General features: G+C 48.1%; 56 protein-coding genes (1 of these 56 only partly in view). 25 read left to right on the plus strand and 31 right to left on the minus strand.

Features of this window, described 5'->3' with window-relative positions; translation table 11 throughout:
- Window positions 1–481, plus strand: the 3' end of a protein-coding gene (locus VNQ80_RS01630) for a polyprenyl synthetase family protein (protein WP_325635668.1). 494 nt of this gene lie to the left of the window's left edge; the window shows 481 of its 975 coding nt (coding positions 495–975); its start codon lies off the left edge, out of view; it ends in the stop codon at window positions 479–481.
- A gap of 109 nt (window positions 482–590) precedes the next feature.
- The gene (locus VNQ80_RS01635; RefSeq protein ID WP_325635669.1) at window positions 591–1,382 is read left to right on the plus strand and encodes an amidohydrolase; all 792 of its coding nucleotides are present in this window, start codon (window positions 591–593) and stop codon (window positions 1,380–1,382) included.
- Window positions 1,383–1,414: 32 nt separating this feature from the next.
- On the opposite strand, the gene VNQ80_RS01640 is transcribed toward VNQ80_RS01635, so the two are convergent.
- Complete coding sequence (locus VNQ80_RS01640) at window positions 1,415–1,798, minus strand: hypothetical protein (RefSeq protein WP_325635670.1); 384 nt, start codon at window positions 1,796–1,798, stop codon at window positions 1,415–1,417.
- Window positions 1,799–1,906: 108 nt separating this feature from the next.
- Here VNQ80_RS01640 and VNQ80_RS01645 point away from each other — a divergent pair, with 108 nt between their 5' ends.
- The 3 genes from VNQ80_RS01645 to VNQ80_RS01655 all read left to right on the plus strand — a co-directional run bounded on the left by VNQ80_RS01645 (window position 1,907) and on the right by VNQ80_RS01655 (window position 3,752).
- Complete coding sequence (locus VNQ80_RS01645; RefSeq protein ID WP_325635671.1) at window positions 1,907–2,404, plus strand: RNA polymerase sigma factor; 498 nt, start codon at window positions 1,907–1,909, stop codon at window positions 2,402–2,404.
- Entirely contained in the window at window positions 2,391–2,999 is a 609-nt protein-coding gene (locus VNQ80_RS01650) for a hypothetical protein (protein WP_325635672.1), read from the plus strand. The genes VNQ80_RS01645 and VNQ80_RS01650 overlap by 14 nt, the downstream gene beginning before the upstream one ends.
- Before the next feature lie 66 nt (window positions 3,000–3,065).
- On the plus strand, window positions 3,066–3,752 hold the full coding sequence (locus VNQ80_RS01655; protein WP_325635673.1) for a phosphoribosylaminoimidazolesuccinocarboxamide synthase: 687 nt from the start codon (window positions 3,066–3,068) through the stop codon (window positions 3,750–3,752).
- A 4-nt stretch (window positions 3,753–3,756) separates the two neighbouring features.
- Here the strand turns inward: VNQ80_RS01655 and VNQ80_RS01660 are convergent, their stop codons facing one another.
- Genes VNQ80_RS01660 through VNQ80_RS01675 form a run of 4 tightly spaced genes read right to left on the minus strand, consistent with a single transcriptional unit; the run spans window position 3,757 to window position 7,894 of the window.
- The gene (locus tag VNQ80_RS01660; RefSeq protein WP_325635674.1) at window positions 3,757–4,224 is read right to left on the minus strand and encodes an SRPBCC domain-containing protein; all 468 of its coding nucleotides are present in this window, start codon (window positions 4,222–4,224) and stop codon (window positions 3,757–3,759) included.
- An 11-nt stretch (window positions 4,225–4,235) separates the two neighbouring features.
- On the minus strand, window positions 4,236–4,997 hold the full coding sequence (locus VNQ80_RS01665) for a F420-dependent NADP oxidoreductase (RefSeq protein ID WP_325635675.1): 762 nt from the start codon (window positions 4,995–4,997) through the stop codon (window positions 4,236–4,238).
- Window positions 4,997–7,447, minus strand: a complete 2,451-nt coding sequence (locus tag VNQ80_RS01670) for a heme lyase CcmF/NrfE family subunit (RefSeq protein ID WP_325635676.1) — start codon at window positions 7,445–7,447, stop codon at window positions 4,997–4,999. Before VNQ80_RS01670 ends, VNQ80_RS01665 begins: the two co-directional genes overlap by 1 nt.
- Before the next feature lie 9 nt (window positions 7,448–7,456).
- Window positions 7,457–7,894 (minus strand): cytochrome c maturation protein CcmE, encoded by a 438-nt coding sequence (locus VNQ80_RS01675; RefSeq protein ID WP_325635677.1) that lies wholly within the window; start codon window positions 7,892–7,894, stop codon window positions 7,457–7,459.
- Window positions 7,895–8,061: 167 nt separating this feature from the next.
- On the opposite strand from VNQ80_RS01675, the gene VNQ80_RS01680 reads away from it, so the two are divergent.
- Window positions 8,062–9,027 (plus strand): lipid A deacylase LpxR family protein, encoded by a 966-nt coding sequence (locus VNQ80_RS01680; protein WP_325635678.1) that lies wholly within the window; start codon window positions 8,062–8,064, stop codon window positions 9,025–9,027.
- Here VNQ80_RS01680 and arfB read toward each other — a convergent pair.
- Together arfB and VNQ80_RS01690 are read right to left on the minus strand one after the other, a co-directional pair.
- A complete protein-coding gene (arfB, locus tag VNQ80_RS01685; RefSeq protein ID WP_325635679.1) occupies window positions 9,024–9,443 on the minus strand; it encodes an alternative ribosome rescue aminoacyl-tRNA hydrolase ArfB in 420 nt (139 codons plus the stop codon). The genes VNQ80_RS01680 and arfB overlap by 4 nt on opposite strands.
- Window positions 9,430–10,698, minus strand: a complete 1,269-nt coding sequence (locus VNQ80_RS01690) for a dicarboxylate/amino acid:cation symporter (protein WP_325635680.1) — start codon at window positions 10,696–10,698, stop codon at window positions 9,430–9,432. Before VNQ80_RS01690 ends, arfB begins: the two co-directional genes overlap by 14 nt.
- A gap of 45 nt (window positions 10,699–10,743) precedes the next feature.
- On the opposite strand from VNQ80_RS01690, the gene mnmD reads away from it, so the two are divergent.
- A complete protein-coding gene (gene mnmD / locus VNQ80_RS01695) occupies window positions 10,744–11,412 on the plus strand; it encodes a tRNA (5-methylaminomethyl-2-thiouridine)(34)-methyltransferase MnmD (RefSeq protein WP_325635681.1) in 669 nt (222 codons plus the stop codon).
- A gap of 11 nt (window positions 11,413–11,423) precedes the next feature.
- Here mnmD and VNQ80_RS01700 read toward each other — a convergent pair whose 3' ends face one another.
- The 3 genes from VNQ80_RS01700 to VNQ80_RS01710 are packed head-to-tail and all read right to left on the minus strand — an operon-like array spanning window position 11,424 to window position 14,524.
- Window positions 11,424–11,921, minus strand: coding sequence for a peptidylprolyl isomerase (locus VNQ80_RS01700; protein ID WP_325635682.1), 498 nt, complete (start codon window positions 11,919–11,921; stop codon window positions 11,424–11,426).
- 42 nt (window positions 11,922–11,963) lie between these two features.
- Window positions 11,964–13,970, minus strand: a complete 2,007-nt coding sequence (locus VNQ80_RS01705) for a thioredoxin domain-containing protein (RefSeq protein ID WP_325635683.1) — start codon at window positions 13,968–13,970, stop codon at window positions 11,964–11,966.
- 56 nt (window positions 13,971–14,026) lie between these two features.
- Entirely contained in the window at window positions 14,027–14,524 is a 498-nt protein-coding gene (locus tag VNQ80_RS01710; protein ID WP_325635684.1) for a SixA phosphatase family protein, read from the minus strand.
- Window positions 14,525–14,822: 298 nt separating this feature from the next.
- On the opposite strand from VNQ80_RS01710, the gene VNQ80_RS01715 reads away from it, so the two are divergent.
- Entirely contained in the window at window positions 14,823–15,767 is a 945-nt protein-coding gene (locus VNQ80_RS01715) for a Stealth CR1 domain-containing protein (RefSeq protein ID WP_325635685.1), read from the plus strand.
- Here the strand turns inward: VNQ80_RS01715 and VNQ80_RS01720 are convergent, their stop codons facing one another.
- The 9 genes from VNQ80_RS01720 to VNQ80_RS01760 form a co-directional block, all read right to left on the minus strand.
- A complete protein-coding gene (locus VNQ80_RS01720; protein WP_325635686.1) occupies window positions 15,768–16,784 on the minus strand; it encodes an NAD-dependent epimerase/dehydratase family protein in 1,017 nt (338 codons plus the stop codon).
- Window positions 16,781–17,773 carry a Stealth CR1 domain-containing protein gene (locus tag VNQ80_RS01725; protein ID WP_325635687.1) on the minus strand — a complete coding sequence of 331 codons (993 nt, stop codon included), beginning with the start codon at window positions 17,771–17,773 and terminating at the stop codon, window positions 16,781–16,783. The genes VNQ80_RS01720 and VNQ80_RS01725 overlap by 4 nt, the downstream gene beginning before the upstream one ends.
- Window positions 17,774–17,821: 48 nt before the next feature.
- Window positions 17,822–18,787, minus strand: coding sequence for a hypothetical protein (locus VNQ80_RS01730; protein WP_325635688.1), 966 nt, complete (start codon window positions 18,785–18,787; stop codon window positions 17,822–17,824).
- Window positions 18,788–19,323: 536 nt separating this feature from the next.
- The gene (locus tag VNQ80_RS01735) at window positions 19,324–20,433 is read right to left on the minus strand and encodes a clostripain-related cysteine peptidase (protein WP_325635689.1); all 1,110 of its coding nucleotides are present in this window, start codon (window positions 20,431–20,433) and stop codon (window positions 19,324–19,326) included.
- Between the two features lie 58 nt (window positions 20,434–20,491).
- Window positions 20,492–21,721 carry a M57 family metalloprotease gene (locus VNQ80_RS01740; RefSeq protein WP_325635690.1) on the minus strand — a complete coding sequence of 410 codons (1,230 nt, stop codon included), beginning with the start codon at window positions 21,719–21,721 and terminating at the stop codon, window positions 20,492–20,494.
- 299 nt (window positions 21,722–22,020) lie between these two features.
- Window positions 22,021–22,878 (minus strand): alpha-1,2-fucosyltransferase, encoded by an 858-nt coding sequence (locus VNQ80_RS01745; protein WP_325635691.1) that lies wholly within the window; start codon window positions 22,876–22,878, stop codon window positions 22,021–22,023.
- Window positions 22,875–23,639 (minus strand): DUF268 domain-containing protein, encoded by a 765-nt coding sequence (locus tag VNQ80_RS01750; RefSeq protein WP_325635693.1) that lies wholly within the window; start codon window positions 23,637–23,639, stop codon window positions 22,875–22,877. Before VNQ80_RS01750 ends, VNQ80_RS01745 begins: the two co-directional genes overlap by 4 nt.
- Before the next feature lie 2 nt (window positions 23,640–23,641).
- Window positions 23,642–24,688, minus strand: coding sequence for a glycosyltransferase family 2 protein (locus VNQ80_RS01755; protein ID WP_325635695.1), 1,047 nt, complete (start codon window positions 24,686–24,688; stop codon window positions 23,642–23,644).
- Window positions 24,660–25,340: a hypothetical protein gene (locus VNQ80_RS01760; protein ID WP_325635697.1), complete on the minus strand. Its 681-nt coding sequence runs from the start codon at window positions 25,338–25,340 to the stop codon at window positions 24,660–24,662. Before VNQ80_RS01760 ends, VNQ80_RS01755 begins: the two co-directional genes overlap by 29 nt.
- Window positions 25,341–25,419: 79 nt before the next feature.
- Between VNQ80_RS01760 and VNQ80_RS01765 the strand changes: the two genes are divergently transcribed.
- On the plus strand, window positions 25,420–26,367 hold the full coding sequence (locus tag VNQ80_RS01765; protein ID WP_325635699.1) for a glycosyltransferase family 2 protein: 948 nt from the start codon (window positions 25,420–25,422) through the stop codon (window positions 26,365–26,367).
- 8 nt (window positions 26,368–26,375) lie between these two features.
- On the opposite strand, the gene VNQ80_RS01770 is transcribed toward VNQ80_RS01765, so the two are convergent.
- The 4 genes from VNQ80_RS01770 to VNQ80_RS01785 form a co-directional block, all read right to left on the minus strand.
- Window positions 26,376–27,476 carry a glycoside hydrolase family 99-like domain-containing protein gene (locus VNQ80_RS01770; protein WP_325635701.1) on the minus strand — a complete coding sequence of 367 codons (1,101 nt, stop codon included), beginning with the start codon at window positions 27,474–27,476 and terminating at the stop codon, window positions 26,376–26,378.
- Complete coding sequence (locus VNQ80_RS01775) at window positions 27,473–29,683, minus strand: glycosyltransferase (RefSeq protein ID WP_325635703.1); 2,211 nt, start codon at window positions 29,681–29,683, stop codon at window positions 27,473–27,475. Before VNQ80_RS01775 ends, VNQ80_RS01770 begins: the two co-directional genes overlap by 4 nt.
- Window positions 29,684–29,756: 73 nt before the next feature.
- Window positions 29,757–30,803: a hypothetical protein gene (locus VNQ80_RS01780; protein WP_325635705.1), complete on the minus strand. Its 1,047-nt coding sequence runs from the start codon at window positions 30,801–30,803 to the stop codon at window positions 29,757–29,759.
- Window positions 30,804–31,007: 204 nt separating this feature from the next.
- Entirely contained in the window at window positions 31,008–31,946 is a 939-nt protein-coding gene (locus VNQ80_RS01785) for a glycosyltransferase family 2 protein (protein WP_325635707.1), read from the minus strand.
- A 314-nt stretch (window positions 31,947–32,260) separates the two neighbouring features.
- Here VNQ80_RS01785 and VNQ80_RS01790 point away from each other — a divergent pair, with 314 nt between their 5' ends.
- The 6 genes from VNQ80_RS01790 to VNQ80_RS01815 all read left to right on the plus strand — a co-directional run bounded on the left by VNQ80_RS01790 (window position 32,261) and on the right by VNQ80_RS01815 (window position 38,154).
- On the plus strand, window positions 32,261–33,130 hold the full coding sequence (locus VNQ80_RS01790) for an AraC family transcriptional regulator (protein ID WP_325635709.1): 870 nt from the start codon (window positions 32,261–32,263) through the stop codon (window positions 33,128–33,130).
- Window positions 33,131–33,299: 169 nt separating this feature from the next.
- Complete coding sequence (locus VNQ80_RS01795) at window positions 33,300–34,250, plus strand: dihydrodipicolinate synthase family protein (RefSeq protein ID WP_325635711.1); 951 nt, start codon at window positions 33,300–33,302, stop codon at window positions 34,248–34,250.
- Window positions 34,247–35,755, plus strand: coding sequence for an aldehyde dehydrogenase (NADP(+)) (locus VNQ80_RS01800; protein WP_325635713.1), 1,509 nt, complete (start codon window positions 34,247–34,249; stop codon window positions 35,753–35,755). Before VNQ80_RS01795 ends, VNQ80_RS01800 begins: the two co-directional genes overlap by 4 nt.
- 39 nt (window positions 35,756–35,794) lie before the next feature.
- Window positions 35,795–36,100 (plus strand): proline racemase family protein, encoded by a 306-nt coding sequence (locus VNQ80_RS01805; RefSeq protein ID WP_325635715.1) that lies wholly within the window; start codon window positions 35,795–35,797, stop codon window positions 36,098–36,100.
- Window positions 36,033–36,803 carry a 4-hydroxyproline epimerase gene (locus tag VNQ80_RS01810; protein WP_325635781.1) on the plus strand — a complete coding sequence of 257 codons (771 nt, stop codon included), beginning with the start codon at window positions 36,033–36,035 and terminating at the stop codon, window positions 36,801–36,803. The genes VNQ80_RS01805 and VNQ80_RS01810 overlap by 68 nt, the downstream gene beginning before the upstream one ends.
- Window positions 36,804–36,870: 67 nt before the next feature.
- Window positions 36,871–38,154 (plus strand): NAD(P)/FAD-dependent oxidoreductase, encoded by a 1,284-nt coding sequence (locus tag VNQ80_RS01815; protein WP_325635717.1) that lies wholly within the window; start codon window positions 36,871–36,873, stop codon window positions 38,152–38,154.
- 5 nt (window positions 38,155–38,159) lie between these two features.
- Here the strand turns inward: VNQ80_RS01815 and uvrB are convergent, their stop codons facing one another.
- Entirely contained in the window at window positions 38,160–40,196 is a 2,037-nt protein-coding gene (gene uvrB / locus VNQ80_RS01820; RefSeq protein ID WP_325635719.1) for an excinuclease ABC subunit UvrB, read from the minus strand.
- An 89-nt stretch (window positions 40,197–40,285) separates the two neighbouring features.
- Here uvrB and VNQ80_RS01825 point away from each other — a divergent pair, with 89 nt between their 5' ends.
- From VNQ80_RS01825 to VNQ80_RS01850, 6 genes are all read left to right on the plus strand, one after another.
- Complete coding sequence (locus VNQ80_RS01825) at window positions 40,286–40,792, plus strand: GNAT family N-acetyltransferase (RefSeq protein ID WP_325635721.1); 507 nt, start codon at window positions 40,286–40,288, stop codon at window positions 40,790–40,792.
- Window positions 40,793–41,082: 290 nt separating this feature from the next.
- Window positions 41,083–41,940: a hypothetical protein gene (locus VNQ80_RS01830; RefSeq protein ID WP_325635723.1), complete on the plus strand. Its 858-nt coding sequence runs from the start codon at window positions 41,083–41,085 to the stop codon at window positions 41,938–41,940.
- A gap of 15 nt (window positions 41,941–41,955) precedes the next feature.
- Window positions 41,956–42,768: a hypothetical protein gene (locus tag VNQ80_RS01835; protein ID WP_325635725.1), complete on the plus strand. Its 813-nt coding sequence runs from the start codon at window positions 41,956–41,958 to the stop codon at window positions 42,766–42,768.
- 198 nt (window positions 42,769–42,966) lie between these two features.
- Window positions 42,967–43,461 carry a DinB family protein gene (locus VNQ80_RS01840; protein ID WP_325635727.1) on the plus strand — a complete coding sequence of 165 codons (495 nt, stop codon included), beginning with the start codon at window positions 42,967–42,969 and terminating at the stop codon, window positions 43,459–43,461.
- 77 nt (window positions 43,462–43,538) lie between these two features.
- On the plus strand, window positions 43,539–44,798 hold the full coding sequence (pepT, locus tag VNQ80_RS01845; RefSeq protein ID WP_325635729.1) for a peptidase T: 1,260 nt from the start codon (window positions 43,539–43,541) through the stop codon (window positions 44,796–44,798).
- Between the two features lie 54 nt (window positions 44,799–44,852).
- On the plus strand, window positions 44,853–45,428 hold the full coding sequence (locus VNQ80_RS01850) for a nitroreductase (protein ID WP_325635731.1): 576 nt from the start codon (window positions 44,853–44,855) through the stop codon (window positions 45,426–45,428).
- Window positions 45,429–45,452: 24 nt separating this feature from the next.
- On the opposite strand, the gene VNQ80_RS01855 is transcribed toward VNQ80_RS01850, so the two are convergent.
- Window positions 45,453–46,103: a hypothetical protein gene (locus VNQ80_RS01855; RefSeq protein ID WP_325635733.1), complete on the minus strand. Its 651-nt coding sequence runs from the start codon at window positions 46,101–46,103 to the stop codon at window positions 45,453–45,455.
- On the minus strand, window positions 46,096–46,656 hold the full coding sequence (locus VNQ80_RS01860) for a sigma-70 family RNA polymerase sigma factor (RefSeq protein ID WP_325635735.1): 561 nt from the start codon (window positions 46,654–46,656) through the stop codon (window positions 46,096–46,098). Before VNQ80_RS01860 ends, VNQ80_RS01855 begins: the two co-directional genes overlap by 8 nt.
- A 288-nt stretch (window positions 46,657–46,944) precedes the next feature.
- Between VNQ80_RS01860 and VNQ80_RS01865 the strand changes: the two genes are divergently transcribed.
- From VNQ80_RS01865 to VNQ80_RS01875, 3 genes are all read left to right on the plus strand, one after another.
- Complete coding sequence (locus tag VNQ80_RS01865; RefSeq protein WP_325635737.1) at window positions 46,945–47,538, plus strand: YceI family protein; 594 nt, start codon at window positions 46,945–46,947, stop codon at window positions 47,536–47,538.
- Window positions 47,539–47,578: 40 nt separating this feature from the next.
- Complete coding sequence (locus tag VNQ80_RS01870) at window positions 47,579–48,970, plus strand: hypothetical protein (RefSeq protein ID WP_325635739.1); 1,392 nt, start codon at window positions 47,579–47,581, stop codon at window positions 48,968–48,970.
- 131 nt (window positions 48,971–49,101) lie between these two features.
- A complete protein-coding gene (locus VNQ80_RS01875; RefSeq protein WP_325635742.1) occupies window positions 49,102–49,734 on the plus strand; it encodes a YceI family protein in 633 nt (210 codons plus the stop codon).
- Window positions 49,735–49,825: 91 nt separating this feature from the next.
- Here VNQ80_RS01875 and VNQ80_RS01880 read toward each other — a convergent pair whose 3' ends face one another.
- Genes VNQ80_RS01880 through VNQ80_RS01900 form a run of 5 tightly spaced genes read right to left on the minus strand, consistent with a single transcriptional unit; the run spans window position 49,826 to window position 56,140 of the window.
- Window positions 49,826–51,616 carry an acyl-CoA dehydrogenase family protein gene (locus VNQ80_RS01880; protein ID WP_325635744.1) on the minus strand — a complete coding sequence of 597 codons (1,791 nt, stop codon included), beginning with the start codon at window positions 51,614–51,616 and terminating at the stop codon, window positions 49,826–49,828.
- Between the two features lie 57 nt (window positions 51,617–51,673).
- Window positions 51,674–52,027 carry a four helix bundle protein gene (locus VNQ80_RS01885; protein ID WP_325635746.1) on the minus strand — a complete coding sequence of 118 codons (354 nt, stop codon included), beginning with the start codon at window positions 52,025–52,027 and terminating at the stop codon, window positions 51,674–51,676.
- A 34-nt stretch (window positions 52,028–52,061) separates the two neighbouring features.
- On the minus strand, window positions 52,062–53,237 hold the full coding sequence (locus VNQ80_RS01890; RefSeq protein ID WP_325635748.1) for an acetyl-CoA C-acyltransferase: 1,176 nt from the start codon (window positions 53,235–53,237) through the stop codon (window positions 52,062–52,064).
- Between the two features lie 2 nt (window positions 53,238–53,239).
- Entirely contained in the window at window positions 53,240–55,663 is a 2,424-nt protein-coding gene (locus VNQ80_RS01895; RefSeq protein ID WP_325635750.1) for a 3-hydroxyacyl-CoA dehydrogenase/enoyl-CoA hydratase family protein, read from the minus strand.
- A gap of 45 nt (window positions 55,664–55,708) precedes the next feature.
- Window positions 55,709–56,140: a MarR family transcriptional regulator gene (locus tag VNQ80_RS01900; RefSeq protein WP_325635751.1), complete on the minus strand. Its 432-nt coding sequence runs from the start codon at window positions 56,138–56,140 to the stop codon at window positions 55,709–55,711.
- Window positions 56,141–56,406: 266 nt separating this feature from the next.
- Between VNQ80_RS01900 and VNQ80_RS01905 the strand changes: the two genes are divergently transcribed.
- A complete protein-coding gene (locus tag VNQ80_RS01905) occupies window positions 56,407–57,333 on the plus strand; it encodes an isopenicillin N synthase family dioxygenase (RefSeq protein WP_325635752.1) in 927 nt (308 codons plus the stop codon).
- Window positions 57,334–57,436 lie beyond the last annotated feature (103 nt).

A 57,436-nucleotide genomic window follows, 5' to 3' on the forward strand; every position in this document is an offset into this window, starting at 1 on the left:
GATCCGGCTTAAAACATCCGTATTGCTGGGTGCCGCATTAAAAATGGGTGCGCTTTTGGCCGGAGCCAACAAAGCCGACGCACAACTTATTTACGACTTCGGTGTCGGCGTGGGCATCGCCTTCCAATTGCAAGACGATATTTTAGACGTTTATGGCGATCCCGAGCAATTCGGCAAGCAGCGCGGTGGCGACATCCTCGCCAACAAAAAAACCTACCTCCTGGTGAAAGCATTGGAAATGGCAGATACCGCGACGCGGTCGACGCTGAATGATTGGCTGGCCGATCATTCAAACCCGTTGGATAAAATCCGTAACGTAACCGCCATATATGATGCACTTGGCATTCGGAGTGAAGTGGAAGCTGCCAAGCAGCTTCACGTTAAGCAAGCTTATACGGCTCTGGATGCCCTCCCCGTAGAAGTTGCCCGCAAAACCCCTTTGCGGGAGCTCGCCTACAGGCTACTCAACCGGGGGCAATAACTGGCAGTATAATTGCACGGGAAATTGCTATCAGTTTCTATGTTTATCGATTTATTACTAACTTGTGCTTTTTGCACTGGCAACGAATAGGGACCCTTCGCTTACCGATATGGATGCACTAAAAATCACGACTTTTCAAGCGTACCTTTTTTGGGAAAATATCGACAAGAACCTAAGTAATCTTGCATTGAAGCTTTCGGCGATTCGTGAAAAGACCGATCTGATCGTCCTGCCCGAGATGTTTAATACCGGATTTACAATGAATGTGGAGCACTGCGCCGAAAAACCCGACGGGAAGACGATGCATTGGATGCTGGAGATGGCGCAAAAGTACGACTGCGTGGTGGCCGGAAGCCTCATCATCGAAGAAGAGGGCAACTATTACAACCGGTTTGTCTGGATGACGAAAGACGGCAATTATGTGACATACGACAAGCGGCACCTATTTGGCATGGCAGGAGAAGATCAGGTGTTCACGGCGGGAACGCAACGGGTTATTGTAGATCTTAACGGGTGGAAGATATGCCCCATGATTTGCTATGACCTCCGCTTTCCGGTCTGGACGCGCAACCTCGACGGTGCTTATGATATATTACTCTATATCGCGAATTGGCCCGACAAGCGTTCCGGCCACTGGCGAAGCCTCATTCCCGCCCGGGCCATCGAAAACCAATCGTTCGTAATCGGTGTAAACCGAGTGGGACACGATGGCAACGAAATTTATTATTCCGGCGGGTCGATGTGTATCTCACCAGCCGGCGACGTGGTATACTACAAGCCTGAATACGAAGACCTCTATACATTTACCATCTACCGGAGAGATTTGGACGATACGCGTAAGGAATTGCCTTTCCTGAAAGATATGGATACGTTTAATTTAGTCGTAAATCGCAAGTCGTAAGTCTTTTGCCGTTAGTCTATAGTTAGGTAGGTTTATTTATACGGCCGTTCGAGAATGATGGACTTGATTACGGCATCGCGCAGATCAAATTCTTCCGAATCAACCGCGGATTGTACATCAACTCCCGTATCCACCGCCAACCGTTGCGGTATTAGCGGGCGTTGACGGGAACTGCGTGTAGATTCCACGGGATTTACAACACCCGAATAATACGCATACTCCGAACTCACGGTAGGGGAAGATACCGGTGTGTCGGCGGGAACAGCAACAGGCTTGATGTGTTTAGCGTTGTCTTCCGGCAATGGTGGTTGGGCCGGATTGCGCTTACGCGCTTTATCCTGCTCCTTTTGGTAGTTGGCATACGCCTGAAAGGCAAAAACGACAATCGCTATTAGTATGGGAATAAACGTTTCCATCGACATAAAGTTAAGGAATAATTTCGATACTGACATCATGCTTGCCGATATTCGCTATTTTTGTAACACGTGCTACCCTTAGGCGTCTAACTGATGTAACTGCCGTTCATGAGTAACCAACGACAACTGTTCCAGCAATTATTTGAAGAGAACTCCAAGCGGGTTTACCACCTGTGTTATGGCTATACCGGCGACAGCGACTCGGCAAACGATCTGATGCAGGAAACGTTCATCAAAGTATGGCAAAACCTGGATAGGTTCCGCAACCAGTCGCAATTCTCGACGTGGATATACCGCATTGCCATAAACACCTGCCTGTCCTACCTGCGCACCGCGAAACGGCGGGTCACCGAAGAGCTGAACGACAGTATCATCGAAAACTATACGGAGGAACCTTCGGAAAAACAGGAACAGGTTGCGTTGCTGTACAAATCCATCGCACAGTTGGAAGAAAACGAGCGGATTATCATCACGATGGTGTTGGACGAAGTGCCATACCCCGAGATTGCTGAAGTGGCCGGCATCTCCGAGGGCAACCTGCGGGTGAAAATACATCGGATAAAACATAAGCTAACAGAAATATACAATAGCAATGAAAGGGTTTGAAGAGATACAACAGCTTTGGCACGGGCAAGACCCCGATCCAAACGTTAGCTTTGATACCGTGTTGAAACGCATCAAAAACAGCCGTTCTGCGTTTGCCAAAAAGCTCTTTTGGCAGAGCATTTCGACGGCAGTGGCCGTAGCGATTTTACTCTGGATGTGCTTAACCGTCGATTTTTCGACATGGACCACCTACTTGGCTATCGCCATCATGGTTGCCTGTATCTGCTATTATTTTGTGAGCCAGCTCAACGACTACCGTGCCCTTAGCAGGAGCCACGACCTGCTGTCTAAACCCCAAGATTACATCCAATACCTCAAGACCTTCCAACAGAAACGCAATCGCTTCAATACGCGAAATTATGCCGTCTACGAAGTCTGCATAGCCGTTGCATTCGCGTTGTATGGCGTTGAGATGTATTTCGCATTACCGTTGTGGACATTCATCGGATTGGTCGTATTCGTGATCTTTTGGTTCGTGATTTGCCACGTTGTATTCATGAAGCAATACATCCGCAACGAAAATACACGAATTGCGGAGATGATTGACAATCTGGAGCGGATCAAGGGGCAGTTCAACGAAAATACGGAACTGTAAAAATACATGTCCCTTCTGCTTTTATGACAAGTTATCGTACTTTTGCCAAAAATCATATTTTATTCCATGGAATTACTGTATACGGGTAAAACAAAAAACGTTTACCGGGCTGATGCATACCAGGTGTTGCTTCAATTCAAAGACGATGTGACAGGCGAAAACGGTGTGTTCGACCCTGGCGCGAATACCGTGGGCCTCACTATTGAGGGTGCGGGCAAGTCGGGACTCAAAATGACCAAGCATTTCTTCGAATCGCTGAATGCCCAGGGCATCCATACCCATTATATACAAGCCGATGTGGAGCAGGCTACCATGACGGTCCGCGAAGCCCGGGTTTTTGGCAAGGGATTGGAGGTCATTTGCCGTTACCGGGCGGTCGGCAGTTTTCTCCGCCGCTACGGCGCGTATTGCGAATCGGGACAACCGCTTGACGCGTTTGTGGAAATCACCATTAAGGATGACGAGCGGGGTGACCCCACCATATCTGCCGACGCGTTACAGTTGCTCGGCATCCTATCGCCGCAGGAATACGATGTACTGACCGTCCAAACCAAGAAAATATGTGGCATCATCAAAAACGAGCTTGCAAAGAAAGGCCTCGAACTGTATGACATCAAACTTGAATTCGGCCGCGATGCCGAAACTGGCGAAATCATGCTGATCGACGAGATCTCGGGCGGAAATATGCGGGTTTATAAAGATGGCGTCTACATTACTCCATTAGCGCTTGAAGAGGCGTTTCTGAACGGTTAACCGCTCATTCGCTGCCAGGGGCGTTTTTCTTCATAAAATCAAATGCACCCGTGCGTAAGTTGATGCCATATTCCAAAAAGGCTTTTAAGCAGGCGAGGAAATTCGCCCAGCCCTCGGATTGGCCAATGGCTTGCTGGATGCCTTCGTCGTCCTTTTTCATCTGCCGTTCGGTAACGCGCACGACCGTGGAGTCGCCGGCGGGTTCCAGTGTGATTTCCACGAGCATACCTTCGACGCCACCGGACCAGTCGAACGAAATGTACCCGTGGGGTCTGATTTCCTTTCCCATTACCGGAAACTGATCATCAAACTCCGGAAATTTCCAATACACTTCCTTACCCGTCTCCAGCCTACCGGTGGAGCGTTCGATGAAATAGTGCTTCATCTTATCCGGCGAAACGATTCCCTCGAACACCTCGGCCACTGGTTTCAGAATCTGGATAGTTGCTTTCGCGGTCAATATAGCTGCCATGATCGGTAAATTTACATTTTTTTTATCCGCTCACTGATGAGCAGATAAAGCTGTGCCAATGTAGGGTTTGTCTCCAACAACTCCAAATGTTTCTCCATGGTGCGCGCATCATTCCGTACTGCTGGACCGGTCTGCACCTCCTTGGGCGGATGTTTCATTACCTTTTGGGCGGTTTCGAGGACAAGGGGCCGGATGAGGTCGAAATCCAGATCATGTTTGTTAAGGATATCAGCGGCAATCGCGTAGAAATGGTTGGTGAAATTGCAGGCAAATACGGCGGCGGTATGCAGCGAAAGCCGCTGTTTCGAATCACATCGAAAAACACGGTTGGATAGATTGCCCGCCAATGCCTCCAACCTTAGCAAAACCGCTTCTCCCGATGCTTCCACGGCAATGGGGACGCTGGAAAAATCCACAGGCGTTGATTTTGAAAAGGTCTGCAGCGGATACAAAACGCCGTAGTCCACCGCATAACCGGCAAACACATCCATATCAACACTTCCAGCCGTATGGACAACTACGCCCCGTAATGTGGGAGGCAATTGTGCGGCCACGCCCGCTAGGGCGTCATCTTTTACCGAAATGATGTAAACGTCAGCTTGTGCGTCGATGGCTGCCAGATCCGTGGTCACAACGGCATCCAGTATAGCAGCAAGCGCCTGCGCATGTTCCTCGGTACGGCTATAGACCTGCTTGATGCGATGACCTGCCGTCACCAGCGCACGGCCCAAGTGGGTCGCTACATTGCCGCTACCAAGCAGCACGACATCCATCAGGTCCGCTGTGGTTTAACTTCTTTGTTGCGGCGGATGATTGACAGTAGAAAGCCGATTGTCATCACGATAGCACCGCACCAGAAGAAATTGATATATGGAAATTTGATGGCTTTGAATACCACCCACCGCTTCTCGGGCATGGGCTTTTGGTACACCATCAGCTCCAGCTTGTCTTTCTGTGGCATGATGTTGCTGAACCGGAACCGGAGGCCTTGCTCTTCCACATCTTTGAAGAGATCGAACGTGTTTCCATCGCGGATAAGGAAAACCGGCTCGGCATCATACGTTTCACCATCCGCGGCATGTACCCTGACTTTCAATCCGACGATGACATCGTTATCTCTACGCGGAATATTCTGCACCGTCGCATTCCGATTGATGCCTTCTACCACGATATATCCATTGCGGTACCGTAAGGTGTCGCCGATATTAGTCTCGTACACAGCCGGTTCTTCGAAATTTTCGAAGCCGGTCTGCGCACCGTCGCCCTGCGCCTGCGTATGCGAATCTGACATGGCGGCGGTAATAAGCGTATAAATATCATGGGTAAGGTAATGGCGTGTATCTGGCGTGCCGATCAGCCCGCCCATATCCGGGTTATTCTGGGCAAATGGCCGCAGCTGGAAACTTTCGGTTACCCGGCCTGTTTCCTCATCAACCTTCTCGTAATTTATCTTGTAATATACGTTGGGCGGGGCCACGCTATCGCCTACGTATGTGATGCGGTAATCGCCCATCTGCACGGGTTCGCCTTCGGTAAGGAACAGGTTATCGCCGGGATTTTCCACTTGATCAAAACCCGCTACCGCAATGTAGTTGGCATTGTTTACCGAAATCACCTCGTTGGTTGCTGCTGCCACAAGTGCACCGATAAGCAATAATCCAAAACCGATATGAGCCACAGCAGACCCGGTAAGCTTCCACTTACCGCGGATGGCTTCGCCCAAGATCCGCCCGTTTGCCACGATGGTGTAGGCCGCCGAAAACACAAGCAGGATGTACATGAAATTGGTATATACGCCTGTGATGTAAACGACGATGGCCGTTAGCACCGCCGCCGCCACCAATGAGGCAATGGCTACCCCGAAAAATTTACGGATATCGGTCCGTTTGTATTTCATAAACTGCGTGAACGCCGATAGCAGCCCCACCACAACGGCAAATCCCGCTTGCCACTTATTGTAATGCTGCACGGGATCGATAGGGGGCGCCACGTCGGTACCGAAGATGGCATTGAAAACCGGCACCGAAGTGGATGCAATGATCTGTACGCAGGCCACTGTTAGCACCAAAGCACCGATAAACAACCAGAACTCACGTGAATAGATGTCTTCCTCCTTTTGATGCGACGGCATCTCACGTTTGCGGGCTACCAGGAAGTAGACCATCACGCCGAGGAAAATCAAATTGAATGCGACCAGTTGCCAATACAGCCCCAAGTCGGTGAATGAATGCACCGATGTCTCACCAAGCACGCCACTGCGAGTGAGAAACGAAGCGTAGATGACCAGTACAAAACTCACCATGGCAAGAAACGTGGCAGTGAAATAGGAATGTCCGGAATTCTTATAGGCTACCATGACGTGAACCGCCGCGATGAGCGTGAACCAAGGGATAATCGATGCATTTTCTACCGGATCCCAGGCCCAGAATCCACCGAAGTTAAGCGCTTCATAGGCCCAAAAAGAACCCATGATGATACCAGCCCCCAAGGTCATCACGGCGAAAAGCGCCCAAGGCAGGCCTGGCGTAATCCATTCCTTGTAACGCCGCGTCCATAAGCCGGCAGTTGCATAGGCAAAGGGTACAATCATGGCAGCAAACCCCAGGAACAGTGTGGGTGGGTGGATGACCATCCAGTAGTTCTGCAACAGCGCATTAAGGCCACGGCCGTCCGCAATCATCCCCAAGTAATTAGGGTCGGAAAAAATCGGCGCCTCCACGGCATCCCGCAACAGAATAAAGGGTGAGCTGCCCACGCGCTCGCCGAAGACGGCTATGCCGATGAGCATGGAGCCCAGTACAGCCTGACAGAGCATCACTACCGCCATCACAGGGCTTTCCCAGCTTTTGGCCTTAAACAACAATACAGCACCCAATAGTGCTTGCCAGAACATCCAGAGCCAGAAACTGCCCTCCTGTCCTTCCCAGAAACTCGAGATGATATAATGGGTGGGTAGCGATCTGGACGAGTGTGCCCAAGCGTAATGGTACTCAAATAAGTGGTTGTAAATTATATAGAAAAGGCAGCTTCCGATGGCCACTACAGACACTACATTGACCCAAAAGGAAGCACGTGCGATCTGCAGCCACGAGCGGTCTTCTTTACTTTTTGTTGCAAAATAATAGGCCGCGCAGGCCAACAATGCGGATCCAAAAGAAAGGATGACAAAGAACTGCCCAATTTTACCGGGCAACAGGCTCTCGCCTACATAAGTTATATCCATCTACGTACACTAACGATTAGCGGTTGGCGGTGCAACAGTACCCATGGTACTGGCCGTCGACGCCTCTATCACTTCTACCTCGTCCTCGTTGTACTTGGACGGGCATTTCATCAAAATCTTACTTGCATGGAAATCTTCTCCCACCATCTTGCCCGTCAATACGATTTGCTCGGAACGCTCGATATCCTGCGGCTTCGCACCACGGAAAACAACACGGCACTCCGTACTGTCATTGTCGTACATATAGAACGAAAAATGATTGGCATCAACCTTCGGATCATAATGTAACTCTTTCTCTTTGTTGAGCACACCCACTACGTATAACTCGGTTTGCTTCTCCTTGGCTTCAGTGAAGCTGGAGTAGGTACTCGAATCTGCGTATATCACGATAATCATGGCAATGGCAATCGCGATAACAATGATACCTATTACTGAACTTTTCTTCATGTCGTTATCCCCCAACGGATTAATACCGGAATGCAAAATTACGAATTGGAAAATGAAGGTACGAATAATGCAAGTGATTGAGCTCTTTTAGAATCGTTCTAAACAGAACATAGGGAAAAATCCGTATGTTTGCTTTCTAGAAGATTGATGAAGCCACTAACTGAATAATGACCAGCAGCCCCCTATATCGCGTTGGCAAAGCCTGCGTAGTATTCGCACTGCTATTTAGCTATTCCGTATGTTTGGCACAACATCTTTCCCACACGGAGTTTAACTTCCGGAATGACAATGACCTTTATTTATTCAACAAACAAGACCAATATTATACCAATGGGGTTTTCTTCAGTATCCGCAAAACGGTAGACAGCACCTCGCTATCGACCAACGAAGCCAACCGGATATGGGGTGTCACCATCGGGCAAAAAATGTACAATGCCTATACGGCGAACATCCGCTACATTGAAGAAGTAGACCGACCTATTACGGCATATCTGTTCCTTGCCGCCAATCTTGATCGCTATTTTGAGCGCGAGCGGCTCTTTTCGGTTACCGCGGAAATCGGGACAATTGGGCAACGGGCTCTTGGCAAGCAGTTCCAAGAAAGTATCCACAAGGCTTTCCGGCTCTATGACATCGCTGGCTGGCAATACCAGCTGAAAAATGCATTTGGCATAGACGCTACAACGCGCTATGGGGGGTTGCTTTACCGGAACCCGACGCAATGGTTTGACATATCGGGGCAGGTGGCAGCAACATTAGGTCTTAATCATACTGGCTTTGCCATTGCGCCCAGCTTCCGGTTTGGTCGTATCAATCCGCTCCACCAATCCGTATATACGTCCAGTCGGCTACAGGTACGCGGCAATACGGTTGCTAAAGAGCTGTTCCTCTATTACAGCCCGCGGCTACATTTCGTCGGCTACGATGCCACGCTCCAAGGAGGAATGTTCTTACGTGATAAAGGCCCGGTAACGCATACCCCAGCCCGGTGGGTATGGTACAATCAGGTCGGCATGATGTATGCCAAGAACGCACTCTCGCTGCATTTCCAATACATTTTCTACACCAAGGAAGTTCCAGGGATGTTTTTCCGTCACCGATATGGTTCGGTAGGGATGGGATATCGGTTTTAAAACCAATCCTTCCGCCTATTGATCTTTCGTAGCGCTTGCTGCCGTTTGGTGTCTAGACGTCGCTGCACAGCAGCTTTGGAGGGCTTGGTGGCCTTACGTGGCTTTTCGGTCTTCAGCGCATTTGAAACCAACTCGACCAACTTTTGGAGCGCAAGTTCCTTGTTGCGCAATTGGCTGCGGGTTTCCTGATTGGTAACTTGCAAGAGGCCTTCGGCTTGCAACCGATTGGATAATCGTTTCCGTAAACGTGCTTTCTCCTCTTCGGAAAACACCGTAGCTGCTGCAATATCGAAGAGCAGCATAACCTTGGTTTCCACCTTGTTGACGTGTTGCCCACCGGCACCGCCACTTCGCGATGTCTGAAACCGCACAAAGGGTAAAAGTAATTCCGCGTTAATCTGTTCAATCCGTGCCATCCACATTCAATCCGCTATCGGTCTCCACTCCGTTCCGCCCACCTGTAAACCGCCCCACCAGCATAGCTGCCACGTTATCGCCCGTGGCATTGAGCAACGTCGCCATGGGGTCGACCAACGTACCGATAATCATCACCGCCGGAATGGCCTCTGCTGGAAGCCCGTATACCGAAATCATCAACATCTCACCAATATAGCCACCATTCGGAATCCCCCCCGCTACGATACTGACCAATACGGTAATGCCAATGGCGGTAAGTAGGGTCATCGGATCGAAGAAGTTCCAACCGATAAGCACGAACGCGACATAAATCTTTACGATACTGGATATCGACGACCCGTCCTTATGCAAGGTTGCCCCCAATGGAATGACCACATTGGCCACGGCGGGTGGAATCCCCATCTTGGAAGCTACCGACAGATTGACCGGCATGGTGGCAATACTGCTGCAGGTGCCCACGGCGGTGGCGGAGGGTAAGATATTGTTTCTCCAGAACCGGCTGACACCGGACTTACCACCGGCAATGTATGCGTAGATGCTGAAAAATACAATGAAGTAAAAAGCCCCAAGAACATAATACAAACCCAAGGGCTTCGCATAAAAACCGAAGAGCTCCGGACCGATGGTGCCAACCTGGTAGGCAAAATACGCACCCAAGCCAACGGGAGCGATTTTCATAATCATGATGAGCACGTGCTTCATCACTTCATTACCCGAACTAAGGAATTTACGGAATGATCGACCTGCCTCGCCCGCCCTCATCGCAGCAATACCGACAAGAAAGGAGAAAATCACGAAAGCGAGCATGTTTTCCCGCGATAGCAATTTATAGAACTCATCCACCGTGATAAACCGCACCAGCTTATCACCCCACGTGTCACCCGGATTGCCTTGAAGAAGTTCACTGCTAGTCTCCTGTACGGCCTGAGGCGCTTCTACTGGAAAAAACCATAGCGCAATGATGGTACATACCGCTGCGATGACGATTGTACCAAGAAATACGCCAGCCATTACTGAAATGATACGCCCAAGTTTCTGTGATCCATCGATGTTTGCCACCGCAGAAGCAATGGCGAAAAACAACAGTGGGATAACCGCAGCGAATAACAGGTTGAGGAAAATATCACCCAACGGCTTAAGCCAAATTACCGAATTTGGGAAAAAACCACCAACGACGCTCCCTAACACAATACCGAGCAATAGCAACAAAATGCTGCCATAATTCTCCAAAAAACCGGATAGTCGCCTTTCCATATTTTAGGTTACTAAAGTAATGGATTTATTTTAAGTTTGCATGACATGGTCGAATTTGTTGTCACCTTAGACGGTTCTAAAACACTATACCACCCTGTTATTGGCGAGCACTATCATTCGCGCCATGGGGCGGTGCAAGAAAGTAAACATGTGTTTCTCGGCATGGGTTTAGGCCATTTCGTGGCGAAACACCACCCACAAATAGTTAGCGTGCTCGAAATCGGATTCGGCACGGGGCTTAATTTTCTTCTCACCGCGGAAGACTGCCGCGCCAGAGGTATTGCGCTTGATTATACGGGTGTGGAAGCTTACCCACTTCCCGTTGCCACCTTATCACAAACCGGATACGGCAACTACGTATCTCCGGCGGTATGGACGTCTTTCCTCGCCCGCTACACAAACAGCCTGACGGCACCACAGGTTATTTTCAACGGGTGCTCGCTTGAAATGGCTCATTGCCGGGCACTGGAATACAGCACTGAAAAACGGTTTGATGTACTATATTTCGATGCCTTCGCAGCCGTTCACCAGCCGGAGATGTGGACGGAAGAAACATTGCAACACGTTTGTGCCCTTTTAAAGCCCAGTGGAATTTTTGTTACATATGCCATCACCGGCCACCTCAAGCGAACGCTGAAATCTTTTGGATTTACCATCGAAAAAGTGCCCGGAGCACCCGGTAAAAGGGAGATGCTCCGGGCAATGAAACAATAAAATTCTATAATTTAGTGCTCGTGCGTGCCGTCAGGTCCATGGGAATGTCCATGGGAAAGCTCATCCGCAGTGGCTTCGCGAACAGACAGCACTTCGATGGCGAAATGCAAGTTTTGGCCGGCCATCGGATGATTGAGGTCTACCACGACAGTTTCCGGGCTCACCTCGGTGACCTTACCACGGAACTGGTTGCCTTGGTTATCTTGGAGCGGCAGGATTTCACCCACGGTGGGAAGGCCGCTTTCCTTAAACATGTCAGCGGGCAGCGGTGCAATGGCTTGCTCATTGATTTCGCCGTATGCATCTTCGGCAACCAATTCAAAATCTTTAGTATCCCCAGCTCCCAAACCAGCGATATTTTCTTCGAACTTCGGCAACATCATGCCCACACCGAATAAGAAGTCCAAGGGATTGTCCTTACCGGCTTCTTCTACAAAGGTTTTCTCACCATTCTCGACGGTGTGTAGTTTGTAAGTCAGCGTTACTACGCTGTTGGGTGCTATCGTCATTGTGTTTAAAGTTATGGTCACGCGTCAGGCGTAACCGGTTTATCAATTTGTAATTAATTGCATTAATCCGTCCGCCTGTTCCACCGGCAAGCTACATGTTTTGTTGCGGCACACATACGCTCGTGTTGCACCACCTATCCGCCCTACTAACAAGGGGAGGCTTCCTTTTGTTCCGCCCAATATCATTTTGTTCGGTACGTAATGTCGGTCCAGTTCTTGGCGCAAAGCCAGCCATCCGGGCCCGGTCAACACGATTTCGAGGCTTCCGCTGACCTCGTCGAGCAACTGGATTGCCCAGTTGGCATATGCCGATCCATACGAAGCGATATGCGGCACTACATTCGCTAATTGTTGATCGGCTATGACTGTGTAATGTGGCTCATCGAAGGCCAACCCCAACCAACGAAGCTGCCTAGCTATGGTTGAGGTGGAAGAAGAGATCACATTGTCCATGGTTTCCGTCTTCCGGGCGATGAGCGGCTCGGCATGTGCTGATGTAAAATAAAACGCCGAAGCCTCGTCATTATAGAAGTGGGCCAATACATATGCTACAAGCCGTTTCGCCTCAGCTAACCAGTCTTCGTTGAAGGTAGCTTCGTACAACGCGATGTAGGCCTCGATGGTAAATGCATAGTCATCCAGGAAGCCACCGATGGTTTTACCATTTTTTGGTGGTTGCCGCCACAAGCCACCATCTTCAGCGTATAGCCGTGCCTTGATGAATGCCGCATTAGCCAGCGCCACTTCAAGGTATTCGGAAACACCAAAAACCCGATACGCATCGACAAATGCTTTGAGCATCATCGCGTTCCAGGCAGTTAATAATTTACCGTCCAAGCCTGGGTGTACCCGCCCATTTCGGTAGTTGATTAGTTTACGTTTGGCATCGGTGAGGCACATTTCCCATTCCGACGCGGAAAAGCCAGCCTCTTGGGCCATCTTGTCCGCATCGACGTCTATTTTCAGCACGTTCGTGCGTTCTTCCTCCCAATTCCCTTCTTCCGTGACACCGAAATAACGGGTAAATAGCTCGGCATCATCACCGAGCACATTTTCGATTTCACGTTGTTGGAAAGTATAGAACTTTCCCTCCACGCCCTCGCTATCGGCATCCAGCGCACAGTAAAAGCCCCCCTCCGGGCTGGTCATTTCGCGCTGAACCCATTGCAGTGTTTCGCTGACCACACGCTTATACTGCGCTATTGGTCGTTGCTGCCACGCTTCGGCATAAAGGCTGACCAACTGTGCGTTGTCGTACAGCATTTTCTCAAAATGCGGAATGTGCCAACGGGCATCTACCGAATATCGAGCAAAACCGCCCCCAATGTGATCGTATATCCCTCCCGAGGCAATTTTCTGGAGTGTAAAATGCACATGGTCCACCACTTGGGGATCGTCCATCAGCGCGCCGTAGCGCAGCAGAAACAACCAGTTGTTCGGCAACGGAAATTTCGGTGCCCCTCGGTGCCCACCCTCGTTTTTATCAAAACGATCTTTCCAGGGTGTAACGATACGTACTAAATCTTCCTTGGAATAAGTATCCGGAATCTGCACAAAGGGAAGTCGCTCGCTCTGCTGGATACCAGCGGTCAGCCGTTCCGCATATTCGTTCGCTAGCTGGGGATTCTCGTCCCACATAGCAACCAGTTTCTGTAAGAATTGCTTCCAATGCGCGGGCGGGAAATAGGTACCTCCATAAATCGGCCGGCCATCAGGCAGGCAAATGCAATTGAGCGGCCAGCCCCCCTGCCCAGTCATCAACTGCACGGCAACCATGTAAATCTGGTCGATATCGGGCCGCTCTTCCCGGTCCACTTTGATGGAAACGAAATGCGCGTTCATAAACGCTGCGATGGTTTCATCTTCGAAACTCTCATGTTCCATCACATGGCACCAATGGCATGCGGAGTACCCTATACTAACAATGAGGAGCTTATTTTCGGTTTTGGCTTTTTGCAGGGCTTCTTCTCCCCAAGGATACCACTCAACGGGATTAAACTGGTGCTGCCTCAGATAGGGCGAGGTCTCACTATGGAGTTTATTCGGCATCTGGCGGTAAAGGTAAGGTTTTTCTACCGAACATGGAGAACGGTGGTTTGACTTACTTAATATTCTTTGTTCGGCTCAGCGAACCAAACATTAGTTCCCATCCCGCCCGATATCGATGCCCAGTCGGCTATGTCATCGAATCGGAGGTGCACAATGCCGCAAGTTGGGAGGTTGTAAATATTTTCATCAGCCAGGTAATTAACCAACAGCGTAAGGCCCGGATTATGTCCAAAAAAAGCTACACTATGCAGACCATCATCCAGTTCGCTGATTAACTGCAATAACGTATTGGGCAAGGCTTCGTAAATCCGCTGCTCGATCTTTATGTCATTTACGGGAATAGCCAGGTGCTCGGCAAATATCTGAGCGGTGGTAATGGCCCTTTTGGCCGGACTACTTATCAATTGTTGGGGCTTAACGGGATATTCGGCCATTCGTTTAGCCATTATAGGTGCATTTTTGAACCCACGTGAGTTGAGCGGTCGGTCGAAGTCACTCACATCGAAACTCCAATCTGACTTTGCGTGCCTAATAATGAATAAATGCTTAGCCATAATGCTCACCCCTCCCTTTATTTACCTATCAAGTACTTATAGCAACCGTCGTACCGAAAACCCTAAAAACCGCTTAGTCAACCTTTTCTTTACGAATGCTACCGCTAATTTGGCTCCATTGCAATACCTTGTGCCGTTTCGCTACGTTAATATTACACTTGGTGAACGATAGCTATCGAAGCGACGGAAAGAAAATAGCGAATATGCGACAATTATTATATTTTTGCAATCTTCTCCGTATTTGTAGCCAGTGCGTTTCAAATTTGAGAATCATATCAAGAAGATAGTCAATTCTTTTGTGGAAATAGATTTGATATACCTGTGGGTAGATGGTAATGACCCCAAATGGCAAGCCAAAAAACGGGCATTTACCGGCGTGGTGAGCGACAATTCCGAGACCAATAACAAAGGGCGCTACATCAGCAACGACGAACTGCGGTATGCGTTGCGATCGGTAGAAAAGCACGCCCCGTGGATACGGCGTATTTTTATCGTCACGGACGACCAGCAACCGGCATGGTTAAATACCAATCATCCCCGCATACAGCTGGTGAGCCATAAAGACATCATGCCGCCAGAAGCGTTACCGTGTTTTAACTCAACTGTTATCGAATATTTTCTGTATCGGATTCCGAACCTGTCCGAGCATTTTTTATTTGCCAACGATGACATGTTTTTCAACGCTGACCTTACGCCGCATTTCTTCTTTGGGGAAGAAGGGTACCCCATTGTTCGTCTAAAAAGAAAGCTTTTCGGCAGGTGGCATGCTCGATTGACAGCCTTATTTAAGGGGTTGATGGGCCAACAGCTTGGCCAATATGCGCAGAAATTAGCCGACTCCGCGCGTACAGTGGAGAAGAAATTCGGGGTATATTACTCTGGAGTACCGCATCACAATATCGATGCATTCCTTAAATCCGATTATCGGAACGCCGTAGAAGACGTGTTTGCTGATCGAATAAAGAAATCACAGTCGCATCATATTCGTACTTTTGGAGATATCCACCGCTCCGCCTTTTCATACTATGCACTGGCCATTGATCATGGTCACCTGAAATATGTAGACCGCAGGGAGGCCAGCCGCATCTTGGTTTACAAGCACGATTTCATGGCATACATCAGTCGTTACAGACCTAAGCTCTTCTGTCTGAACGACAACCAACGTGTAACGGATGACGACCGAAAAAAAATAAAACCTTTCTTGGAATCCCTATTCCCAGACAAATCAGCATTCGAGAAATAGCTAGCGATACAGATCCTTGTACCAAGCCACAAAACGCCGCACGCCATCAGCCAACACGGTATCGGGGTGATAATGGGCCGCTTCTGCCAACGCAGACGTATCCGCATACGTTGTTTTCAGATCTCCGGGCTGCATTGGATACATCGCTAATTCGGCCGTACGGCCGAAAGCAGCTTCCATAATGCGAATAAACTCCATCAAGTGAATAGGTTGTGAGTTGCCTATATTGAAAATCTGGTAGTATGGAGGCTTATCGGTAGCCGTAGGGGTATGATTACCTGCCCGCATTACGCCCTCAATGATGTCGTCGATATATGTAAAATCCCGGTGCATATCTCCCTCATTAAACACCTTGATAGGTTTACCGGAGCTAATAGCGTCAGCAAACAGCATGGGTGCCATATCTGGCCGGCCCCAAGGACCGTATACGGTAAAAAACCGCAATCCGGTGGTAGGTAATCGATACAGATGACTATAGGTGTGTGCCAACAATTCGTTGCTTCGCTTGGTGGCAGCATACAAGCTTACGGGGTGGTCTACGCGGTCGTCTTCATGAAAGGGTACTTTACTGTTGGTACCATATACCGATGAACTGGAGGCGTAAACGAAATGGTCGACCTGATGATGGCGACTACATTCCAGCATGTTGACAAATCCAACAACGTTGGATTGTACATATGCATGGGGGTTTTCCATCGAGTAACGTACTCCCGGCTGTGCGGCGAGATGGAAAACCTGATCAAACTTATGGGCAGCGAACAGTTCGGTAAGCCGATCCAAATCGGTAATGTCGGTTTTTTGAAACGTATAAGTTGGTTGGGTACGGCTTCGAATGGGTATGTTATCGTTTATGGTGTGCTGATCTATCCCACACGCCGCCAAACGCCCGTATTTCAGGTTCACATCGTAATAATCATTTATGTTGTCGATGCCCACCACTTGGTCGCCTCTCTCTAGCAACGCGTTTACCAAGTGGAAGCCAATGAAACCTGCTGCACCGGTCACTAAAATATTCATCGTTCAAAACTTGACTTTTCAGGTAATATATGGTTGAATGCATCGTTAACCGCTTGCATGGTCTTGTCGTAATTGACAATATGTTCGCTATCATTGACGCAGACCAGTTTATAGGCTTGTTCGCGTATGGCTCTGATTGCTTTTGGTGCCCTGAAAACGAGTGGAAACATCTTGGTGTCCGCGTACGTATTATATGGTACAAAATTGGAGCGGCAGATCTGCCACGTACGGAAAAGCTCTTGCGTATAATCCTCGGGGCTCCGGAAGCGGTGCGATGACATCTCGGTCAACTCTTTACCCGCATAGTCCCATACTTCTTCGAACGTTGTTTTGGTGTAAGGCTGCGCATTGTGCGGCGTCCGTAGTGTCACGAACTTTCCATACGGTTTAAGGAGTCGTGTAAGGCGCGCCTTTTTGCCATAGCTCTCATGGAACCACTTGTCGTGGTCACGCGCCATCACTTCCCGTTTGTCAAAGCGCCGGTTGATGATCTCGATGTTGTTTTTCAAACATTTACTCCAAAGCGACAATCCCATATTCATCCGGAAAGCAGCGATATCATTAGGTACGCCGTCCGTAAAAAATCGCGATTGCGGAAGGTCATTGATGATAAAAAAGTCGTCGTTGAAATAGACGAAGTGTTCGGCCAACCCCGGTATGCGGTGCAGGTAAATTTCTATCAGGCTGGAATTAAAACAGGGTAAAAATCGCTTTGGAATATAATCTTCATGATTGACCATCCGTAGTTTCGGATGGCTCGTATTTAGCCACTCCGGTTGCTGGCCACAGGTTACAAAGTGAATGTTACGTACCCAAGGCGCGAATTTTTCCACCCCACGGAACCAATACCGCAATAGCCCATGATCCCGAAAACGGGCCTCGGTCACTTCATTTTTCTTGTTGTCTATCTTACCCGAATAGGCAGCAAAGTCCTGCTTCCACTTCGGGTCGTTCATATCAACCCAGGTAATTACAAAATCGATATCCATACCGGCCCGTTAAACGTGCAAAATTAGGGATTTTATTTTTGCAGCGCATTATTCAATCAAAATCCGCTCAAACGGGATATTATGAATTTTCGCCGCATATTTCGGGAAATCGGTCTTATACATCACGCCGGTCCCTAAACTATATATCTTCTGCGCCCGCGACAGCATAAAGAAATCAACAAAAGATTTCAGATAGACCTCGCTGCCTGCATCCACCACATTATCGATGTGGACGACCTTACCAGGTATAGTGTATATGTTTTCGAGATCTTTCGCGGCGGCAATGAATGTAGTGCTGTCCGAGGTCACCAATACGGGTACTTTACTTTGTTCGGAAATCTGTTTCAGCGCATTTATGTTCTTCGTTAGCAGTTCCCGTTGATCGACCTCGGGCAGCGGCTTAAAACGATACTCTTTAAAGTCGCCCAAAAGATTCTGGAAGCGAAATACACATGCGATAAAAGCTGAATTCCCAATATTATTAAGATGCTCTTGCAAACGGTCATCCAATAGCTTTGTCGGTTTGAATAGTTCGTTGAAAAGCTGTCCCCATTCATATTGCCTGTTATACTTCTTATTGATTTTATCCAAATAATCGACCTTAGCGTACACAAACACCTGTTTTTTCAATGGAAACAGGTTGGTCAGTCGCCGTAGCGGCGGTTGCTTGCTCATGATGCGGAAACGGACGTCCCAAACCGATTCACTCAATTCGCCCGATTCGGCCACCCAATTATACGTATTGGGCATCAAAAAATGCATCAACTCCATCGGATAATTAAAGATGCATCGAAAAGGCACGTCGTTCGCCTTGGCTAACGCGTAAACACTGACAATCCCCTTAAATCTGTCAGTCAAGCCTTTGGTTTTGCGTCGACTATCCACGACCGAAATCAGCATTGGCTTTTCTACCCGGTTGGCAGAAAAGCGATAGTGCTTCAGCACCATATAGTATTCTTTCAGGCCATATGCATTGAAAAAACGGACAATTGCTTTTTTAATATTGTTACACATAACCGCTGACTCTAGAAACCGGCTAAATTTAGGCAAATTCCCCCTATAAATTAGTACTTAATACTAGTTCCATTAACGCTTTGGGGATGGCGATTATTTTTGAGCATAAAGCTACTGTCTATCAATTAATCGGAAAAGATGACTTGATTAGGTAGATACACAGATACAGCACTGTATATTGAATGACGACGCCTTACCCCCCAATTCTATTTTGCCCAAACTTGAGCGCCATAACATTACCGCTTATTGCCCTCGTCCCGTCCGGTTAGACATGAAGGTGTAGTGAGAACTTTGCACCGGACATACTACCTACTGCCCACTTGATCTTTTTCACAAGTTGTGCGCCCTACTAAAATAAATATGATCACCGTCTCGCCTTCCTACGAGAAGAACTTCTAGCTTATATAATTTAGTATAGTCAGATAATAGTGATTGAGAATCCCGCGATTGCCTTCAACTATACTTATAGTTTAAAAAAACAACCTATATTACAATCATACAAAAGACCGGCCTAGTTCGAAGAATATTCGAAACTGTTAATTAAACAGGGCTGACATTCCGCCGTCGCCATACCATTGTAGCATACTATAATATGGGTGAAGCGGGTCCCGCGCGTCGGGCAAATAAATACTTAAACCGCTGAATTCAGTAATTGGATTGTTCAAAAATGCTGTCGTACTATTTTTGTATAGAATGGTAGCATTTAGTTGTTTCATAATAACATCGTAGTCTTCTGGTTCAAAGCCTTTTCTAAGAAAATCTAAATAATCATAAGCTTTAACCCGCGAGTTTGGGTCGAAGTCCAATCGCTGAAGTACCGACTTGTCAAACCCTACTTTTAAACTTTTTGAACTCAACAAAACCTTCATCTTTCGAGCCAACAACGACAAAGAATCTGTGTCAATCAACGAAACCGTCGCAGATGCATATTCTCCTCCTAGCGACTGATAATAACTTATAAATGATTGTCCAATCTTTATCAGCTCCTCTTTTCCACCAAATAGATACTGTACGATTTGCCCATAGGGATAACTCGACGATAAAACCTCGGTTGGAGACGCCAATATGTAACGAGCATTATTTTTCATTTCGTAGATCGCTTCGATACTGGCCATAGAACAGGCGTCGAAAATAATGTACCGGAAATCGGACGGTAACGCTTGTTTTAAGTCGACAATATCCATCTCCAAACCATTGTCTTGACCAAATGATTTTAATCTTATTTCCAAGGGAGGTGCCCATGAACTCGCGTGCGACCAAAGAACCAATCCGTAAGAGGAAGCAGGACTCAGTTTTCTGGCATCGTTAACCACTCTAGACAAGAAATAAGGATCGGAGGAGTTTTCATTTCCATATATCGCAATGGTATCACTTCCGATATCCGGCGTATCGTCGGCTTTGATTTTTAGAATAACGGAAACTTCCGAACTGGTTTTTAGATATACCAATAAATTGAGTCCGTCCCGATACCCACGTTCTAATTCATTTACACTAGCTAGAGCTTCCGGCTTAAGGTCGTTATTGGCCGCAATATATATCAATACCATTTGATCATTGAACTCAAGTTCGCTTTCGCGACCTTTTTCACATCCGTACATCCATATTATTACGGCCAAAACAATTAACCAGCTCCTGCTATTAACCATACTAAAAATCAGTAAATATCCATTAGAGCATCCTTTTTCTAAAGCCGATATGTAAGCGTCAAAAAGCGTAAAATTCTATTCCTTCATACGAATAACCACCCATCGAACCCTCACTAGGATTCTTTGTATAATGATGGTCACTTTTATTTCCATTAAAGTACCGATATACCGGCATGGCTCCGCTTGACCCTGGATAAAAGGCGTAAAATGCGATTCCTTCAGACACAAACTTATTATAGCTTCCTGGAGTTCGAGTATAAAAATGATCCCCTTTACTAGCACTATAGTAACGATAAATAGGAATAGTGTTTGGATAGGCTATCATCGAGGGAGCGAAAAAACCAACCCCTTCAAAAATCCATCCATTATTCGAACCGTTTCCTAGCTCGTTGATATTCGTGGTAAAAAAATGATCGTCTGTGTTTACATGAAAATACCTGAACACTGGCGACGCTCCAAGTACAGACCCACTTGAGGGATACAGAAATTGAAAAGCGACTATATCATAACTTGAAAGTGTCGTATTAACCATATCACTGCACGATACAATTCCGGATCCGCTATTCATAATAGAATTAGGATCAGGATTACTTCCACCAGGAGTTCCTAAAATATTCACAGCATGAAATTTAGCTCCAGTACCTGGGTCAGTACCCGTTTGATTTTCACCATCAGCCTGCCAATTTGTATGCCTAAAACCTATGGCATGCCCCAATTCGTGCGCAGCCAAACCTTGGCGCTGCGCGACAGACATTCCAGCCATTTCATTAGCATTTAAATAAACTCTGGTTCCGGGTAGTCCATTCATGGGGAAAGTTGCCGCTCCACATCCACCTGTCCCGAGATTTAAATGAGAAATAAGGATATGTTGATTAGTAGATGTAGTAAGACTAAATTTCAGCCGGGTATTTATCACACTATTCCAAATTGCAAGAGCAGCGGTGATTTCGGCTGTATATGCGGACAACGAAGGATCTATTCTAACCGTGACATTGGGTTGGATATTGTATCCTACGTAATTACTCGTTCCAGATTGTTTTGTTTTAGGTCCGTCACCAAAAATTGAGAAACTGGGTTTCGCATCCTTAACAAACAAAATGTCGCCATCTACTAAGTAATAATTATCATCGATGTCTCTGATTTCAGATTCATGATAACCTAGTCTTTTGATGTATTCAATTACCGAATGATTTTCCCCATCAACCCGCCCATCTTCCAATACGGGTTCGGATTTATTACAGGTAGCAAAAAAGACAATGGACAAGAAGAATAAGCATGATCTTTTCATAATTTTCATAATTTAATAGCTTAAAAAAGTGGTTTGAAAAAAAATGTTCACCTAGCTGTTGAGCGAACATTCGTTCTAAAATTTTAAGGAAGTTACCCCTAAAACCATCAAACCCTGAATTGTACCAATTATTTTACATGCAATATCAAAATATTATAAATTTTTAACTGTAAATTTAATGTTCGTAGCGAGGCAAAATTTATTCCAAGCAGAGTATACATCTAGCTTCACTTAATACTCTTTGGTTACTAAATATATTGCGACATAATCTGTGGGTGCTTCCCAATGGAGATTGCAGCCTAGCAAACACGGAATCCGGACAAAATAATTCCGGATAGATCCAACCCATCAATCGTCACCCATCGGCTCGGCGATACGACAATTTTATCGGAATATGTATTTAGCCATACTGCCCACCAACTGAAACTGCTATTAGCGATAATATGATGTTTGCATAGGCTCATCAATTGCATATCCCGAAAACTTTCCAAGCCTGTATTCCAATCCACAAAAACGGCATTAGCCATTGGGAAGGCTATTCTGCACCAAGGGATATCATCGGAAAAAAAGATAAATCGGGGATGGTCGACATGCTGTTCGATAAAAGCGAGGGCCCGACGGTAATACTCAACGTCACAAATCCCACCCAATAGGGGATCGCCAAGGTAATCGCCTCGTCGTACATGCACACTGACTGTATTGCCGACTGAAAGTGCCTCAGCCAGTTCGATATTTCGCTGATCAGTAAATATTGGAAAACGGAGGTCAATGCGTAGTTGATCCGCAACTGGTTCAATATAGCCAATGTGCTGCCAGTATCCCCAATAGTAACGGTGCCGTCGCTCGCCAAATATTGCTCCATCATATCCAAATGGCTCTTTTTCTTCGCGATATGCTTTTTTTGTCCCATATACCCGGCGGAGCTTGCGCTGTAGCCATCTACGATCCTGCCAGTTAAAAAGCCGCCGCTCAAAAGGCGTAAGCTGAGGCAACTGAATACCGAAAATCCGTTCAAGTTCAAACCCATTATGCAATCCATAAGCGTCATAACCGGACAGGTCCGCTTTTACCTTTGGAAATGTTTGCTGTAATGCACGGAAAAATGCGTACTGGAAAAGCTGGTTACCCAAGCCCCCGAGGAATTTTACAACCTTCATTGCGTAGTATCCATTTTTTTAAACCAAAAACAACCACAGCCATAGAACTGCCTTTTCAAGAGCTCGTCAGGTGGATCGGACACCAGTCCGCCATCTTTGCCATCTTCGGGAATCAACGTAAAATTGACTAGCTCCATATCGTTGAACAAGGTCAACACCTGACGCTTATCATAGATCCGATGAGCGTTAAAACAAATAACACTCTCCCGGCCCAGCGGAACCACAAACAGTAATGACCCTCCCGGCGCAATGACTCGCTTTAGTTCGGCTATAGCCTTTAAATCACCGTCATAATCCAAAACATCGCCATATCGACCTAGCCCGATATGTTCCACGGTGTGCATACATGACAGCGATGGCACACTACTATCTTGGAAAGGCAGCCTCGTCAGGTCAGCAAACGACGAGGTTAGGTTATCCAGTATCACATCTGCAGGACGATAATCATAGAAATCAGTTGGCACGACTGCGGAGAGCATGGTGCAAAAATGCAGCGTAGAAGAAATATCGATATGGCGCTCGGGGTTGATGGATTTAATGATACGCATCGCCCAAGCAGGATGGTAGATATAATGCCTATCGAAAGCTGTTTCTCCGGTGGCGTCATCCAAACAGGGGAAAAACGAATCGCGGGATAATCGAAAACGAGCATTTGTAGCTTGCTCCTGCACTAATAAATTTTCATATTGTGAAATGAAGTGCAGTGGTAAATCTTTGCTTTTTCTTATGGCTCCTTTTCGCCAAAATCGATTAAATCGCATAGTTAACTAAGTAATGATCTCAACCAAAATTTGAAAATACGGCGCTTCTGCTTGAATGAGGTTAATGAAACCTTAAAAAGACCTCTCCTAAGCAGATAAGACGCGGCTTTCTTTTTAGGGATCGTAGAGGTCACAATCAAATACCATCGATTGAATAGTTCTTTTTCAAATATGGTCTGCGGTAACGCTCCGGATTTTAGGTTTGCCGACTTGAGCTCAACCAATAACTTATAGAAATCATCAATAGGGTGATCTTTAAACTGCCCCCATATAAGTGCTTCAAAAGTAGAAAGATAAACTTCGCTGTTTGTTATGCCAATTAGTGCCAATTGATCTTTTTTGATTTCACGCACGCGGCTCATCACCTCACGGTGTTTTACCCGGGTAATGTTATTGTTGTGTAATCGATAATAGACAAATGCTTCCTCCGTGAAAACGTGAATCCGGTAATACGCAGCCAAACGGACAAAAAGGTCATAATCTTCGGCCGGCACCTTATCCCGGTATCCGCCCAACAGCAATGCTTCTTCCCTGCGAAACATGACCGTTGAATTGACGAAAATATTATTAAAAAAGTGTTTTACCTTTAATTCTTCAGGTTTATAAGGAGGAATAAGTACCTTAATCGTCGTATTTCCATCTTCATCAATTACGACGGCGTTTCCGCCGCACAATACCACGTCCAAGTGCGTTTCCAAAAAAGCAAATTGTTTTTCCAAGCGTCCTGGAAAAGCGATATCATCACTGTCTAAAATCGCTACATATTTTCCGCGGGCTGCATTCAATGTTGCTTGGCGGGCATATGCTATCCCTTTGTTTTGCTCACTGTGGATTAGCTGGATACGGCGATCATTAAATTCGTTAACTACAGCTGCTGTATGATCGGTAGAACCATCATCGTATACGATTAGCTCAAAGTCACTGAAGGTCTGGTTTAATATACTCTGTATGGCTTCGCGGATAAATAGGGCCGCATTATATGCGGTCATGAGTACAGAAATAGTGGGGGACTCAGGGACTTTAATCATGAAAAATACGAATGATATCATCGGCAACGGAAATTTTTCGTTGCGGATCTCGCGCCTTTACAAAAGAGGCGAGCTCATCGATACTAGGGTAATCGGCTTCCCCGGTAAACAAGCGGGCGTCGTCTATCAGGATACCATGATTGAAAGGCGATTGCAAAATGACTGCTAGCTCCTCCATAATAGGTGTGTTTTTTGAACCTTTTGCTGTTACACCCGATGAATAATGCCCGTCAAGCCAAAAAAGTGCAGGCTGATCAATTTTTTCCGCCAATAGACTTTTAAGTACCACGCCACTGTCTCCCAACAAAATTTTCACGTGCGGGAAATTTTTAAATCTTTCAACCGCCCCGCTATAAAGTGATTCCCCCAGCTCTATGGAATAGACTGTTTTAAAATAACTTTTCTGCGCATCAACCATATCACCCAAATAAGTGCCGGTTTCTATGAAAATTTTGAACCCATATTTTTCGCGGTACTTGTGTACATTGTTCTGTTTGATGATATGTAGTGACGGTAAGTCTGTGTGAAAACTGATATATTCCTGATATTGGTGAAAGGCAGCCTTATTGGCCATAAATTCGCTAAAGGAATTCATCTCTTTTTTTCTTAATCGATAGTCGAATATGCTCTTTAACATCGCGTCTTTTTTTACCTGATTGCCAAAAATAGCCATTTCAGTCCAAACCGCGTTATGATGGAGGTTGAAACGGGGTTACTTTACATAGATACAAAGAAAAAAATTACCTTTGACCATGATGGAGCCTCTGGTATCGATTCTAATTCCAACCTTCAATTACGGAGATTACATTGGCGAAACCTTGACCAATGTTCTCGCCCAATCCTATGATAAGTGGGAGTGTATCGTAATGGATGACGGTTCAACGGATGAGACACCTAAAATAGTACATCAATACAGTGAAAGAGATCGTCGGATTCGATATAATAGACAATCCAACAAAGGGCTTTCCGCCGCCAGAAACAGTGCATTTCGCTTAGCCTCTGGCAAATTCATCCAATTATTGGATTCGGACGACCTCCTCTCCCCTCACAAAATTGAGCGACAGGTTGCGTTGATGGAAAATCATCCTGAAATCGGCATCTCTTATACAGACGCCGTTTACTTTCATCACGGCAACCCCAATGAATACTTTCGAAACTTCGAATACATAAAAGATGGTGAATTTGAGCTGAACGATACCCAATGGATACCTCAGGTAGATTGGACGAATCAATGCGATCTTATTGAATATCTATTTACACGGAATATTGCTCCGGTAAATAGCATGTTAATCAACAGGGATGTATTTGACCGTGTTGGGGGATTTGACGAGTCATTCACGCTTCTTGAGGATTGGCACTTCTTTTCGGTGGCCGCAGTACACGGGGTGCGCTTTTCTTATTGCGGTGATCACGATGCTTACGCAAAAGTACGCGTGCATACAGACAGTATGAGCTATAAAGGTGAAAAGTTAACTTGGCACCACATGAAAGTTTTGCGTGAAATGGAACGGAATATCCATCGTTTAAAACTACCATGTTCCTCTCCCACTAAATTGATAGCTAGCAGAGGGCGTTTATTTATCAAACAAAGCGGATTAAGTAGTATTACCAGTTTTCGTTCGCTAGCTGAATTAATAGGCTTGGGTAGGGCTGCTAAACTTTATCTTAAGGAGCTCAATGCTGCCAGAAAAAGGCGTTAACGCATATACTATATTTGTATATCCAATCCGTTTTTTAATGCCTGCAAAAAATCCAGTCCAAATCGCTGATCCGGTTCCAAATGGCAACCTTCGCCCCATTCATTCCAAGCGTTTACAAAAAGAAATTGCTCATCGCTTTCGAATCGTTCGGCCGTATAACAAGCAATTTTGCGCACCCATTCTTCAAATTCCTGCGGGGTAGCGCCATGAAAGATCGTTGCGTTTTGCTTTCTTCTAGCAGAATTATCCCACGACGGACATACGGTTCGGAACTGCTTGTAAGTAGCGGTTGCCTTTTTCAGCATATTCTCCACCAAAGCATCATAGCTATATACCTGATTATCAAAAAAACCACTTTTACACAAACTCAATTTGTGCAAAAATTTCATAATTAGGTAGCTGGCGGGAAATCTTTTGAGATATTTTGGGCCGTGGCAGCGAAAATCAGGTGCGAATTCCATTGCGGCATCGAATCCATACGCATCTGGGTCCACCCCGTTCGTAAAATTCTCCACATTGATCAAATACAAACCATCGAAACCGGCTCGTCTTACCTCTTCTCTCCAAACTTCCGCTGCGTTTTTTATTGTTGGGTGCAGCTCAGGCCGGTACATGATAAGAACCGGTTTTCCATGGATTTTGATATACCGATCGTCGCGAAAATATCGAATCAGGTAACGGATGTGTTCGCGGTCATCGTCTGCCGAGTAGTGCTGCTTCATAAGGAGATCTTGTTCACGCCCATCCCACCTGCGGCTCCAATTCTCGTTTGCCCAGCAAAGACAAAACGGCATGTCGGGCTTTTTCGCGGCCAACATCTGTTCCAAGGGTTGTTGCAAAAGCAGCTTACCATTGAACCAATAGTGATAATAGCAGAACCCATACACTCCGTGGGCTTGCGCTAGTTCTGCCTGGGCTTCCATGACACTGAGTTGCCGAAGGTCATAATACCCCAATTCTCTCGGGATATGGGGTTGGTAGTGTCCACTAAACTGAGGAGTGGCTTTGCGTACATTGGTCCATTCAGTAAAGCCTTCTCCCCACCACAAATCGTTCTCGGGAATCGGGTGATATTGTGGAAGGTACAGGGCGATGGGTTTTACACTCATTGCTGCAACACGTCAATTAATAGGTTTTTAACACGCTCAGGCGCAAAGGGCACAAGGGCCTCTTGTGCTCCTTGCGAAAGTTCGGACCATAATTGCTCATCATTATATAGAGTAAGAATAGCACTTGCGAATTCATCTGCTGTGTTTGCCCGCAGATAATGTTTCCGATCGACCAGCCCCATACCCTCAGCACCAATATCTGTGGTTACTACGGGAAGGCCAAATTCCAGACTCTGCCCGATTTTGCCTTTCATTCCAGCTCCAAAGCGAAGTGGCGCCACAAAAACACGACTTGACATGAAATAAGGTGACACATCCGCAACGTAACCGGGCACATGCACGTTATCTGACCAAAGACCTGTAACTTCCTTTGGAGGTTGGTTTCCCAACAGGTATACGGGAACTAACGGAAGCTTTTCCCATACCAACGGCATAATGTCGTTAATCAACCATTTCGCAGCATCAACGTTAGGCAAGTGATGATAACTGCCGATAAAACAAATTCCTTTCCTGCCCCCAAACACGGTATGTCCAACGTGTACTGATTGGTGAATATTTGGAATAACTGCAACATTGGAAACACCATACTCAGCTAAAAGATCAGCCTCTACATCGGTAATAGCGACAACTGTATCAGCGTCTCGTATTAGTGACAATTCACGTCTCTTCCGACGTGCCACCTTCTGTGATTGGCTCGCTTCCATAATCCCCATTTTCAGTGCTCGCTCTTCCCGTAGAAAATGAACGTCTACGGTATCATTGATCCATCGGACACCGAACTTTTTAATAAACCGTCCATAGCGCCGGTTTGTACCGGGGCGACAGACCCACGCAATGTCTACCCAAGGCATGACGCGTCTTATAACATTCTTACACGATTTCTGAAAGTTGGGTTTATTGAGCACCCAAACTCCCATGTTAACCAACGTGGAATAATAAGGTTCTTGCTGGGTATTCCTTTCGGCACAAAAAATAACATACCAGTCTAATTGCTGAAACAGCTTAATCAGTTCGAACATTCGACGAGACCCGGAATCTTGGTCGTGAGTTGGCAATATCGGTTCCACAATCAGAATAGAATTGCCACTATGCGTAAACTTCCTCGCGATAGCGGTCGAATCGGTCGTTTCGGGGAACACCTCAAAAACAGAATGCCACCGTTCTTTGAATTTCCCAGCGTTCACAAACTGATAATGCTTTGTATTTTTACCGTCTGAAATTTTACCCGAACTAATACCCTCATAATGTACCACATGCGCTAAAGGTTGATAAAAAACCTTTTTATCTAATTGGTACCTCATTCGAAACGCTAAATCGGTATCTTCATAATAAGCAGGGGCAAATATCTCATCAAAACCGCCCAATTCAACCAGATCGGCTTTCAGTGCTAACAGGCAGGCTCCCGAACAATAGTCTACCTCCCTCAAGTAATTAAAATAAATATCCTGCGGGTCTCTAAATTTACCGTAGTTCCCCGGCTCGCCCAAGTGATTGACAATCCCGCCAGCTTCTTGAAGCAGCCCAAAAGGATAGATCAACTTGGCACCAACCAACCCAGTATCAGAAAACTGATCAAACGGAACCAGTAAATTTTTTAACCAATCTGCTTGTACTTGAACGTCATTATTAAGAAAACAAACATATTTACCTTTACAATAGTCCAGTGCTTTGTTACACGATCTTAAAAAACCAATATTTTCCTTGTTTTCAATAACGCGTACATTACCGAGGGCACCCAATACACCAGCGGTCTGGTCAGTTGATAGGTCATTGACGACGATGACTTCATAGGTAACCCCCTTTGTGTTATTTAAGATCGACAACAAGCAGTTATAAGTAAATGCAATATGATTGTGCGCACAGATGACGATACTCACCTGAGGAGCATCCCACTTGGGAAACGTAAAAACATCGAACGACGAACGATCGGCCAACAATCCTTGTACCTCAAATTTGCTCACGCCTACCAACCTTTTAATGAATGATGTAAACTTAAGCCCTTTGTAAGCAGCAAATAATGATCTATTAAAGCGGAATAAACTAAGTAGTATTAAAAAAAAGCGTTGAATAACCGCGAATAAAAACGACGGCTTCAGGATTGGGGGAAACTTACCCAAAGCCTTATTTCTATAATATTTACGGGCAATGATGAGGCTTACCGTACGATTTCTGTCATCAATCCATCGGGTAATTTTATTAGCGCGCATCTGTTCAGGCTCAAATTATCGTCATACGGCGACGAAACACATTTAATACGTCAGTGATATCAATATAAGGCACTCAATATGCTAAAACGGGCTTAAATCCAATATCCGGCATTATCGAGCGTTCTACTTGAGCCTCCTCAAGCAAGTAGCTTATCCAATGATTGAAGCTGTATTTTTCTTTAATATAGGGATTCAGTTTAACATATGGCGTGCTCAAGAACGCCCTAAGCTTTTCAAATGGCTGACCTTCCCAAACAAAAATATTGTTTGGATGATAAAAATCATACTGTTTAATTTCCTTGTTAGTCGTTATTAACTTTTTGTTAAACCCGATGGCTTCAAACACCCGAAAGGATAATCCATTATGATGGGTGGTGGGAACATCCAACAAAATCTTGCTGTTGAATGCAAACCGAAGATTTTCATGGTAGGTCAAATCGCAGGGCGTAGTATCCAAATACTTAAAACTTGGCTTTCGCTTTCTGAATTTACAAATATGATATTTGACGGAAAGTCCGTACTCCTGAAGTTTCGTAATGATTTCCTCTAACTGAGAGGCTCGCCGTTTCATATATGTTCCCACATAGTAGACATCCGATTCGTGTTTCTTGCTATGGCCGACGTTAAACGAATTGGTATAAAAGTTCGTAATCGGCAACATGGACGGATACCTGACATCTTTCGGATCAAAGACAAAAAACCGATCGAAAAGACCAATCCGTTTGTATACTTCAGGAAAGCGATTTAATCCATCCCATTGGTAACCAATGGTTTTATCGGCCTTAAGACTAATCATATTAATGATGTCTTCCGAATATTGGTCTGGGCGGATCAACAAGGCATAATCTACACGGGGAATTTCGGCCAAGCGATCCAACATCTCACCCTCTACCCGCTTAAACTTGAGGTAGGTTTTATAATCCGGTTGTCCAAGAAAATTTCTATATACATATGCCTTAAGTCGCTCGCCTACGCTCCGGTATTTGAAATATCCCTGAGAAGACAACGATAAATTGAACACTTCAAAACCTTGATATCGCAATTCCTGCTCAATAATATCAGAAAAGCCATAAGCGGTCGGTGCTCCCAAAACAATCTTCTTTCCGTTAAATATCGCCATGTAACTCCGCAATTACCTCAATTAGTGATATACTTTAATCATTTAATCGCTTCAATTAACCTGCCAGCTTTTCGCTGGGCTCCCTATTTATAACGAGAATCCCATTGTTTGTGCTACTCCTCGGCAAAAAAAGAAAATGCCCACCACAACAAGTCGTCGACAGGTCGCCCGGCTTGGAGAGGAAATCGACACTACTGTTATTAACTAGAAGAAATCCTTTCTTTTCTCGTTCAACGCTTTTATGAAGCAGATAAAAAACTCCTTTGAAGGCTCTGTCTGGTAAATTTTCCGCAGGTTTGCCAACGAATTAAGATTATAATAGATCATTTTTTTTAAAGGAGCTCGCTTTTTCAGATTATTAATCTTCAACAAATACGTCTTTTGCGTGGGCGAAAGTTGCGTATTTGAGTGGATATACTGTTCAATAGACTCCCGTATCCGTATCGTAGCGATGTCCATATTTATAGACTTCTGGCTTACACTTTTGGAATGCACCCGCACCAAAGCGTACACCTCGGAACTGGCCAGATAGTGGATATTCGCTCCACTAAACACGCATCTAAGCCAGAAATCCCAGTCTTCTTTATAACATATTGATTCGTCGAACCGCAGTTTATTGCTTTTCAAAAATTGCGTGCGGATTAGCGGGCAATGTGTCGTGAATCGATTTTTGGCAACAAATTGACTGATTATTTCAAACCCCTTGCCATTCAACTTAATCGTCCATTTTCGATTTCCCGCCCTGCCAAAAAACAGTTTACTTTTATTATCATTACGAAAGTAATACACGTCCGAATAGCACATATCTACTTCATCATAGCACTTCAAAAGCGATACATGCTCAGCCAATTTGTTGGGAGTAATCAGATCATCGCCATCTAAGAAAAGTATGTAAGCACCTTCAGCATGATCAATTCCCCGATTTCTCGCCGCAGATACCCCACGGCGGGGCTGACAGTGATATTTTATCCGTCTGTCGTGTTGGGATAGCCGTTTGACAACCGCCTGCGTATCATCATTAGACCCATCGTCGATAATAAGTGCTTCCCAATGGGAATACGTCTGTTGTTGCAAGGAATCGATGGTTTCCGGCAAATAAAATCCGTAGTTGAAAACGGGTATAATTATCGTTACTAAATCCATAGACACTTAATTAAGGTTGAAAGATGGAATCAAACAGGTCAATTTAATGGTAAGCACGCGGCGGGGTAGCTATCTAATCAAATATTTTAGTATTGGTAGAAACAATCAGTTAATCGATTGACAAAGCTAGCATTTTCGATAAATTTTCAACTAAAAAAATAAAAAATCGAGAAGTATGGATTACCTAAGCAAAACGTTAACGCGTCCAACTTACTATCTGTAACCAACCGTATTTTAACCACTTTTATTTAAACAGTTGGGAAAATCAGGTTAATATCCGTACATTTATGATACGGTTCAATTATAATATTGTTATGAGGACACTCCAATTTACCGTTCCGGTGACGCCCGATAAGACTGTCATTGTACAGGAAGATACGCTCCCTCAATTCTATCCCCATTTGCATCGGCATAAAGAGGCACAATTGATTTGGATTATCAAAGGGGAAGGCACATTGATTGCCGAAAATACCATGCATTCGTTCCGACCGAATGACATCTTTATGATTGCTCCAAACCAATCGCATGTATTCAAAGGCAGACGGCAAACCACCGAGGTGGGAGGGATTCATACCATTTCTGTTTTCTACGACCCGAACGGACCCCTCGCCAATTTTCTCCAATTGCCCGAGTTGAGTCAATTGAATATGTTCCTTAAAGAATACAAAGGCGGGTTCAAGCTCCCCGATGCACATTTCCGGTCGGTCTCCAAGCACATCGGCAAGCTCAAAGAGTCCAACGATATGGATCAGATGCTCCATTTTTTGCATCTCCTACACACTTTCTGCCGGATGAACCCAAAGCCAAAGCACCTATCGACGTTTAGCAGGGAACCCGTTACCGATGGCGAAGGGATGCGTATGGGTAAAATCTATAATTATGTGCTGCAGCGCTACCAAAATGCCCTCACACTAGAGGAGGTCGCCACCGAAACCCATCTCACTCCACAGGCTTTTTGTCGATATTTCAAGAAACATACAGGCATCACGTTTGTGACATTCCTTAACGAAATGCGCATCAACCAAGCCTGCAAAAGGCTCACATCAGGCGAATTTGATAGCATCGCGATGGTGGCCTACAATTGTGGGTTTAATAGTATCACCAATTTCAACCGCGTATTTAAAAGTGTCGCTGGCACCTCCCCAAAAGAATACCTATCCAAATACCTCAGTAATATGAAATAAGCCAGATTGTTAATATCTGCATAGCATTGATTAATTAGCGGGTGGTTAGACCTGTCGGTTAGCTTTATATTTGTGCCAATCATTCCGGAATAGTCTGCGCAACTATCCGCCAATGGGAAACAACGGCGTCACAGCCGATCATTAACTAAAAAAAACATACAACAAGGATATGAGCAAAACTGAACTTTGGCGTGGCATTTATCCCGCATTACTGACGCCTTTCACCGCGGAAGGGACGATCGACTATGACATGTTTAAAAAGAATTTCCTAGCACAGATCGATGCCGGGGTCGCCGGTTTGATCATCGCTGGATCGTTGGGCGAGGTGAGCACACTGAGCACACAAGAGAAGTACGACCTGCTGGTGTTTGCCAAAGAACATGTGCCGGAGCACATACCCGTGATCCTCAACATTGCGGAACAGACCACCGCCGATGCGGTACAGGCTGCAAAGGAGGCAGAGCGGCTCGGAGCGGATGGGCTAATGCTTCTCCCCCCCATGCGTTACAAGGCGTCAGACCGGGAAGTGGTGGTGTATTTCAAAACTGTAGCGACGGCTACCAACCTATCCATTATGATCTATAATAATCCGGTAGACTATGCCACCCACGTAACCGTGGAAATGTTTGAGCAACTCGAAGTATGCCCGAATATCGACGCCGTTAAAGAATCCACGCGCGACCTGACCAACATCACGCGGATGATCAACCGCTTTGGTGACCGGTTCAAAATATTGGGCGGCGTGGATACCATTGCACTGGAGAGCCAGCTGGTGGGTGCACATGGCTCGGTAGCGGGTTTAGTCGATGCGTTTCCGCGTGAGACAGTGGCTATTTACCGGCTAGCTGAAGCGGGCCGTCTAGATGAGGCGTTGGCGATATACCGTTGGTTTATGCCGTTATTGGAACTTGATATCCATCCACGGCTGGTGCAATACATTAAACTCGCGGCAACCGCTGAAGGACTGAGCAATGAATACGTACGCGCACCGCGCCTGCCATTAGCCGGCGAAGAGTTGGCCCGCGTACAAAAAATCATTAAAGATGCTATTGCGACTCGCCCGGTATTGCCAGATTACTTAAATTTACCGACCCGGACAACAATTGAACAAGCGTCATGAGCGAAAACATCCCCATTCAGGAAATCGATCCCTACATATTGCGGGCACAGGAGGCATTTTTAGGCTTCAAGAAATTAAACATCAAGGAGCGGGCAGCATTCATGCATGCCGTTGCCGACGAAATCGAAGCGCTCGGTACCGAATTGATTGCTGCCGCCCAATCGGAAACTAGTCTTCCGGAAGCACGCCTTGTTGGTGAGAAGGCGCGTACCGTTAACCAGTGGCGGGCCTATGCGGATGCGCTGGTGAACAGCAACGTACTACCCGTACAGATTGACACAGCGATTCCCGACCGTACGCCTCCCAAACCCGACATCCGCAAGACCTATACCGGACTCGGTGTGGTGGTTGTATTTGGGGCGAGCAATTTCCCATTCGCATTTTCGACCGCCGGTGGCGACACAGCGTCGGCCATCGCCGCTGGATGTTCGGTTATCTTCAAAAGCCATTCCGGCCACCCCACAACCTCAGCCATCATGGCCGGTGCGATTGAACGGGCAGTGGAGAAGGCAGGGATGCCACGCGGTCTTTTTGTGGCAATCGCTACCGATGGTGCCACAGGCGGCCAATACTTGGTGAAACACCCACTCGTCAAAGCCGTCGGCTTTACGGGCTCACTCTATGGGGGCAGGACACTGTTCGACCTCGCCAGCCAACGGCCGGAGCCGATACCGGTATTTGCCGAAATGGGAAGCGTAAACCCCGTCTTCCTGCTACCTGGGCGCTTAGCTGCCGCAGCCGAAGAAGTTGCCACGCAGTATGCCGGTTCCCTCACGTTGGGCGTAGGCCAGTTCTGTACTAACCCCGGCATCCTTGTAGCTCCAAAGAATGCGGAGCTGCCGCGTTTCCTCAACACCTTAAAGACACAGATCGGCCAAGTGGCTCCGGCCCAGATGCTACACCAAGGCATCGCGGCATCATACCATAAAAACAAGGCCGATTTGTTGGGCCAGGCAGGTGTCGACGTATTGGTTGCGGTAGACGAGGACAACCCCGAAACCCACGGTAACGCCACGGTGGCCACGGTTTCAGCACAGGCTTTCTTAGCCAACCCGAAACTGGGTGACGAAGTATTCGGACCTTTTGGCCTCGTGGTTACCTATGAGAACCAAGCAGAAGCCGTAGCCATCGCCAATCAACTCGAAGGACAACTAACCGCAACGGTATTAGGAGACCCCGCAGAACTGGATCAACATACAGCGTTGATTGAAGCGCTAACCGAAAAATGTGGCCGCTTGCTGCTCAACGGCTTCCCCACAGGCGTGGAAGTTTGCGGTGCAATGCAACATGGTGGTCCCTACCCGGCTTCTACAGACAGCCGATTCACTTCGGTGGGGCCCGATGCCATCAAGCGCTTCGCCCGGCCCATCAGTTACCAGAACTGGCCCGACGGAACGTTGCCCGATGAACTCAAAAACGGCAACCCGCTGGGCATCTGGCGTACGGTGAATGGTGAGTTGACCAGAGGGAGCAAAGATGGAAGGATGGAAGGCGAGGTAGGATAAACGTTCAACGAATAAAAAACAAAGAGCAAAAGACAGCTTGTGAGAAAAACATTCTTCTGTATCGACGCCCACACCTGTGGAAATCCGGTACGACTCGTAGCTGGGGGCGGCCCACAATTGAGTGGCAATAGCATGATGGAGCGCCGATTACATTTCCTAGCCGAATACGATTGGATACGGAAGGGACTGATGTTCGAGCCACGTGGCCACGACATGATGAGCGGCAGTATCCTCTACCCCCCCCGCCGACCCAGCCAACGACATAGGCGTTCTGTATATCGAAACGAGTGGATGCTTACCCATGTGCGGCCATGGCACCATCGGCACAGTTACCATCGCCATTGAAGAAGGATTGATTATTCCGAGAACGCCGGGCAAACTGCGGCTAGAAACACCAGCGGGACTGGTATTAATTGAATATGTGCAGGAAGGTAAAAAGGTTAAGTCGGTGAAACTAACCAACATCAGGTCTTTTCTGGCCGCCGAAGGATTGACCGTGGAATGCCCCGGACTGGGCACGTTAGCCGTTGATGTAGCGTATGGTGGGAATTTCTATGCCATTATCGATCCCCAGGCGAACTTCCCGGGACTGGAACATTACTCGGCCGATCAACTGATCGGTTGGAGCCGGATATTGCGTAGTCAACTCAACGACCAATACACATTCGTACACCCGGAAAATGAAAACATCAACGGATTGAGCCATATCCAGTGGACGGGAGCAACACTCGACCCCACATCCACAGCTCGAAATGCGGTATTTTACGGCGACAAGGCTATCGATCGATCGCCCTGCGGTACCGGCACTTCCGCGCGGATGGCGCAATGGCATGCCAAGGGCAAGCTTAGGGCAGGCGACAAATTCGTACATGAAAGCATCATTGGTTCCAAATTTGTCGGCACGGTCGAAGAAGAAATAGCCGACGCTTTCGGCGACGGAAAGCCGGCCATCGTTCCAGGAATCGAAGGCTGGGCCATGGTGACGGGATACAATACCATCATTATAGACGACGATGACCCGTATGCGCATGGGTTTCAAGTCATCTAGTCGTAAGTCATCAGTTGTCAGTTGTCATCAGTCAATGCTGTTAGTTTTTAAAACCTCACAATAAGGAATGTCCGCTCATAATCAATCCACTGCAACTCCGCCCCTAGGAAGTGTCCTCGTGGTGGGTGGCGGTATTGTTGGACTCGCATCCGCTTATTACCTGGCCAAAGATGGCTGGAAAGTGACCGTGGTAGATCGTGGCGACTTTACCGGTAATTGCTCCTACGGCAGTGCCGGCATGATCGTGCCTAGCCATTTTACGCCACTGGCAGCACCAGGCATTGTAATGCAAGGCATTAAATGGTTATTCGATAGCCGGAGTCCATTTCTTCTAAGGCCTTCCCCCAGCCTTTCGATGATTTCATGGGGACTGAAATTCATGGGGCATGCCAACGAAAAGCATGTAACGCGGTCGGCGCCCCACATCCTGGCACTGAACAACCTCAGCAGAGACCTTTACGACGGCCTAGCAGCCAAATTGGGCAACGATTTCGGCCTAGAACACCGAGGTATCCTTATGCTCTGCAAGACGGAAAAGGCGTTTGAAGAAGAAGTTCATCTGGCCGAAAAAGCTAGGGCATTGGGCCTTAAGGTAGACGTATTGAACCGGGAACAGATGCAGACCGTTGAACCCAACGTCATGCTGGATGTTTTTGGGGCCACCCACTTTCTCAGCGATTCCCATCTCTATCCACCGGCATTGATGTCCCTTCTCCTCCAGCGGCTCAAGCAGTTGGGCGTGACGCTCATCCCCCATACGGAAGTGACCGGCTTTGTTCGTCATAGTGGCAAAATCACAAAATTGCTCACTAATAACGGCGAATATTCGGCAGACACAGTGGTACTTACCGGTGGTGCGTGGTTGGGCCAGTTGGCAAGAAAAGCGGGCATAACCATCCCGATGATGCCGGGCAAAGGCTACTCGTTCATGACGTCGGCGTTTGAGGGGAAACTGAAACATCCGGCGCTGTTAATCGAAGCTCGTGTGGCGCTGACCCCCATGGGTGGCCAAGTGCGTATCGGCGGAACCATGGAACTTGCTCCGATTAATCACCGCATCAACAGGAAACGGGTAGAAGGTATCGTGAGCGCCGTGCCGCAGTATTATTCGGAATACAGGCTACAGATGCCTGACGAAAAAAACATTTGGCATGGATTCCGGCCATGTTCACCGGATGGACTTCCCTATCTCGGCCGCTCGAAGTCAATTTCCAATCTGATTGTTGCGGGTGGAATGGGCATGATGGGTCTCAGCCTTGGGCCGGCGGCCGGCAAAATCGTATCCGAAGTTGCCCGGCAAGCAAAACCATCCACCAGCATTCAATTGTTCGACCCGGAACGGTTTAATTGATCCCCTCACCCCTCACCGAACAACTCGGCAAACGTCTTCTCCAGCGCAAACAGCTCATCGCGTAGTTTGGCCGCTTGCAGGAAATCCATCTCCTTAGCTGCTTTGTTCATGTCTCGACGCACCTTTTCGATAGCCTGCTGCAACTGTGGCTTGCTCATGTATTGCACCAGCGGATCGGCGGCGATACTGCTCGTCGGCTCGGGCTCCACATAAATCTTGGCATCTCCGCCTTTAAAATCGGCCACCGATGTCTGTTCTAGGATCGCCTCGCGCGATTTGCCGACCGTCCGAGGTGTTATGCCATGCTCCTCATTATACCTGATCTGCTTATCGCGGCGCCGGTTGGTTTCATCGATCGTAACCCGCATGCTTTCCGTAATGGTATCGGCATACATAATTACACGACCTTTATCGTTACGGGCGGCACGGCCGATGGTTTGGATTAGCGACCGCTCCGAACGTAGGAATCCTTCCTTATCGGCATCTAATATGGCTACCAGCGTTACTTCTGGCAGGTCCAGTCCTTCCCGTAGCAAGTTGATGCCTACTAATACATCAAATTCGCCGAGCCGCAATCCACGCAAAATCTCCACCCGTTCCAGCGTCTTGATTTCCGAATGGATGTATCGTACGCGGATTCCCAACTTGGCCATGTACTTCGTGAGCTCCTCGGACATGCGCTTGGTAAGTGTGGTCACCAATATCCTTCCACCTTCTTTGGTTACCCGGTCCACTTCATCCAATAGGTCATCCACCTGGTTGATGACCGGACGTATTTCAATCATCGGATCGAGCAGCCCCGTCGGCCGGATCACCTGTTCGACCACCACGCCTTCCGTTTGTTGCAGTTCATAATCGCCCGGTGTGGCGCTCACGTATACGGTTTGACCGACGACTGATTCGAATTCGGGGAAATTCAGCGGACGGTTATCCAATGCTGCCGGCAGGCGGAACCCGTATTCTACCAACGACAATTTCCGCGAGCGGTCGCCGCCATACATGGCTCGTATTTGCGGAATCGTGACATGACTTTCGTCGATGACCGTCAAGTAATCATCGGGGAAATAGTCCAGCAAGCAGAACGGGCGCATACCCGGCTGCCGTCCATCAAAAAAACGCGAATAATTCTCGATGCCGCTGCAATAGCCCAGTTCGCGCATCATCTCCAGATCATAATTAACCCGCTCTTCAAGCCGCTTGGCTTCCAACGGTTTCCCATCCAGCAACAATTGCTCTTTGCGTAATTCGAGCTCCTCGCCTATCGCCCACAGCGATTGGGTGAATTTTTCTTTTGGCGTGACGAACAGGTTCGCCGGAAACAGTGCCATGTCTTCCATTTTTTCCAGCGTTTTGCCCGAAATGGGATCGATGACACTGAGTTCGTCTATTTCGTCGCCGAAAAAGGAAATACGGTAGGCTTCATCCATGTAAGCGGGGAAAATATCGACCGTATCGCCTTTCACACGGAAAGTGCCTCGTTTGAAATCTGTGGTGGTGCGTGAATATAATATTTCAACCAACCGATGCAAAAAAGCATTCCGGCTAATGACGGTACCCACGGCAAAGCGGAACACCGAGCGCGAAAAATCCTCTGGATTACCCATACCATAGATACACGATACCGACGAAACCACAATCACATCGCGCCTGCCCGACATCAGTGCCGATGTGGTACGAAGCCGGAGTTTCTCGATCTCGTCATTGATGGCCAAATCTTTTTCGATATAGGTATTGGATGAAGCAATGTACGCTTCCGGTTGGTAATAATCGTAATAGGAAACGAAGTAATTGACGGCATTTTCGGGAAAAAACTGCTTAAATTCACCATATAGCTGTGCCGCCAACGTCTTGTTATGGCTCAATATCAGTGTGGGCCGCTGGGTCTGCTGGATGAGGTTGGCCACGGTGAAGGTCTTTCCCGACCCGGTTACGCCAAGCAGGGTTTGGTATGTTTCGCCCGCATTGACGCCGTCGACCAATTGGCGGATGGCTTCGGGCTGGTCGCCCGTGGGCATATATTCGGATGTGAGTTTGAATTTCATGCAGTACGGACTTTTTAAGAAACCAAGCGAGACGTGGATTGTTTCACCGGAGCGAACAAAGATAAGGAAAAACAGGCTATTTTTGCGGGATGACGACAACCGCGCTGACACTCCGCAAATTCACACCCCACGATTTCGAAGACTACTTCCTGCTGGTCGGCAATGCCCGGGTAATGGCGATGATTACCGAGCGGGCATTGCCTAAGGACGAAGCGATGGACGATTTCAACGATCGGCTGGCCCGCAATTCGATAGCGAAGGAATATGGTTATTATAAAATTACGGACACGGCATCGGGCGCTTTCATCGGCTTGGCCAAGCTGGAAGTTGAGCAAGCGAATAGCGGGGAAGCGGAGCTGGGCTACATCCTCCTTCCGGAATATTGGGGACAGGGCATTGGAAACCGTGTGGCAAAGCAATTGGTCCACCGCGCCCGGAAATTACCGGGACTGGAACGGCTCTTCGCCATCATCGATCCAAATAACATCCCGTCGAGAAAGATTTTGACAAACAACGGATTCGTCTCAGAAGCTTTCCGGGATTTTGACGGGTTACCCGGCGAGTTACTCGTCCTTGATTTCAACCGGCAGAAATAGGCCTTGGACATTTTGAATATATAGACTCAACCGCAACTGGCTTGAAATGCTTCTGCCAATTCGTTGGCAAGTTTAAAAAGCCAATACCAACTGAGCCACTAAAGTCAACCAGAATATCAATATCGGTCATTTCCTGCCGTAGCGGATGAAGGATTAAATCATATTGAAATCAAATGTATTGATTTCATCAAACAATCTTTTCCGTTGCATCCCGTTGTACGTTTGCACGTTACAACAGCTTTTATTAAACTTGTAACAAGATTATTGAAAACACTCAGCTAACACTGACCATGACGAAATATGCTATCATTACGTTGTTATTGAGTGTTTCCGTCCTATTTACGGCAACGGCGCAGCGAAACAGGGAGCCGCATGCGGTCGGTTCGTTCCCCCGCCTTTCCTGGAATATCGTGCAGCCGGATACGTCTAATAACGCTTTCTTCGAAAAGTACCCGTTCGTGAAATCGATCCGGGCAAGATTCGGGGCGAATCCGCCAACCACTTTCTATTTGCAATTTGACACGACGCTGACCGACGGGAAACACGGCGAGCCGTTTGATATGGAATTTGAAGGCGATGCCTACCTATTCAGGAAACTATATAGCCCAATCAATTTTGTAACGCCTTCTTTTACGGCTGTTTATGTTGATGGGGACAACGATCCCGGAAAAACAAGCAGAAGTACATGGATGGTCATCCATAGCGATTCCGTCGTGTATTATGGATATGAATCGTACCAGTTAATCGGTAAATCCGATGGCAATTTTGATATGTTTACGCCACGATTTAAAGGCGAAATAGATGCGGTAAGTCACACGATTACGAACGCATACCAGGCAAGTGGTGTCAAAGCATCGGGGGATTCGATTTTGGTCTTTGGCGGTGTCGTCAACCGAACGGGGTATTTGCCGAGATTGGACCTGCTGTCCGGTGAGGCGACCTCCTTTTCCGAATGGATAAAGTCCCAACTCGAAACAGTATTCGTATCCGAGAACATCGTTGTCGAACAAGCCAAATGGACGCCAGGAATCTACTATTCGTCAGGCAGACCGGTGCGTGTCCCCATAAAATTGTATGTGCAATTGGAAGCCGATGGGACGGTAACAATCATTCCCACACCATCTGCCCTGTCATCGGCAAGTGATTAACCTCAGCGACTGTATATGGACAAAAAATGGTGCCTCGCTTTTCTTTTCAACGCCCTTGCGGTCAGCGTCATGGGGCAAGGAAACCTCCTGGCCATGTTTAAGCTAGGCTTTCCAAGCACGTCAAACCAAGCGTTTTTTGCAGCACATCCGGGTATTGTACGTATTGTTGTCGATTACGAGTCGGAAATGCCGACTTCCGTGGCATTTGTACGGCATTCCGAAAAAGAACAGGTCGAAACGTTGGGCCGAGAGAACGCCGGAAGGTACAGCAGTTCGTTGGGTTATATCGATTTGCCCTCACTACCGAAAGTCGCCATCGATTATGGAGCCGATATCACAGGACTGCAGGACAGCAACAATTACTATACTATCCAGGCCGTGGTTACCGTTGATTCCATACATTATGGTTTTTACCATTGGTGTAGGCCGGATGTAGCAAACACCGCCTATCTTCATACCCGTTCAAATCCCATTGCCCGTTTTGCAGGAAACGACCTTGACCTGAACACCTTTCTGGACCAGAAGTATCAATTGCCCGACGGGCATGCGGCGAACGACTCTGTTTTTAATTTCGGTGGCGCTATTTCGGAAGATGGCTTGTTGGTCGATTTTCGGATGAGCACGGGGATTCCTTCGGAAGTCTCCGACGTGATCGGGTCCAAATTGCAATCCCTTGGAGCTGTCTGGCACAGAGAGTGGGAGTGGGATAGCCGCCTGCACCGTCGTTACCAATACATGGGGATTGTTTGCCGTATCAATCCGGACGGCAGGGCCACGCTTTTGACGAGGAGGATACTTCGCATCAATGGCGGTCGCATGCCCGATTAGCGGCAGACTTATATCCTGTATCAAGATTGTCCTAGGCATTGTATGTCGGTTCTATTGCCGTGAGCCGGTCACCATCGATACCTTGATACAGCGCATCAAGTCGTTGGAGAAAACAAAATAACCTTATCTTTCTTATCCTGACAAAAGGCTGTCATTAACTGCAACTAGTTTTGCTGTAGAAATTAAAATAGAGAGAAAATGGACATCATCAAAGAACTATTGACAGAATTGGAAAGCGAAGCGACAATTACTCGTAAAATGCTGGCACTGGTGCCGGAAGATCGGTTCGACTGGTCGCCGCATCCGAAAAGTATGACTTTGAAACAGTTGGCCACGCATCTGGCTGAAATCCCATCGTGGTTTTCAATAGCCGTGGATCAGGATGTTTTAGACTTCAACGAGGCGAATTACACACCGACCCCCATTGAAAGTAATGCCGACCTGCTGGCCCTGTTCGAAAAATCGTACCAGATCGGTAAATCGGCGTTGGAGCGCTTGCCGGAAGCTTTGCTGGATAAGCCGTGGATCATGCGGGGCGGTGAGGCCGTGTATCTGGACACTACCAAATACGGCATGGTCCGCCATGCATTCGCCCAAACGATCCACCACCGCGCCCAGCTGGGTGTTTTCTTGCGCCTGCTGGATATTCCGATACCGGGCAGCTACGGGCCGAGCGCCGATGAGATGGGGTAAGGTATATCCTGTTTAGGCAGTTGCTGCGTTGGGTAATTCTCAGAATTACCCAATCATTTCCTATCTTTGGCGCTATCATGAATGAGTCGACCATCAATAATTTACCTGCATCCAGCGCCGAAGAGCGCTTCCTCCGCTATGTGCAGGTAGACACCCAATCCGACCCAACGTCTCCGAGCTATCCTTCCACCGAAAAGCAGAAAAACCTCGGCCGGATACTCGTCGACGAGCTGTTGGCCTTGGGTATCAACGATGCGCACCTCGACGAACACGGCTATGTGTACGCAACCATTCCGGCCAATATCGACAAACTCACGCCGGTTATCTGCTTCTGCTCCCACATGGACACATCACCCGACTGCTCGGGTACCGCTGTGAAGCCACTTGTACACCGCAACTATGAGGGTGGCGACATCGCATTGCCCGATGATCCTACTGTGGTCATCAGACCTAGCGACCACCCCGATCTGGCCAATCAACTAGGCAACGACATCATTACGGCCAGCGGCACCACCTTGCTGGGTGCGGACGACAAAGCCGGTGTAGCGGAAATCATGGCCGCCGCGGAACTGCTGATGGCACACCCAGAAATCAAACACGGCATGATCAAAATCTTGTTTACGCCCGATGAAGAGATCGGGCGTGGGGTGGATAAAGTGGATCTGGCGAAACTGGGTGCTGATTTCGCCTACACCGTGGATGGCGAAACTGCGGGATCCATCGAAGACGAAACCTTTTCGGCCGATGGCGTAATCGTCACCATCGATGGTATCAGCGTGCACCCCGGCTTTGCAAAAGGCAAGCTCCAAAGTGCACTAAAAATTGCTGCCAGTATCGTCGATGCGTTACCTAAAGAGCGGCTATCGCCCGAGACGACCAGCAAGCGCGAAGGCTTTGTACATCCGGTGGCCATCAAGGGCGGCGTCGAACAGGCCTCCATTGAATTTATTGTCCGCGATTTCGATGACGACAACCTCCGGCGCCACGAACAGGAATTGGAAGGTATTGTCAAGTCGATGGTATCCCGGCATACCGGTTGCCATTACCGGTTTGACGTGACGGAACAGTACCGCAACATGAAACAGGTACTCGACCGCTACCCACAAATCATGGAAATTGGTCTGGAGGCGATCCGGCGCGCGGGCATGGAGCCTATCCGCCGGAGTATCCGCGGCGGGACCGATGGCTCGCGGCTTTCGTTCATGGGCCTGCCCTGCCCCAATATCTTTGCCGGGGGGCATGCCTTCCATGGCAAAGAGGAGTGGGTATCTGTACAGGACATGGAAAAGGCCGTACGGACTATTTTGCACGTAGTTTGTTTAGTCGTTAGTCATTAGTCGTAAGCTGAGCATCGCGAAGCCCCGATATCTCATATCTAAAATCTTAACAGCATGCCATCAACTCATTTCGAGACCATAAAACACATAATCAACCATCGTCGGGCGGTGTTCCCACCAAGCTATACCGGACAAGTGATCCCCAAGGAATTGCTGACGGAGCTGCTGGATTGTGCCGACGCGGCACCTACACACAAACTCACCCAGCCGTGGCAGTTTGTTGTATTTCGGGAACAGGGGTTGTCCCGGTTGGCGGACCAATTGGCATCGCTCTACAAGGCACACACATCACCGGAGCAATTCCTCCAGAAAAAGTTGGAAAGCACCCGCGACAAAGTGTTACGGTCGGGAGCGGTCATGGCTATCGTTGTATCATACAGCGGCCTTATACCGCAATGGGAAGAACTTGCGGCCACGGCTTGCGCCGTACAGAACCTCTGGCTCGCAGCTTCCGCAGCTGATATCGGCGGCTATTGGAGTAGCCCGGGCACCATCAAGCATATCGGTGATTTCTTAGGTCTTGCGGAGAATGAAGAATGCCTTGGCTTCTTTTACATGGGGTATCATAACGAGCCACCCCGGATAGCAAACCGCCGGCCGCTCGGCGAAAAAGTACGGTGGGAAGAATAGCGAAACCGTTGTGCTGCGCCGCACCTATTCGAATGTAATCTCCATTTGCCCCTTACTGCCGGTCCACGGCGGCCCCTGCTCTAGCACCTGACGGGCCTCGCTGAGCAAGGTAGCATCAGCATCATCGGCTGCCTGGATATTAATTGGCACCCCCTGCGCATCGATATCAAAGGTTAGTATTGTTTTTCCCTTCAAGGTGGTACCGGCAAGCTTGTCATTAAGATACACATTGAAGGCGTCCCACCCCTCCGCCGGGCGAGCGTCCAATCCGGGGCCTGTCGCGGCAGCCGCATGGGCCCTAACCAACGATTCAGGAGATGCCAATTCCACGCGTACTTCCTTCTCGGCCTGCTGTTGGGCCGGTTGGTTGCGCATCCACAACAGCACCAGTACAAGCACCATTAACACGCAAGCGGTGGCTGCCACGCCGAGGCGCTGCCACCCGAAGAAAAACGCGTCACGCTCTCTTGCTTGCCCAGCAATGCGGTTGGCTAGTCGTTGCTGCAACAGGCTTAGCTGCCGGTGACTGACATTCTTCTGCATCCGGTAGCCATCAATAGCATCCTGCAACAACGGGTCGTCAAGTGCTTCACGCTCTAGCTCATACATCTCATCCCTGTTGAGTTCACCGTTGAGATATCGCTGTATACGGACAATTTGGTAACTGCTATTCATGTCTATTTTTCTCCATGCAGATTTTCAGATTGCGTTTGCCGTTTTGTATGTGGCTCTTCACCTTGTTGAGGTCGAAGCCAGTGATGTCGGCAACTTCCCTATAACATTTCTGTTCGAGGTAAAATAACCGAACGCACATTTGCTGTTCACGATTGAGCGTTTCTAAACAAGATTCCATCAATGCAAGCTGTTCCTCAGGGATGCCTTCTGTTCCATCATATGGATGCAGAAAAGCGTCACTTTCCACAAGGTGGTCATCGATGTCTATGGTGGTGATCCGATTGGCCGACCGCAAATCCATGAGACAGTGGTTTCGTGCCAATGTGTATAACCAACTTTTGAAATTGCTCACCTCATGGGCACGTAGCTTCGTGATGAGCGATTCAAAAATCTCCATCACCGCATCCTCACTCTTTGCCTCATCTTTGTAATATTTGAGGCACAATCCATATATGAGTGGCATGTATGGCTCATATAGCTTGCCCAGCAAATGCAAATCGCCAGTTTCCCGGTATTTTGCTAACAGTTTCGTTTCTTCAAGTGCTGATACCATCGATGACACGTTAGCCAAACGTACGAAATATCCCGAAATAACCTAACCAAAAAGCTGACCTTTGTCAGAAAAAAAAATTCCTTCGGACATACGGATTCTCTAATCGTTTCTCAAGCCATCGATCTAACAGGATTACAATCATTTGGCAACCACAAAAAACTTAATGACGATTACTTTTTTACCTGTGCATCCGCATCACAGCGAGCCTTGTGAACCGCTAGTTTTGTCATGAGAAGGTAAGAAGAAAGGCTTCGAACCTACATGTAAACAATTAAAACATAGGTGACCATGGAAACACGAATTAAACGAACCACCCTCGCTACCGCAGTCATGCTGCTTTTTATCCCCTGGTTAACGGGAAACGCGCAGGATACTTACCGATCGGCTACCACCCACGTTACCATAAACGGGACTTCCACGCTGCACGATTGGAATATGGGTTCATCCAGTGGCCAAACTACGGCTTCATTTACAATCGAAGGTAACCAGGTAAAAAAAATAAACACATTGACATTCACCGTTGCTGCCGAATCATTGAAAAGCGACAAGAGCGCTTTGGATAAAAACGCTTACAAAGCACTGGATACGGACAAACACAAAAACATCACGTTTACGATGACTTCAGGTACAGTAACCGCCACGGGGAGCAATGCCTTCCAAGTGAAGGCGACGGGCAGGCTGACCATCGCCGGCGTTACCCGACAAACGACCATCGCGGCGACTGGTCAATTCAATCCATCGGACAAGAGCGTCACCTTCAATGGAAGCACAACGTTCAAGATGACTGTCTACGATGTAAAGCCACCGACCGTGATGATGGGTACCATCAAGACCGGCGACGAGATTACCGTAAGCTACAATGGAAAATTAACGGCACAATAAACGGATTCATACACATAAATTACCTCAACAGCTAAAAATCATGAAAACTTCATCAGCAGCCCTCGCCATTTTTGCGGCCCTTGCGGTCGCCACGATACCGGCAATTACCCTCGCCCAGGAAGAAAGGGATGTCGACCGTGGCCCCATCATCCAATATGGCGAGCCCGATTTTTTTCGCCCTTATGACAAGCGCGGCCTCCATGTATTCGAGACAACAAAAGCCGACCTGAACACGCGTTATACCGGCCGGAAAATCAGCTTCGGAGCGGGCTTTACCCAGCAATTCCAGTCGTTGAAAAATGAAAACCCCGGCGCCGAAAATAACACCGGGACATCGGACAATGCGCTCTTTCCCCTAGCACCCGGATTCATGACTGCCCAGGCCAACCTCTATATCGATGCCCAACTAGGCGAAGGTATCCGGCTGCATTTGGCCAACTACATGTCATCTCGCCACCATAACGAATTTTGGGTAAAAGGTGGTTACCTCCAGATCGATAAGTTCCCTTTTGATGGAAAATTCTGGGATAACCTTTCCGAGCTGGTCACGGTAAAGGCCGGCCATATGGAAATCAATTATGGTGATGCCCACTTCCGTAGGCCAGATGGCGGACATACCCTTTACAGCCCCTTTATGGAAGGCAATATCATGGATGCGTTCGCCACAGAAATTGCCGGAGAGGTCTATATCCAGAAAAACGGAATCTTTGGTATGGTAGGCATTAGCAACGGGATGATCCGTGGTGCAGCACAGGAAATCGAAGAGACTGCCGGCAATCAATTCGGTGCAGCTAACCCCTCCATATATCTGAAGACCGGTATTGATAAACAGGTCAATGACGATCTCAGGCTACGGTTGACCGGCAGCTTGTATCACAACAGTGGCACCGGTGGGTCGGGACTGACTTTATATGCCGGCGACCGTACCGGATCCAACTACCAAAACGTCATGGAGCAGTATTATACCAATGGCACCGCTAAGGCAGCTACGGCCATGTACAGCTCGGGGCGCTTCAACCCCGGCTACAACGGCAAGCTGAATGCGATAATGATCAACGGCTTCGCAAAAATGCAAGGCCTCGAATTCTTCGGCACCTACGAATATGCGAGTGGCCGGGCGAAAGCCACCGCTGATGCCGACAACCGGGTGACCACGCAGTACGCCTTGGAGGGATTATACCGGTTTGGGAGCTATGAAAACTTATATATCGGTTTACGGTATAATGTGGTAAACTCGGAGTTGTTGCTTTCCGGCAACCTCACCGACGTGAATGTCAATCGCTTCGCCTCAGGTGCGGGCTGGTTCATCACCAAAAACATCCTGATGAAAGGCGAGTATGTCATTCAAAAATACAACGACTTCCCCACCACCGATTACCGCCACAGCGGCAAATTCAACGGGGCCGTCCTCGAAGCCATCATCGCGTTTTAGCCACATGCGTTGAAAGCTATGAAGAAGTTGTCCAAAAAGTCTCCAACAGTGCGAAACAATCCGACATACGGCATTCCAATCGCAAAACAAAACGCGAGACTTTTTGGACTTCCCATTAAACACACAATGTCATGAAAACATCCCCATACTTATCGCTCCTTTCAATGTTTTTCTGGTTGGGTATGTTCTGCCTGTTGGTTTCATTCAAAGCAGATAGCATATACGAAAACGGAAGTTCTATGTTGCATTGGCGTGTACTGCCCAGCAGTTTCATTTCCATTAAAGGCAGCTCCAATGTCAATACCTTTGGATGTATGGCTTCCGGCGCACTCAGCACCCAAGCATTGAAAGGTATGATCCCAAAAAATGGCAAAGGTGTAAACATGGAGGGTTTCATCCGTATTGACATCAACCAATTTGACTGTGGTAACCGGATGCTCACCAGCGATCTCCGGAAAACGCTAAACGCTGACCAGCATCCGCAAATGACCATCCATTTCGTATGGCTAGACCGGATGCCTGTATGCGACGGCGGCGACGATCTCATTACCGGGAGGGTCCTTATCGAACTTGCGGGCCAGCGCAAATCATTTTACCTGAAATATGCTTTTTCAAAGACTACCACTGGTTATAAACTTGAGGGTAGCAAGGCGTTTACATTCGCTGATTTCGACCTTAGTCCTCCCAAAAAAATCGGTGGCCTGGTGAAAGTAAAAGATGATTTTGATGTTGCTTTTACATTAATCCTCGATAGCTGTAAATAAAGGTAGGCATCAAAAAAACCGGAACAACATCTGTTGTCCCGGTTCCGTTTCATGTGTTTGTGAGTCGTTTAGAGTCTGTTTAAATTCGGCTCTAAAAGCACCAGCCATTTGCTTCAATTAATGCTTGGGCCACCCGTTGCCGGGCTTCCTTGATGTTATAGGGTTCGGCCTTGGTGAAGCGCCGTATGCCGACCAACATCATTTTCAATTCATCGCCTTCGGCAAAGGAATGAAGCGCCTCCTTGCCGGCGAGGTACACGCGGTCGATCGCGGTGTGCAAGTAGATCCGTGCGATATCCACCTGCCGTTGTGCCGTTCCTTCACCCCGCTGTTGCACCAGTTTCTCGGCACGAAGCAGGGTCGATTCCGCTAAATACACATAACCGATAATATCGGCGATATTCATCAATATCTCCTGTTCCTTTTGCAACGTCATCATCAGCTTTTGCACAGCAGCACCCGCCACCAGCAGACCCGCTTTCTTGAGGTTGGCAAGCAGCTTCTTTTCATACACGAAGGGAGCATCGTCTATCTCGCTAAAATCGGGAATGGCCATCAATTCACCGGCCACCGCCTGCGCCGGCCCCATGAGGTCAAGCTCCCCTTTAAGTGCGCGTTTCAGCAGCATATCCACAATGAGCAAACGGTTCACTTCATTGGTGCCTTCAAAAATGCGGTTGATGCGCGAATCGCGGTAGGCACGTTCCATCGGCGCATCGGCCGAATAGCCCATACCGCCGTAAATCTGTACCCCTTCATCCACCACGTAGTCGAGCATTTCCGAGCCCCACACTTTCAGTACGGCACACTCGATGGCAAATTGTTCGGTCGCCTTCAGCTTGGCTTTGGCCGCATCCATACCCTCTGCCACCAATGCATCATACGCATCGTCGATGTTTTGGCCAGCGCGGTACGCGGCACTTTCCACCGCATAGTTCCGTACGGCCATCTCAGCAAGCTTATAGCGGATGGCACCGAATTTGGAAATCGGCAAACCAAACTGCATGCGTTCATTGGCGTAGTTCACGGCTTGGTTGATCACCCGTCTAGAAGAGCCAATGGTAGCGGCACCAAGCTTGATGCGCCCCACGTTGAGGATATTCACGGCAATCTTGAACCCGTTTTCCCGCTCGGAGAGCCTATTTTCGACCGGCACGGGGCAGTCGTTGAAAAACAGCTGCCGGGTAGACGATCCCTTGATACCTAGCTTGTGCTCTTCGGGATTCATGGTAATGCCGCCGAAGCCACGCTCCACAATAAACGCCGTGAGGTTCTTATCATCGTCAATTTTCGCAAATACGATGAATACATCGGCAAAGCCACCATTGGTGATCCACATCTTCTGTCCGTTGAGGAGGTAGTGTGTTCCCTCGGCGTTTAGTTTAGCACTAGTGCGCCCTGAATTGGCGTCAGATCCCGAATTCGGTTCTGTGAGGCAGTAGGCTGCTTTCCATTCACCCGTCGCCAGTTTGGGCAGGTACTTTTCCTTTTGGGTATCGTTGCCATAATAAAGGATGGGCAACGTGCCAATACCGGTATGTGCCGAAAGTGCCACAGCGAAGGAATGGCCCGCACCGATTACATCGGCTACCAGCATGGAAGTATTGAAATTCTTCCCGAATCCGCCGTAGGCCTCCGGAACGGAGACACCCAGCAGCCCCAGCTCGCCGGCTTTGTCAAGCAGGCTTTCCATCAGTCCCTCCTCCTGTGCATCGATACGATCCAGGTTGGGTAAAACCTCCGCCTCCAGGAAATCCTCGCACGTCTGCCGGATCATCACCTGCTCTTCGTCAAATTCCTCCGGAATGAACACCTCTTTAAAGGATGTTTCGCGAATAACGAATTCACCGCCTTTTATCGTTGATTTTTTTTCACTTGTCATGTCTTTAATTGATTAAGGATGAAAAGAGCAAGGATAAAAGACTCCTTCCTTTCCAGCCTATTTATTCAATGTTTTCAAAAAATTCGTTATTTTCTTTTGTATCAAAACAATCTGTTCACTCAATTGCGTTTGATTATTTAACGAGATGAAACCCAAATCGCCGGCAAGCATTAACTGGGTGTCTAACTCAAACGAGGATCCGAGTGCTATGCGAAGAAAATAAGAGAATTCTTTATTGGAGTTCCGCGATGACCCTTCAGCTATATTAGACGGTATGGATACACTACAACGTCGCATTTGACTTATGATACCATACTTCTCACTATCGGGAAATTCAGTAGTTACGGTGTATATTTCTTTAGCTAACTTCATCGATTCTTTCCAAATAGCTAACTGCCTAAAATTATGCATACCTATCCTTAAATCCTTGTTCCTTGTTCCTCAATCAAAGCATCTCAAAGATACCCGCGGCGCCTTGGCCGGTACCCACGCACATCGTTACCATACCATACTTTTGGTCCCGGCGCTTTAATTCGTGGAACAACTGCACGGAAAGTTTGGCTCCCGAGCAACCCAACGGGTGTCCCAATGCGATAGCTCCGCCGTTTACATTTAGGATGTCCTCATTGATTCCGAGCTCGCGGATTACTGCCAATGATTGGGCAGCAAATGCCTCGTTCAGCTCAATGAGACTCATATCTTCCAACTTCATTCCCGCCATCTTCAATGCTTTGGGGATGGCTTCAATAGGTCCGATGCCCATGATGCGGGGTGGCACACCGGCTACGCCATAACTCACCAACCGAGCGACGGGTTCGGCTTTTAGTTCCTTCATTTTCTTTTCGGAAACGACCAGCACGAACGCAGCACCATCCGATGTCTGCGACGAATTTCCGGCGGTCACCGTTCCCCCCGCCGCAAAGACCGGTTTCAGCTTGGCCAAGGCTTCCAAGCTCGTATCTGCCCGAGGCCCTTCATCGGTATCCACAACATACTCGCGGCTTTTGATCTTTTTGCCGTCTTCCAGATAACGTTCATGAACCGTAATCGGCACAATGCCATCTTTCAGGTGCCCATTCGCGATAGCAGCCACGGCTTTCTGGTGCGATTTCAGCGAAAACGCATCTTGGTCCTCCCTGCTTACCTTATATTCCTTTGCCACAGCTTCCGCAGTAAGCCCCATCCCCCAGTACCAGTCGGGATGCTGCTTTGCCACTTCCGGGTTGGGCACTAGTTTCCAACCGCCAAACGGCATACCCGACATGACTTCTACGCCGCCTGCGATAATGGCATCCACCATGCCCGACTTGATTTTAGCCACGGCCGTGGCGATGGTTTCTAAGCCGGAAGCACAATAGCGGTTCACCGTCACACCCGGTACTTTTTCCGTATCGAGCCCCATCAGGGAAATCATCCGGCCGATGTTAAGTCCCTGCTCCGCCTCCGGCGTGGCATTGCCTACGATTACGTCATCGATTTGTTCTTTATCGAGATTAGGTACCGATGCGATAAGGTGCTTGATGACATCCGCCGCAAGGTCATCTGCCCGCGTGAAACGGAATACGCCACGTGGTGCTTTTCCTACGGCAGTTCGATACCCTGCTATAATGTACGCTTCCATAGTTAATTTCTTAGTGGTTTACCTGTGGTTAACATATGCTGGATCCGCTCCAACGTTTTCCGCTCACCGCATAGCGATAAGAAGGCTTCCCGCTCGAGATCCAGCAGGTATTGTTCCGATACTTCGGTAGGCGACGACAGGTCGCCGCCACACATCACCCAGCCCAACTTTTCGGAAATCTTCTGGTCGTGTTCGGAGATGTAGTTGCCGGCACGCATGGAGTTCGCCCCGGCATACACGATGCCCAGTCCCTGCTTGCCCAGCACCGTGATGTCCGTACGCCGTACCGGTTGCGTGTACCCAGCTTCCGCCAATTCAATCGCCTTTGCCTTAGCGTCCGCCAGCAACCGGCTACGGTTCATGCTGATGGCATACTTACCGGCTTCCAAATACCCAAGCTCAAAGGCTTCTACGGCCGAGGTAGACACTTTAGCCTGCCCAATGGTGAGGAACCGATCCCGCAACACCTGCTGCACAATCTGCCCCTCTTTGAATTCGTCTGAGGCGCGGAGGGCGAACTCCTTGGAGCCACCTCCCCCGGGTATAACTCCCACTCCAAATTCCACCAGCCCCATATAGGTCTCGGCGTGCAACTGTACGAAGTCAGCGTGCATCGAAAACTCACAGCCTCCGCCCAATGCAAGATTAAATGGTGCCGCTACCACGGGTATCGCGGAGTACCGCAATCGCATCGCAGTATCCTGAAAGGTCTTCACCGCCATGTTCAGCTCGTCGTAATCCTGTTCTACAGCCATCATGAAAATCATGCCGATGTTTGCCCCAGCCGAGAAATTGGCACCATCATTACCCACCACGAGTCCACGAAAGTCCTTTTCCGCGAGGTCGATCGCTCTATGTAGTCCCTGGATTACGTCGCCCCCTATCGTATTCATCTTGGTGTGGAACTCAGCGTTGAGGATGCCGTCGCCGAGGTCGGTGATGGTAAGGCCATTATTCTTCCAGATGGTCTTTTGTCCGCGGATATTATCCAGGATAATGAAGCCTTCCGTACCCGGGATGGATTTATACGACTTACTCCCAATATCGTAAAAGTGCCGTACCCCATTCTCCACCTTGTAAAAGGAATCGTGGCCAGCAGCCAGCATATCCTGTACCCATCCAGCCACTTCACCACTGTGACCCGGCACGCGCTTTTCTTCTGATTTTATCTTCTCAATGGTTTCCTTCACGCCTAGCGCATCCCACACTTCAAACGGACCGAGCTCCCATCCGAATCCGGCACGCATGGCATCATCGATACGGAAAAATTCGTCGGTAATTTCGGGTACCCGCCGGGAAACGTATTCGAACAATGGGTAATGCATGGCGCGAAAAAACGCGCCTGCTTTATCAGTTCCCTGTTCGTACACTTTCATCCGTTTGCGGATGTCATCCGCTGCTTTCGTAGCATCTAGCGTCGCCGACTTCACCTTATCCTGCTGGCGGTATTCCAGCGTTTTCAGATCGAGCGCCAAAATTACGCTGTTTCCTTTGTCGTCCTTTATTTTTTTGTAGAACCCCTGTCCGCTCTTCTCGCCGAGCCATTTTTTGTCGACCATCTGCCGGATATAGTCAGGCAACTGGAAAACACCGTTGGCTTCATCCTCGGGAGCATTCTCCGCCAATCCGTTAGCCACGTTCACCAGTGTATCGAGGCCCACCACATCGGCAGTACGGAATGTCGCCGACTTGGGATGTCCCATTGCCGGACCGGTAAACTTATCCACTTCTACGACCGTTAGACCAAGTTGTTCGACCAAATGGGTAAGTGCCAGCATGGAATACACCCCAATGCGGTTCCCAATGAATGCCGGCGTATCTTTGCAGAGCACGGTGGTTTTACCGAGGAACTTGTCGCCATAATGCATCAGGAAATCGACGACCTCCGGCTTGGTATCCGGTGTCGGAATAATTTCGAGCAGCCGCAGGTAACGGGGTGGGTTGAAGAAGTGTGTGCCACAGAAGTGCGCTTTGAAGTCATCGCTCCGCCCTTCGGTCATGAGATGGATAGGAATACCCGAGGTATTGGAAGTAATTAATGTCCCGGCCTTGCGGTGCTGTTCCACCCGGTCGAACACCTGTTTTTTGATATCCAACCGCTCAACCACCACCTCGATGACCCAGTCGGCAGATGCAATATCGGCGAAATCATCGTCGAAATTACCGGTGGTGATTAGCTTTGCGCTACGTTTGCTAAATACAGGCGAGGGATTACCTTTGATGGCGCTCTCCAGCGACTGGTTCACGATGCGGTTACGTACCGCCTTGCTGTCGAGCGTGAGGCCTTTGGCCGCTTCCGGTTTGGTCAATTCATTGGGTACAATATCGAGCAGCAATACTTCCACACCGATATTGGCGAAATGGCAGGCGATGCGCGAACCCATCACCCCCGAGCCTAATACAGCTACTTTCTTAATTCGTCTCATATCTAGTGTCTGATGTCTAGTGTCTAATGTCTAATGTCTCAAACCTCACTCCGGTTTATACTGTGTGGCCAACTGGTTGATACGCTTCAACGTGTGAATTGCCGACGACCGTTCTTCATCAGAGAGGTGTTCGTCGAGGTAAGCGTTGAATTTTCGCACCACATCTTTGGCTTGCTCCCGTTTCTCTTTGCCCAATTCCGTCAGGAAAACTTTTACAGAGCGCTTATCGGCACTATTGGTCTCCCTGTAAATCAACCCTAACCTTTCCAGATTGTTGAGAATACGCGACAAGCTCGTGGTCTTGACCCCCAACAGATTGGCAATCTGCGAAACCGGCGTGCCTTCTTTATGGATATTGATGAGCACATACCCCGTAGCTTGGGTAATCCCGAAACGCGAGGCAATCTGGTTATATTTATTGGCTGCTGACTGCCAGGCAGCCTTCAGGTAATAGTCTATTGTATTGTCGTCGCTCATACGGTTTTGCATTCAATTTATTATGCATGCATAGCAAATTTAAGTGGAATAATCTTGGATTGCAAATTTTTGTAGAAATTAGGAGCCCATTTCAATCTGAAGATGGTAGACCTTCAATAAGGTACCTTGGCGATTAATTGCGCTCCGACTAATTATCCATTGGCGAAAGGATTGTGCAACTGAATACCCGAAGGAATTTGAAGCCCGCTAAGTCGGATACAACCCTTGTAAATCGTCAAAAACTTGTACCTTTACTTTAAAAAAGCATGGCAAACATACACATCCCAAGGCTCGACCTGCATGACTACACCCACGGATCGGCGGAGCAGCGCCATCAATTTTCACAGGCCGTTGGCAAGGCGTTCAATGAGACGGGGTTTGTCACCATCGCCAACCATGGCATGGATAAGGCATTGATCGATGAATTGTACCAGGTTGTCCAAGCCTTTTTCTCCATGCCTGAAAATACGAAATCAAAATACGAAATCCCCGGCCTTGCTGGGCAGCGGGGTTATACATCGAAAGGGAAAGAAAAAGCGAAAGATGCAAAGGTTCCGGACCTGAAAGAGTTTTGGCAACGCGGGCAGGAGGATAACCCCGTTGTGGATGAATTGCCGCGTTTCGACCAAGTAACCGGTGACGTGTTCCGGCGGCTGGAAACCGCGGGCCGTGCATTGCTCAAAGCGATCGCCGTATACCTGGGCTTGGAAGAGGACTATTTCGAACCCAAGGTCATACAAGGCAATTCCATCCTACGTGCCATCCATTATTTTCCGATCGAAGACCCGGACAGCTTACCCGACGACGCCGTACGCGCCGGCGCCCATGAAGACATCAATCTCATCACGTTACTTATTGGCGCTAGTGCTGATGGGTTGGAAGTACTCACCCGGGACGGTACGTGGTATCCGGTGAAAGCCCACGGTGAGGACATCGTGGTAAACGTGGGCGACATGCTTCAACGGCTCACCAACAACAAACTGAAATCGACCACACACCGCGTAGTCAATCCGCCACGTGAACTGATGACGACCTCCCGGTTCTCCGTACCGTTCTTTCTTCACCCGAAAGCCGATATGAGTTTGGCAGCACTGGGATCATGTATCGATGCCGAACACCCGAAGGCCTATCCGGATGTGACGGCAGGCGAGTATTTGGACGAACGGCTCCGTGAAATCGGATTAAAGATGTAATGTAGACACGTTGGAAACCCGCGACTGGAAGGCCTCGCCTTATGGAGGGGTTTGCTGGGGGTTTGCTTGTGGTCTTCTTGCCATAAGGGTGCGCAAAACAGCC

This window comes from Parapedobacter sp. (assembly GCF_035556095.1).
Classification (GTDB): Bacteria; Bacteroidota; Bacteroidia; order Sphingobacteriales; family Sphingobacteriaceae; genus Parapedobacter.

What these genes read in the sequence shown, in the direction of transcription:
- VNQ80_RS01635 (WP_325635669.1), top strand. Translation starts at nt 591, where the DNA reads ATGGATGCACTAAAAATCACGACTTTTCAAGCGTACCTTTTTTGGGAA.
- VNQ80_RS01640 (WP_325635670.1), bottom strand. Translation starts at nt 1,798, where the DNA reads ATGGAAACGTTTATTCCCATACTAATAGCGATTGTCGTTTTTGCCTTT.
- VNQ80_RS01645 (WP_325635671.1), top strand. Translation starts at nt 1,907, where the DNA reads ATGAGTAACCAACGACAACTGTTCCAGCAATTATTTGAAGAGAACTCC.
- VNQ80_RS01650 (WP_325635672.1), top strand. Translation starts at nt 2,391, where the DNA reads ATGAAAGGGTTTGAAGAGATACAACAGCTTTGGCACGGGCAAGACCCC.
- VNQ80_RS01655 (WP_325635673.1), top strand. Translation starts at nt 3,066, where the DNA reads ATGGAATTACTGTATACGGGTAAAACAAAAAACGTTTACCGGGCTGAT.
- VNQ80_RS01660 (WP_325635674.1), bottom strand. Translation starts at nt 4,224, where the DNA reads ATGGCAGCTATATTGACCGCGAAAGCAACTATCCAGATTCTGAAACCA.
- VNQ80_RS01665 (WP_325635675.1), bottom strand. Translation starts at nt 4,997, where the DNA reads ATGGATGTCGTGCTGCTTGGTAGCGGCAATGTAGCGACCCACTTGGGC.
- VNQ80_RS01670 (WP_325635676.1), bottom strand. Translation starts at nt 7,447, where the DNA reads ATGGATATAACTTATGTAGGCGAGAGCCTGTTGCCCGGTAAAATTGGG.
- VNQ80_RS01675 (WP_325635677.1), bottom strand. Translation starts at nt 7,894, where the DNA reads ATGAAGAAAAGTTCAGTAATAGGTATCATTGTTATCGCGATTGCCATT.
- VNQ80_RS01680 (WP_325635678.1), top strand. Translation starts at nt 8,062, where the DNA reads ATGACCAGCAGCCCCCTATATCGCGTTGGCAAAGCCTGCGTAGTATTC.
- arfB (WP_325635679.1), bottom strand. Translation starts at nt 9,443, where the DNA reads ATGGCACGGATTGAACAGATTAACGCGGAATTACTTTTACCCTTTGTG.
- VNQ80_RS01690 (WP_325635680.1), bottom strand. Translation starts at nt 10,698, where the DNA reads ATGGAAAGGCGACTATCCGGTTTTTTGGAGAATTATGGCAGCATTTTG.
- mnmD (WP_325635681.1), top strand. Translation starts at nt 10,744, where the DNA reads ATGGTCGAATTTGTTGTCACCTTAGACGGTTCTAAAACACTATACCAC.
- VNQ80_RS01700 (WP_325635682.1), bottom strand. Translation starts at nt 11,921, where the DNA reads ATGACGATAGCACCCAACAGCGTAGTAACGCTGACTTACAAACTACAC.
- VNQ80_RS01705 (WP_325635683.1), bottom strand. Translation starts at nt 13,970, where the DNA reads ATGCCGAATAAACTCCATAGTGAGACCTCGCCCTATCTGAGGCAGCAC.
- VNQ80_RS01710 (WP_325635684.1), bottom strand. Translation starts at nt 14,524, where the DNA reads ATGGCTAAGCATTTATTCATTATTAGGCACGCAAAGTCAGATTGGAGT.
- VNQ80_RS01720 (WP_325635686.1), bottom strand. Translation starts at nt 16,784, where the DNA reads ATGAATATTTTAGTGACCGGTGCAGCAGGTTTCATTGGCTTCCACTTG.
- VNQ80_RS01725 (WP_325635687.1), bottom strand. Translation starts at nt 17,773, where the DNA reads ATGGATATCGATTTTGTAATTACCTGGGTTGATATGAACGACCCGAAG.
- VNQ80_RS01730 (WP_325635688.1), bottom strand. Translation starts at nt 18,787, where the DNA reads ATGTGTAACAATATTAAAAAAGCAATTGTCCGTTTTTTCAATGCATAT.
- VNQ80_RS01735 (WP_325635689.1), bottom strand. Translation starts at nt 20,433, where the DNA reads ATGGTTAATAGCAGGAGCTGGTTAATTGTTTTGGCCGTAATAATATGG.
- VNQ80_RS01740 (WP_325635690.1), bottom strand. Translation starts at nt 21,721, where the DNA reads ATGAAAAGATCATGCTTATTCTTCTTGTCCATTGTCTTTTTTGCTACC.
- VNQ80_RS01745 (WP_325635691.1), bottom strand. Translation starts at nt 22,878, where the DNA reads ATGAAGGTTGTAAAATTCCTCGGGGGCTTGGGTAACCAGCTTTTCCAG.
- VNQ80_RS01750 (WP_325635693.1), bottom strand. Translation starts at nt 23,639, where the DNA reads ATGCGATTTAATCGATTTTGGCGAAAAGGAGCCATAAGAAAAAGCAAA.
- VNQ80_RS01755 (WP_325635695.1), bottom strand. Translation starts at nt 24,688, where the DNA reads ATGATATCATTCGTATTTTTCATGATTAAAGTCCCTGAGTCCCCCACT.
- VNQ80_RS01760 (WP_325635697.1), bottom strand. Translation starts at nt 25,340, where the DNA reads ATGGCTATTTTTGGCAATCAGGTAAAAAAAGACGCGATGTTAAAGAGC.
- VNQ80_RS01765 (WP_325635699.1), top strand. Translation starts at nt 25,420, where the DNA reads ATGATGGAGCCTCTGGTATCGATTCTAATTCCAACCTTCAATTACGGA.
- VNQ80_RS01770 (WP_325635701.1), bottom strand. Translation starts at nt 27,476, where the DNA reads ATGAGTGTAAAACCCATCGCCCTGTACCTTCCACAATATCACCCGATT.
- VNQ80_RS01775 (WP_325635703.1), bottom strand. Translation starts at nt 29,683, where the DNA reads ATGCGCGCTAATAAAATTACCCGATGGATTGATGACAGAAATCGTACG.
- VNQ80_RS01780 (WP_325635705.1), bottom strand. Translation starts at nt 30,803, where the DNA reads ATGGCGATATTTAACGGAAAGAAGATTGTTTTGGGAGCACCGACCGCT.
- VNQ80_RS01785 (WP_325635707.1), bottom strand. Translation starts at nt 31,946, where the DNA reads ATGGATTTAGTAACGATAATTATACCCGTTTTCAACTACGGATTTTAT.
- VNQ80_RS01790 (WP_325635709.1), top strand. Translation starts at nt 32,261, where the DNA reads ATGAGGACACTCCAATTTACCGTTCCGGTGACGCCCGATAAGACTGTC.
- VNQ80_RS01795 (WP_325635711.1), top strand. Translation starts at nt 33,300, where the DNA reads ATGAGCAAAACTGAACTTTGGCGTGGCATTTATCCCGCATTACTGACG.
- VNQ80_RS01800 (WP_325635713.1), top strand. Translation starts at nt 34,247, where the DNA reads ATGAGCGAAAACATCCCCATTCAGGAAATCGATCCCTACATATTGCGG.
- VNQ80_RS01815 (WP_325635717.1), top strand. Translation starts at nt 36,871, where the DNA reads ATGTCCGCTCATAATCAATCCACTGCAACTCCGCCCCTAGGAAGTGTC.
- uvrB (WP_325635719.1), bottom strand. Translation starts at nt 40,196, where the DNA reads ATGAAATTCAAACTCACATCCGAATATATGCCCACGGGCGACCAGCCC.
- VNQ80_RS01825 (WP_325635721.1), top strand. Translation starts at nt 40,286, where the DNA reads ATGACGACAACCGCGCTGACACTCCGCAAATTCACACCCCACGATTTC.
- VNQ80_RS01830 (WP_325635723.1), top strand. Translation starts at nt 41,083, where the DNA reads ATGACGAAATATGCTATCATTACGTTGTTATTGAGTGTTTCCGTCCTA.
- VNQ80_RS01835 (WP_325635725.1), top strand. Translation starts at nt 41,956, where the DNA reads ATGGACAAAAAATGGTGCCTCGCTTTTCTTTTCAACGCCCTTGCGGTC.
- VNQ80_RS01840 (WP_325635727.1), top strand. Translation starts at nt 42,967, where the DNA reads ATGGACATCATCAAAGAACTATTGACAGAATTGGAAAGCGAAGCGACA.
- pepT (WP_325635729.1), top strand. Translation starts at nt 43,539, where the DNA reads ATGAATGAGTCGACCATCAATAATTTACCTGCATCCAGCGCCGAAGAG.
- VNQ80_RS01850 (WP_325635731.1), top strand. Translation starts at nt 44,853, where the DNA reads ATGCCATCAACTCATTTCGAGACCATAAAACACATAATCAACCATCGT.
- VNQ80_RS01855 (WP_325635733.1), bottom strand. Translation starts at nt 46,103, where the DNA reads ATGAATAGCAGTTACCAAATTGTCCGTATACAGCGATATCTCAACGGT.
- VNQ80_RS01860 (WP_325635735.1), bottom strand. Translation starts at nt 46,656, where the DNA reads ATGGTATCAGCACTTGAAGAAACGAAACTGTTAGCAAAATACCGGGAA.
- VNQ80_RS01865 (WP_325635737.1), top strand. Translation starts at nt 46,945, where the DNA reads ATGGAAACACGAATTAAACGAACCACCCTCGCTACCGCAGTCATGCTG.
- VNQ80_RS01870 (WP_325635739.1), top strand. Translation starts at nt 47,579, where the DNA reads ATGAAAACTTCATCAGCAGCCCTCGCCATTTTTGCGGCCCTTGCGGTC.
- VNQ80_RS01875 (WP_325635742.1), top strand. Translation starts at nt 49,102, where the DNA reads ATGAAAACATCCCCATACTTATCGCTCCTTTCAATGTTTTTCTGGTTG.
- VNQ80_RS01880 (WP_325635744.1), bottom strand. Translation starts at nt 51,616, where the DNA reads ATGACAAGTGAAAAAAAATCAACGATAAAAGGCGGTGAATTCGTTATT.
- VNQ80_RS01885 (WP_325635746.1), bottom strand. Translation starts at nt 52,027, where the DNA reads ATGCATAATTTTAGGCAGTTAGCTATTTGGAAAGAATCGATGAAGTTA.
- VNQ80_RS01890 (WP_325635748.1), bottom strand. Translation starts at nt 53,237, where the DNA reads ATGGAAGCGTACATTATAGCAGGGTATCGAACTGCCGTAGGAAAAGCA.
- VNQ80_RS01895 (WP_325635750.1), bottom strand. Translation starts at nt 55,663, where the DNA reads ATGAGACGAATTAAGAAAGTAGCTGTATTAGGCTCGGGGGTGATGGGT.
- VNQ80_RS01900 (WP_325635751.1), bottom strand. Translation starts at nt 56,140, where the DNA reads ATGAGCGACGACAATACAATAGACTATTACCTGAAGGCTGCCTGGCAG.
- VNQ80_RS01905 (WP_325635752.1), top strand. Translation starts at nt 56,407, where the DNA reads ATGGCAAACATACACATCCCAAGGCTCGACCTGCATGACTACACCCAC.